The following is a 56,265-nucleotide window of genomic DNA, read 5'->3' as shown; positions in this document are numbered from 1 at the left end:
GATTTTTTCCGGTTGACCGGATAACTGCCGATGCAACTGATAACCGGTATTGGCACTGCCGGTAAACAGCAGACCATCGAGGTCTTCCAGCGCACTCAGCGCCTGCCCTGTTTCACGTCCGCCCTGCACCAGGTTCAGCACACCCGGCGGCAATCCCGCCTGTTCCCACAGCTTTGTTACTGCTTCACCGGTCCACGGCGTCAACTCGCTGGGTTTGAAAATCAACGTATTGCCTGCCAGCAATGCCGGAACAATATGGCCATTGGGTAAATGACCAGGGAAGTTATACGGACCAAAAACCGCCAGCACGCCGTGTGGGCGATGGCGCAACGTTGCCGCGCCATCCGGTAGTTCGCTGTGCTGCTCTCCGGTACGGGCATGGTAAGCTTTGACGGAGATGGCGATTTTATTGATCATCGCCGTCAGTTCAGTCGCGGCTTCCCAGCGTGGTTTGCCGGTTTCCCTGGCGATAATCTGGGTTAGCTCGGACTTATTGCTTTCCAACAATGAAGCAAACTTTTCAACAATCGCCTGGCGTTCACTGAAGGGCTGTTTAGCCCAACCGGCAAAAGCTGCACGCGCAGCCTGGCACGCTTGCGTCACCTGCGTGGCATCGGCATCATTGCCGTGCCACAGCACATCACCACCTACTGGGTTGGTTTTCACCCGACGCTCGCCCAGTCCCGTCACCCAGTCACCGTTTATCCATAGTGTCATGCTGTTTTCTCCTCTGCACAAAGACGCACAAAACGTACATGGTCGCCCGCGTGGCATTTCAGGGCATCCAGTTGTGCCGCCGTCAGTACCAGACGTTGGGTATCCGGGTCTGCGCGAACCAGCATGACGCGGAAGTTTTGATAGTTTTCATTGGCAACCAGACAGGCCGGATAATCGCCGGTTGCTGGCTGACCTTCCGCCACTTCCACCAGCCTGCTTTTACGAATCGCCCGCACCCGGTCAATATCGCATTCCAGCGTCGGCCCGCCGTCGAAAATATCGACATAGTTGCGATAGCGAAAGCCCTCTTTCTCCAGCACCGCCCGCGCGGGCGCCGTTTGCGGATGAACCTGACCAATCACGCTTTGTGCTTCATCAGACAGGAAATCGGTGTAAATAGGATGCTTGGGCATTAATTCAGCAATAAACGCTTTTTGCCCTGTTCCGCAGAGAAAATCCGCCCGGCTGAACTCCATTGAAAAAAAGCGTTTGCCGAGGCTTTGCCAAAACGGCGAGTAACCGTGTTCATCGATCACGCCGCGCATCTCAGCCACGACCTTCTCATTAAACTTGTCACGAAACGCGGCCATAAACATAAAGCGCGATTTTGACAACAAATAGCCGTTGCCTTCTTTTCGCCAGTCCGGATCGAGAAACAGCGTACAAAGCTCGCTGCTACCCGTGTGATCGTTACTCAGAAACAGCGTCGGCAGCGCGTTATACACATTTAGCTCTTTCGAGGCGTGGACCAGTGTGCCGACCCGATAGTTGTACCAGGGATCGTTAAGTCCTACCGCCACCTCAATGGCGCAAATCCCGGCCACAGTTCCGCTGGCGCTGTCTTCCAGCACAAACACATATCCCTGCTCACTTTTGGGCAACTCACCGCGCCAGGTTTGTAGCGAACGTTCGATACGCGCCATTAGCGTCGCTTCATTCGCCGGTAGCGAGGTCAATCCGCCGCCGGTCTTACCGGCAAGCTGCATCAACGCGGTGATATCAGCACGTTCAATGGGACGAATCACCATCATGATGAACCTCCTGCTTTAATGCGTTCGCAGGCCAGCGCAAAGCGATCCAGTCCGGTGGCAACTTCTTCTTCGCTGACATTGAGCGCTGGCGCAAAACGCACCACGTTAGCGCCAGCAATCAGTACCATCACCCCGGCAACAGCCGCTTCTTGCGAGATGAGTTTCGCTTTCCCGGCAAATTCCGCGTTCAGCACGCAGCCGATCAGCAGCCCGAGTCCTCGAATTTCACTAAACAGTCCAAAACGTTCGTTAATGGCGTTAATACGCTCCACAAACCAGTCGTGGCGCTGTTTTACTCCGTTGAGCACTTCCGGCGTGTTAACAATTTCCAGCAGTTTACCCGCCACCGCCGTCGCCAGCGGGTTGCCGCCGTACGTTGTACCGTGCGTACCCACCGTCATCACACTGGCGCAATGCTCTGTCGCCAGCAGTGCGCCGATGGGGAAACCACCGCCCAGCGCTTTAGCTGTCGTCAGCAGGTCCGGCGTAACGCCGTAATGCATATAGGCATACAGCTCGCCAGTACGGCCAACCCCGGTCTGAACCTCATCAAAAATCAGCAGCGCATTATGGCGATCGCATAATTCACGCAACCCCTGCAAAAACGCGTTTGTTGCCGGCACCACGCCGCCTTCGCCCTGGACAGGCTCGACGATGACCGCACAGGTCGTGTCATCAATCAGTTGGCTGGCAGAATCGAGATCGTTATACACGGCATGGCGGATATCCGGCGGCAGCGGCGCGAAATCCTGTGAATAGGCGGGCTGACCACCGGCGCTGACGGTAAACAGCGTGCGGCCATGGAAGGCATTTTTAAACGCCACAATCCCGCTCTTCTGGCTGCCAAAACGATCGTGGGCATATTTACGCGCCAGTTTTAGTGCCGCTTCGTTGGCTTCTGCGCCGGAGTTACAGAAGAAAATGCGCTCGGCGAAGGTGGCGTCAATCAGCTTTTTCGCCAGACGCAATACCGGCTCGTTGGTGTAGCCATTTCCGGTATGCCAGAATTTGCTCGCCTGGTCGTTTAATGCCTCGCGCAATGCCGGATGGGCGTGACCCAGCGCGTTAACCGCAATGCCTCCCGCGAAATCGATATACTCTTTACACTGCTGATCCCACAGACGTGAACCTTCACCCCGCACCGGAATAAAAGGGGCCGGAGCGTATACAGGCATCATCCATTCATCAAAATTTTCACGCGTAATTGACAGAGACATAGCGACCTCAACGGTAAATAAAAGGTTATTTATATGTTAATAAATATAGTGTTTGCGGTGTAAATGTAGATTGCAGGGTTCGTGCCAGCCAGCGAAAAAAGTGCATAAACGGAGGTCGAGGACGAAATATCAACAGGTTACAACGTGACGATATTCACTATACGTGCATATAAAGTGAATATGTTTGCGCATCAGATGACTAAACAGAGGAAAAAACGCAGTTTTATTCAGTCGCCAAATATAATTCTGGAATTGTGATCGTATACGAAATTTTTCGGAAATTATTGCTCCATTCCGGCGCGCTTCGCGCCAAAACAGTGCAGTTTTTGCTCCATCGTTAACACCATTAGCAATCATTGTTGGAATCAGGTGACAAGAAGCAGTCAGTCTGCAGAAATTCTGCTACCATCCTTGCACTATTCATCTTGCAAAGTGGCAGTGACTATGAAATTTGTCTCTTTTAATATCAACGGCCTGCGTGCCCGTCCCCATCAACTGGCAGCCATTGTCGAAAAACATCAACCGGATGTTATTGGCTTACAGGAGACAAAAGTCCACGACGATATGTTCCCTCTCGAAGAGGTAGCAAAGCTCGGTTACAACGTCTTTTATCACGGCCAGAAAGGCCATTACGGCGTCGCGTTGTTAACGAAAGAAACGCCAATTGCGGTACGTCGTGGCTTCCCGGGCGATGACGAAGAAGCGCAGCGTCGTATTATCATGGCAGAAATTCCGTCCCCTCTGGGCAGCATCACTGTGATCAACGGCTATTTCCCGCAGGGCGAAAGCCGCGACCATGAAACTAAATTCCCGGCCAAAGCCGCGTTTTACCAGAACCTGCAAAACTATCTTGAGACAGAGTTGAAGCGCGACAATCCGGTATTGATCATGGGCGATATGAATATTAGCCCAACTGATCTCGATATCGGCATTGGCGAAGAGAACCGTAAACGCTGGCTGCGTACCGGAAAATGTTCCTTCCTGCCGGAGGAGCGTGAGTGGATGGAACGCCTGCTGGGCTGGGGTCTGGTGGATACCTACCGTCACGCAAATCCTGAAAAGAATGACCAGTTCTCGTGGTTTGATTACCGCTCAAAAGGCTTTGACGATAACCGTGGCCTGCGTATCGATCTGCTGCTGGCGAGCAACCCATTGGCGGAACGCTGCGAAGAAACCGGCATCGACTATGAAATTCGCAGTATGGAAAAACCGTCCGACCATGCGCCGGTATGGGCTAAATTCCGCGTCTGATCTTCTATGTTTTGTTACTCTCCGGGCCCGGCCTGGAGAGTCTGTTTATTCTGTGCAAAATCAATAAAGCGACGGTAATACATTGTTGCGGCCGGGAATTTATTATATCTTCGCGCGCACTTTTCGCTGACGAAAATGCTCCATTGCACTCGGTTTTACAGGAGAACCCCCATGAAAAAGAAGTTCGCATAAAGCAGAATACCGGCTGCTGATTGTCGCGGTCCTGTTCTGCGTTCTGGCGGGGGTTTTCCATCATTATGGTCTGACCGACCTGATAACCAATTTCCATCATTTACAAGACGTCATCCGCCAAAGCGGTATGTTCGGCTATACGCTTTATATCCTGCTGTTTATTGTTGCTGCGCTGTGTCTGATCCCCGGCAGCATCCTGGTGATCGTCGGCGGTGTGCTGTTTGGCCCCGTGGCAGGGACGCTTATCTCGTTAGTGGCAGCAACCGTGGCCTCGGCGCTGTCGTTTTTGCTGGCTCGCTGGCTTGGGCGGGATCTGCTCCTGAAATACGTTGGGCATACGACAATGTTTCAGACTATCGAAAAAGGCATTGCCCATAGCGGAGTTGACTTTCTGATCCTCACCCGGCTCGTGCCGCTGTTCCCTTATAATATTCAAAATTACGCCTATGGGCTGACGGCCATTCCGTTCTGGTCATTTACCGTGATATCTGCGGCAACCACTTTACCAGGCATTTTTATTTATACGCTGATGTCGCACGAACTGGCCAGCGAAGGAATTAGTTGGGCATTTATCGGTAAGCTCAGCGTGGCGGGGCTGGCGTTATTCGCCCTCGTTCAGGCAGCCAAAGCCTGGGCCCGGTATAAGCATATCGATCCGTCAGCTCCTCACGAGTGCGCAGATAAATGATAAAACGACGCATCCATTACTACCGCGCAGGAGTGATAATCCTGCTGCTGCTCGCGCTGATGGCGTGGGCGTGGATACCTGGCGTGAGCGATTTTCTCCACGCCAGCCTGGCGGCATTTGCCACGCTCGATCAGCATGCAATTGAGAATTTTATTCGTTCTTACGGAACTCAGGCGGCGGTCGTTTCATTCTTCCTGATGATCTTGCAGGCCATCGTCGCCCCGCTTCCCGCTTTTGTGATCACCTTTGCCAACGCCTCGCTGTTTGGTGCATTTTGGGGCGGCATATTGTCCTGGTGCAGCGCAATGGCCGGCGCGGCGCTGTGCTTTTTTATTGCCCGTGTTTTAGGCCGTGGCGCGGTGGAGAAACTGACCGGAAAAACGGTGTTGAACAACATGGACGCTTTTTTCGAGCGTTATGGCAAGCACACCATTCTGGTCTGTCGACTGTTACCTTTTGTACCGTTCGATCCGGTAAGCTACGCAGCAGGCCTGACCTCGATTCGGTTTCGCCATTTTTTCATCGCCACCGGTATCGGTCAGTTACCCGCCACTATCGTCTATTCATGGGCTGGTAGCCTGTTAACCGGCGGTACATTTTGGTTTGTAACCGGCCTGTTCATCCTGTTCGCTCTGAGCGTAATAATTTCAGTGGCGAGAAGCCTTTATCTTGAACATCAGCGAAAAAAAACCTGAGACTTCCCCCATTTTTAGCCATGGAGATACTATGCGTTACTGCTTATTGTGCCTGAGTTTAATGCTCTGTCCGCTGGCGACGTTTGCCCAGGACGACGGCTGGCAACAAATCAAAAATGATGCCCGCGGTCAGACGGTGTGGTTCAACGCCTGGGGTGGCGACAATGCAGTTAACCAGTATCTCGATTGGGTTAGCGGCGAGATGAAAACGCACTATGCAATTAACCTGAAAATCGTACGTCTCGCAGATGCCGCCGACGCGGTAAAACGTATCCAGACAGAAGCAGCATCCGGGCGAAAAACCGGGGGTTCTGTCGATTTATTGTGGGTTAACGGCGAAAACTTCCGCACCCTGAAAGAAGCCGGGCTTCTGCAAACTCAGTGGGCGCAAACGCTGCCTAACTGGCGCTATGTTGATACCCAGAAACCGGTGACCGAAGATTTCTCCGTTCCAACGGAGGGGGCTGAATCACCGTGGGGCGGTGCCCAACTCACCTTTATTGCCCGGCGCGATCTCACCGCACAGCCGCCGCAATCTCCGCAGGCACTGCTTGAATTTGCGCAGGCGCACCCTGGCACGGTGACCTATCCGCGCCCGCCAGACTTTACCGGCACGGCGTTTCTGGAGCAGTTGTTAATATCGCTCACCACCAAACCACAAGCATTGAAAGTTGCGCCAGATGCAGCGACATTCGCCAACGTTACCGCGCCATTGTGGCATTATCTTGATACCTTGCACCCTGTACTTTGGCGTGAAGGCAAAGATTTTCCGCCCACGCCAGCACGAATGGATGTACTGCTCAATAGCGGCACCCTGCATTTGTCATTGACCTTTAACCCTGCCCACGCGCAGCAAAAAGTAGCCAGCGGCGAATTGCCTAAAAGCAGCTACAGTTTTGGTTTCTCACAGGGCATGCTCGGCAACGTGCACTTTGTTGCCATTCCGGCGAATGCCCGCACCAGCGCCGGAGCAAAAGTCGTGGCAAACTTCCTGCTTTCGCCCGAAGCACAACTGCGTAAAGCCGACTCAACCGTCTGGGGAGATCCTTCGGTGCTTGATCCACAAAAATTACCTGTCGAACAGCGTGATGCGCTGCTGGCACGGATCCCACAAGGACTCCCTGCCGTTCTGCCGGAACCGCATGCTGCCTGGGTAAACGCTCTGGAACAAGAATGGCTACGCCGCTACGGTACGCATTAATTTTGCTACTCTGGGCCATCATGGCGACAGTTTATCTGCCGTTGGTGCCAGCGGCTTTCTCTCTGATAACGCCAGCCCTTAGCCTACCCCATTGGCAGGCTCTCTTTGCCGACCCTCAACTTCCGCAGGCGTTACTGGCGACGCTTGTTTCCACAGGACTGGCTGCCGGCGGCGCACTAATCATCGCGCTGCTGGCGATCCTCGCTTTATGGCCCGGTGCAGGCTGGGCGCGACTAAGCACCCGTCTTCCGTGGCTGCTGGCGATCCCGCATGTTGCCTTCGCCACCAGCGTGCTGTTGGTTTTTGCCGAAGGCGGTAAAATCTGGCAATGGCTTCCGTTCCTCAGCCCACAGCCAGACCGTTACGGCATTGGGCTTGGCGTGACGCTGGCGGTAAAAGAGAGCGCTTTTTTGTTATGGATCCTCTCGGCTCTACTGAGTGAAAAACAACTTTCGCAGCAGGTTATCGTGCTGGATTCGCTGGGTTACAGCCGACTGCAATGCCTGAACTGGCTGGTACTGCCCGCTATCGGCCCGGCATTAGGCAAAGCTATGCTGGCGATTGTTGCCTGGTCACTCTCCGTTGTGGATGTGGCAATCGTCCTCGGCCCCGGAAATCCGCCAACACTGGCCGTATTGAGCTGGCAATGGCTCAGTCAGGGCGATGTCGAACAGCAGGCGAAAGGCGCACTCGCCAGCCTGTTGCTGGTGCTGTTACTCCTCATTATCGCGCTGGTGAGTTATCTGTTGTGGCGCGCCTGGCGACGTACTATCCCGGCAGTAAATGGTGAACGCCTGCATTTTTCACCTATAACAATCGCACGCCCGCTGGTACAGATCTTGCCCGTCAGCGGTGTGGTATGCGCGCTTGTACTGGCGCTTATCGCCAGCTATTCCTCACTAAACCACGAGGCGCTCAGCAATAGCCTGCAGCTAGGGCTCCTTTCCAGCGTGTTAACGCTACTGATACTTTTTGTCTGGCTGGAATGGGGTCCACAAACCGGGCACCGCTGGGTCTGGCTACCGCTCATTTTGCCTGCGCTACCACTGGTAACCGGACAATATCTGCTGGCGTTATATGCCGAACAGGATGGACTGATGACAACCATTATCTGGGGCCACCTGCTGTGGGTGATGCCCTGGATGCTATTTGTGCTTAAACCGGCCTGGCAGCGCATTGACCCGCGATTAATTTTGATTGCACAAACGCTGGGCTGGTCGCAGGGGCGGATATTCTGGCTGGTGAAATGCCCGCAGCTGGTGCGTCCGGCATTGATTGCCTTCGCGGTTGGCTTCTCGGTCAGTATCGCCCAGTATATGCCGACGCTGTGGCTAGGTGCCGGACGCTATTCCACGCTGACCACCGAAGCGGTGGCATTAAGCAGCGGCGGTAGCAGCGAGATTCTGGCAACACAAGCGTTGTGGCAGCTTCTTCTACCACTGCTCGTTTTCGCGCTCGCAGCCTTTCTCGCCGCGTGGATTGGCCGCTTTCGACAAGGACTCCGCTAATGCTCATTGTGCAAAACGTTTCGTTGTACCAGGGTGCGACTGCGCTGCTGAAGAACGTTACCTTTCAGGTTGATAAAAGTGACATTGTCACGATTATGGGTTCTTCCGGCAGCGGAAAGTCTTCGTTGTTTTCGTGGATGGTCGGGGCGTTGTCGCCTCAGTTTCAGGCATCAGGCGAGCTGTGGCTCAACGAACGACGCGTTGACGCGCTACCTACGGCGCAGCGCCAGATTGGCATTCTGTTCCAGGATGCGTTGTTGTTTGACCATTTCAGCGTTGGGCAGAATTTACTGCTGGCCCTACCTGCCAGCCTGCAGGGTTCCGCCAGACGACATGCGGTGGAAAGTGCTCTCGCACGCGCTGACCTGGCCGGTTTTTATTCTCGCGATCCGGCGTCGCTCTCCGGCGGACAACGCTCGCGTGTCGCCCTGCTCCGCGCGCTACTGGCTCAGCCCCAGGCACTGTTACTTGATGAACCCTTTAGTCGGCTGGATGCGTCGCTACGCGACACCTTTCGCCAATGGGTCTTCACCGAGGTGCGTAAGTTGGGGATCCCGGTGGTACAGGTGACCCATGACGCGCAGGACGTTCCGCCAGCAGGCCGCGTACTTCAGATGGAAAACTGGGCGTGAATGTGGCGATATGCTGCGTTAACGCAAGGTTTTTACTTAACCGGCGGCACAGAATGTCGTCCTCTTTTTTTCAACGTCGGGCTATTCGATGAAACGTGTTTCTCAAATGACCGCGCTGGCACTGGCTTTAGGGCTCGCTTGCGCTTCTTCCTGGGCAGCTGAAACAGCACAGACGCTCACCCTCGACCAGTTACAGCAAAAGCAAGGCGCGGCGATCGATACCCGTCAGAGCGCTTTTTACAACGGCTGGCCGCAGTCGCTTAATGGTCCTTCAGGACACGAACCTTCCGCACTGAACCTGTCTGCCGCCTGGCTCGACAAGATGAATGATGAACAACTCAGCGCCTGGGTTCAGTCGCATCAGTTGAAAACTGATGTGCCAGTAGCGCTGTATGGTAGCGATAACGACATACAGGCTGTCAAAGCCCGCCTGCAAAAAGTTGGCTTTAACCATATCTCCACCCTCAGCGATGCGCTTACGGACCCAGCCCGCCTGCAACGTCTGCCGCACTTCGAACAGCTGGTGTACCCGCAGTGGCTGCACGACCTGCAGCAGGGTAAAAACGTAACCGCTAAACCGGCGGGTGACTGGAAAGTGATTGAGGCCGCCTGGGGCGCGCCGAAGTTGTATCTGCTCAGCCACATCCCTGGTGCGGGCTACATTGATACCAACGAAGTTGAAAGCGAACCGCTGTGGAATAAAGTTTCCGACGCGCAGCTCAAAGCGATGCTGGCGAAACACGGTATCCGCCACGACACCACGGTGATTTTATACGGTCGCGATGTCTATGCCGCTGCTCGCGTGGCGCAAATTATGCTGTACGCAGGCGTGAAAGATGTTCGTCTGCTCGACGGCGGTTGGCAAACCTGGTCCGACTCAGGTTTACCGGTCGAACGCGGAACTCCGCCAACGGTGAAACCAGAACCTGATTTCGGCGTGAAAATCCCTGCCCAGCCGCAGCTGATGCTCGATATGGAACAGGCTCGCGGTCTGCTGCATCGCCAGGATGCGTCTTTGGTGAGCATTCGTTCATGGCCAGAATTTGTCGGTACCACCAGCGGCTATAGCTACATTAAGCCAAAAGGTGAGATTGCAGGTGCACGTTGGGGCCACGCAGGCAGCGACTCCACGCATATGGAAGATTTTCATAACCCGGATGGCACCATGCGCAGCGCGGATGACATCGCCGCCATGTGGAAGCAATGGAATATCCTGCCGAATCAACAGGTCTCTTTCTATTGCGGTACCGGCTGGCGCGCTTCAGAAACGTTTATGTATGCCCGCGCGATGGGCTGGAAAAACGTCTCCGTCTACGATGGCGGCTGGTATGAGTGGAGCAGCAATCCAAAAAATCCGGTTGCCAGCGGTGAACGGGGCCCGGACGCCAGTAAGTAAGATTGTCATTATTGCCGGATGCGGCGAGAACGCTTTACTCTGCCTGGATATACCATCGTTGTAGGCCGGATAAGCGAAGCGCATCCGGCAACGCAATATCTTACTCCTGACGCTGGACCGCTTTCAGTGTCAGGTATCCGCTCCAGATCCGGGTAAACGTCGTCATCCAGCACAGCGCGCCAAAGACCCACGCCATCACGGCAAAATATTCCGGGAACAGACACCCCAACACAAATAGCAAAATCGTCTCAGTACCTTCGGTCAGTCCCCCCAGATAATAAAACGATTTATGCGCGTAGCCCGGGTTATCAATTTGATGTTTCGCCGCCAGAGCGGCAAAGGCCAGAAAGCTGCTGCCGGTTCCCATAAAGGCGAACAGCAGCCAGCCGCCAGCCAGCGAGTTAGCCGCCGGATCGGCGAGCATAAAACCGAATGGCACTAAGGCGTAAAACAGAAAATCGAGCGTGATATCAAGAAATCCGCCTGCGTCGGTTAGCCCTCTGCGCCGCGCCAGAGCCCCATCCAGCCCATCAAAAAGCCGATTGAGCACAATGACCGCCAGCGCTGCCAGATACCAGCCTAACGCCAAAAATGGCAAGGCCAACACGCCAATGGCAAAACCGACCAGCGTAAGCCCGTCCGGGGTAATCGCCGGTTTATCAATAATGCTTACGCAGCGATGCAAAAGCGGTTTTAATCGCGGATGAATATGACGATCAAGCATGCGGGCGTCCTTTAAAGCTGTCGCACAGCCCCTGGGAAGGAATATCGAGAGCAGCATTAAAACGCGCAGAGAGATTTTGAAACGCAATCAGCGCGGTCATTTCCGTAATGGCATCATCGGTAAAATGCTGCTTCATCTGCGCTTTCAGCGCATCATCAACCTGTGGAGGCGTTGCGGTCACCGCATCGGCATAGGCCAGAGCTACTTGCTCTTCTGCGCTAAATAGCGCCGATTCTTGCCAGTTGGCAACCTGTAAGACTTTATCCAGCGCGCCACAGCGTTCAGCCAACCGTAAACTGTTGGCATCAACGCAGAAAGCGCAGTGGCACACCTGAGAAACGCGGGTCATCAACAGCGCGCGCATCACCGGCGTTAAGCGCGCCTTTTTACGCTCCAGAAACCCGACAAACAGCGCCACCAGCCAGAACAGAAACGGCATCCGCCCCCACCAGCGCGTGGGATGCAGCACATCGCCATAATGTTTTTTCTGCGTAGCAACGAGCGGTTTTAGACTGGAAGGGATACGCGTTAACGGCTTTACCCACGACTGAGGTTCGTTCAACGGTGGCTCCTGAATACTTTAGATAAAACAAAGATAACGATAGTATGTCATATTCTGCTGTTAGATCTTGATGAATATAATGAAAACCATCGACGTGGTCGCCGCTATCATTGAACGTGATGGCAAAATTTTACTGGCTCAGCGTCCGCTACATGCGGATCAGTCAGGCATGTGGGAGTTTGCCGGCGGTAAGGTTGAACCGGGCGAAAGTCAGCCCGACGCGCTGTTCCGTGAACTGCGTGAAGAGTTGGGCATTGAAGCAGTCGTGGGGCGCTACATTGCCAGTCATCAGCGCGAGGTTTCGGGCCGACTGATTCACTTACATGCCTGGCATGTACCGTTATATCAGGGGGAACTGAAGGCGTATGAACATCAGGATATCGTCTGGTGTTCACCCGAAGAGGCGCTGCGTTATCCGCTGGCGCCTGCCGATATCCCACTACTGGAAGCGTTTATTCTTTTACGCGACGCCAGACCAGCGGATTTGTGCTGATCGTTTTCTCATCGCGTTGGCACTGAAGCAAGACGCCGTCAGCTTTAATCACTGCCCCTTCCGAATAGTTTTGATCCTGATAAATACAGCACTGGCTACAGGGCTGCGCCCGCTGACCGCTGGAACTGAACACTTCCGGCGGTACGTTAACCTGCACATCCGGGCGATAAGGCTGATTTGCCAGCGTCGCGCCGGACACCAGGGCCAACACGCCTGCCACGATTAAACGGCGCATATTCTTTCCTTTTTAACTGACAATTATGCTCAGTATAACGGTATAAATCGGCAGAAACTTTAGCCTCTTCGATCATCGTTTTTGGTTATGACCCACGACGCAATATTAATTTACTTAGCGGGGTTAATTTTTTCTTGCGTCGCGTCACAGTGCTGATGGTATAGTCAAAAACTGCACAACACTTAACACAAAAATCAAAAATCAAAAATATAACCATATCAATACATAAGAGGTTCTTATATCTATGGATCAGACATGTTCTCTGGAGTCATTCCTTAACCATGTGCAAAAGCGCGACCCGAATCAAACCGAGTTCGCGCAAGCCGTTCGTGAGGTAATGACCACGCTGTGGCCTTTCCTTGAGCAAAACCCGCGTTATCGACAGATGTCATTGCTGGAACGTCTGGTTGAACCGGAGCGCGTGATCCAGTTCCGCGTAGTCTGGCTGGACGACCGCAATCAGGTGCAGGTCAACCGCGCATGGCGCGTGCAGTTTAGCTCTGCCATTGGCCCATACAAAGGCGGTATGCGTTTCCACCCTTCCGTGAACCTGTCGATCCTGAAATTCCTTGGCTTCGAGCAGACGTTTAAAAATGCCCTCACCACCCTGCCAATGGGCGGGGGTAAAGGCGGGAGCGATTTCGATCCAAAAGGGAAAAGCGAAGGCGAAATCATGCGTTTCTGCCAGGCGCTGATGACCGAACTGTTCCGCCATTTAGGTCCCGATACCGACGTTCCGGCGGGCGATATCGGTGTAGGTGGCCGTGAAGTCGGCTTTATGGCCGGGATGATGAAAAAACTCTCCAATAACAGCGCCTGCGTCTTTACCGGTAAAGGTCTCTCTTTCGGCGGTAGCCTGATCCGCCCGGAAGCCACCGGCTACGGTCTGGTGTATTTCACCGAAGCGATGCTCAAACGCCATAGTCTGGGCTTTGAAGGCATGCGCGTAGCGGTTTCTGGCTCCGGCAACGTGGCGCAATTCGCCATTGAGAAAGCCATGGAGTTTGGCGCGCGGGTGGTTACCGCCTCCGATTCCAGCGGTACCGTAGTTGACGAAAGTGGATTTACCAAAGAAAAACTGGCGCGGCTGTGCGCAATCAAAGACAGCCGCGACGGTCGCGTAGCAGATTATGCCCGTGAGTTTGGCCTGACCTATCTGGAAGGCAAACAGCCGTGGTCGGTTCCGGTCGATATCGCCCTGCCGTGTGCCACGCAGAACGAGCTGGATGTCGATGCAGCACGCGTATTGATCGCCAACGGCGTGAAAGCTGTCGCCGAAGGGGCAAACATGCCGACCACTATCGAGGCCACCGATCTGTTCCTCGAGGCAGGTGTACTGTTCGCACCGGGTAAAGCCGCTAACGCCGGTGGTGTAGCGACATCCGGTCTGGAAATGGCGCAAAACGCCGCTCGTCTGGGCTGGAAAGCGGAGAAAGTGGATGCGCGCCTGCACCACATCATGCTGGATATTCACCATGCCTGCGTTGAATACGGCGGCGAAAGCAAGCAGACCAACTACGTACGTGGCGCCAACATCGCAGGCTTCGTAAAGGTTGCCGACGCGATGTTGGGTCAGGGTGTGATTTAATATTGTCTCTGCAAGCCTGTAGGCCGGATAAGGCACGGGTGCCGCATCCGGCCTACAAACTTACAGGCCCGCCTCTTCAGATGGCGGGCTTTTTTTCGCCGGACGTTTACGCGGCGCACTCTTTTTCTTATCGCCACCACTACCGCCAGGTGCAGCAATTCCACGAAAGCGTCGTACCGGTGTGCTGCGCGCCTGATCGATAAGCTGATACAGCGTCCCCACCAGCGGCTGCATGAAATCCTGATAGCGACATTGCTTTTCGCTGATTTGGGTCAGGATAGATTCCCAGTGCGCGGTCATGTCCGGACGCGTCGCCATTTCTGGCAACGAGTGGAACAGCGCTTTTCCCGCGTCGGTAGAATGGATATACCGTCCTTTTTTCACCAGGAACCCGCGCTTAAACAGCAGTTCGATAATTCCGGCGCGCGTCGCTTCTGTACCTAAACCATCCGTTGCACGCAGGATCTTTTTCAGATCTTTATCCTGCACGAATCGCGCAATCCCGGTCATCGCTGACAGCAGCGTGGCATCGGTAAAGTGACGTGGTGGTTGAGTCTGACGTTCAACCACTTCGCCTTTTTCGCACAGCAGTTCGTCATCTTTTGCCACCACCGGCAGCGGCGTCCCGTCATTATCTTCGTCGCGCTCTTTATTGCCAAGCAGCGTGCGCCATCCGGCTTCCGCCAGAAAACGCGCTTTAGCGACAAACTTGCCTTTGGCAATATCCAGCTCAATAACGCACTTCCTGAATACCGCATCTGCGCAAAATTGCATCAGATACTGACGGGCAATCAGGTTGTAAATTTTCGCTTCGTTGTCATTCAGATTGATGGACGAACTGCGCGCGGTAGGAATGATGGCATGGTGCGCATCCACTTTTTTGTCGTCCCAACAGCGATTTCGCGTATCGGGATTGACCGCCGGTTGCGGGAGCAGATCCGGTGCATGGACGCTAATCGCGTTCAGTACCGCATGACGTCCGGCAAAATGCTCTTCCGGCAGATAACGGCTATCCGAACGCGGATAGGTAATCAACTTATGGGTTTCATACAACTTCTGGCAGATATCCAGAACGTTTTGCGCACTTAAACCAAAGCGCTTCGCCGCTTCAATCTGCAACGCCGACAGCGAGAACGGTAACGGCGCGGATTCTGATTCCCGTTTATCGTTATAGCTGGTGACTATCGCCGGTTGACCGTTAATTCGGTTCACCACGTGTTCAGCCAGCGTGCGATTCAGCAAGCGCCCTTCTTCATCCTGATACGGCTCACACGCTTCGCTCGGCTGCCAGATAGCGGTAAACCGCTCATCGGCGGGCGTTACGATATGCGCTTTCACTTCGAAGAAGTCTTTGGCGACGAAGTTCTCAATCTCTTCATCACGACGCACAACCAGCCCGAGCACCGGCGTTTGTACGCGCCCGACCGAAAGTACGCCCTGATAGCCCGCGTTACGTCCGAGAATGGTGTAAGCGCGCGTCATATTGATACCGTACAACCAGTCCGCACGCGCTCGCGCCAGTGCCGACACGCACAGCGGAATAAACTCACTGTTGGCGCGCAGCCGCTCAATAGCCCGCTCAACGGCCTGCGGGTTGAGGTCGTTAATCAGGCAACGCTGCACCTTCTGGCGCTTTTCAGGCGCCAGTTGCAGGTAATCCAGCACTTCATCCACCAGCAGTTGCCCTTCACGATCAGGGTCACCGGCGTGAATAACTTCGCTGGCCTCATGCAAAAAGCGCTTAATGACGTTGAGCTGTTTGGTCACCGAGGGGCGCGGTTGCAGTTGCCACTTTTCCGGGACAATCGGCAGATCGACCAGACTCCAGCGAGCATAACGACTGTCGTAGGCATCCGGCTGCGCCTGTTCAAGCAGGTGACCAATACACCAGGTCACCACTTGTCCATTTCCGCATTCGATAAAACCATCGCCTTTGCGATGCGGCTTTGGCAGCACATCGGCGATAGCACGCGCCAGACTTGGTTTTTCGGCAATAAACAACCGCATCGAGTTAACGAATCTCAACCATGGCGCGACCGCCACGAGCTTCCACTAACTCACCAATGGCGGTGAGATCGATACCGAACTGCGCCGCTGCCGCTTTCACTTCGGCTTCAGCTTCCGGCGTTACCGCCAGCAGTAGGCCACCGGAAGTTTGCGGATCGCACAACAGATCGCGTACCGATTGCGGCATTTCATCCATCAGGTGTCCGTAGCTGGCAAAGTTACGTTGGGTACCGCCGGGTACTGCACCCTGCGCGATGTATTCTTCAACGCCAGGCAGCTTAGGAATATCCTGGTAGATAATTTGCGCCTGAACGCCTGCGCCCTGACACATTTCGCTCAGATGCCCCAGCAGACCAAAACCGGTAACGTCGGTCATGGCTTTCACGCCGTCGATATCGGCGAATGCCGCACCGGCAATGTTCATCCGACACATCACTTCTGTCGCCAGTCCTTTGTGTTCTTCCTTCAGTAGTGATTTTTTCTCTGCTGTCGTCAGAACGCCAATCCCCAGAGGCTTGGTCAGGAATAACTTACACCCTGCCTCTGCGGTGCTGTTTTTCTTCACGCGTTCGGTCGGCACAACGCCGGTTACCGCAAGGCCAAAGATAGGCTCTGGGGCATCGATAGAGTGGCCGCCCGCCAGCGCAATACCCGCCTGACGGCAGGCAAAACGTCCGCCTTCGGTGACTTCGCGGGCGATTTCCGGCGCCAGCTTATCCAGCGGCCAGCCCAGAATAGCAATTGCCATAATCGGTTTGCCGCCCATAGCGAATATATCGCTGATGGCGTTAGTCGCGGCGATGCGGCCAAAATCAAACGGATTATCGACAATCGGCATAAAGAAATCGGTGGTGCTGATAACGCTGGTGCCGTTTCCCAAATCGTATACGGCCGCGTCGTCGCGAGTTTCATTACCCACCAGTAAGTTCGGATCAACAAACTTCGCCTGCTCGCTGTGCAGGATGGTTTCCAGCACTTTTGGGGAAATTTTACAACCGCAACCGGCTCCGTGGCTGTATTGCGTTAAACGAATAGCTTGCTCGCTCATGGACATCTCCTGTCATTGCAATCCGGATATGGTAGCGCTCATTCCATGATGTGGTAAGAGTGACTGTCTGAATTCGAGTGTCTTTGCTCAGAATCCAGACAGTTTTGCCGTTGATATCAGAAATAACGGACGAATGCGCTCGGATCGGCAAGGTTGATCGTCGTGGATGCTTTTAGCTGCGGTGTGCCCAGATAGAGGAAACCGACGATTTTATCTTGCGGGCGACAGTCGAATGCTTCACGTACGACCGCACTTTCGGTTAATGCACCACTGCGCCAGATACCGCCAAAGCCCTGGGCAATTGCGGCCATCTGCATAGCCATCACCGCACAACCGGCAGACATTTCTTGTTCCCACAGAGGAACCTTGTCGTTTTCTTCACATTTCGCCACCACGGTAATAATCAGCGGCGCGCGAAACGGTGCGTTGCGCGCTTTTTCCTGAGCTTTCTCATCGCTACCTGCGGCAATCGCGCCTTTCTCAAGTACGGTGCTAAAGCGTTCACGCCCTTCACCCTCAATGACATAGAATTGCCACGGTTGCAGCGTTTTATGGTCCGGTGCGCGCATTCCCGCCCGCAGAATGTTTTGCAGTTGCTCTCCGGCCGGGGCCGGCTCGACAAGACGAGAAGCGCTACGACGGGTGATAAGTAATTCGAGTGCATCCATTTGCTTAACTCCAACAATGAGATTTGTTCACAAAATTAACACGTGAGCGGATTTTGTTACAGCACAGGCGGTGATTCCTGCTGACAAGTGCCTGTCTGGTCATTACGATAGCCTCATCTTATCGCCTTTCTCCGGGATTTCGGGATGGCGTGTTGTTAATCGGTAGGGAGAATACATGCGAACCCTGTGGCGATTTATTGCCGGATTTTTTAAATGGACATGGCGATTACTTAATTTCGTCCGTGAATTTGTGCTTAACCTGTTCTTCATCTTCTTGGTGCTGGTGGGCGTGGGTATCTGGATGCAGGTCAGCAGCAGCAATACCAGTGAACACGCTGAGCGAGGCGCACTGCTGCTGGATATCTCGGGGGTGATTGTCGATAAGCCGTCGAGCACCAGTCGCTTAAGCGTTATTGGTCGTCAGCTGTTTGGTGCCAGTTCCGATCGCCTGCAGGAAAACTCCCTGTTCGATATCGTGAATACTATTCGCCAGGCAAAAGATGATCGCAACATCACCGGCATTGTGATGGATCTGAAAAATTTTGCCGGGGCCGACCAGCCTTCCATGCAGTATATCGGTAAAGCGCTGCGGGAATTCCGCGACAGCGGCAAACCGGTCTTTGCCGTAGGCGATAACTTCAGCCAGGGGCAGTACTACCTCGCCAGTTTCGCCAATAAAATTTATCTTTCTCCACAGGGTTCCATTGATCTGCACGGCTTTGCCACCAACGGTTTGTACTACAAGTCCCTGCTCGACAAGCTGAAAGTTTCCACACACGTGTTCCGTGTCGGAACTTATAAGTCTGCCGTAGAACCGTTTATCCGTGATGATATGTCTCCTGCCGCGCGTGAAGCTGACAGCCGCTGGATCGGCGAGCTGTGGCAGAACTATCTCGACACGGTTGCTGCCAATCGCCAGATCCCTGCTCAGCAGGTGTTCCCTGGCGCACAGGCCATGCTGGACGGTTTGACAAAAGTCGATGGTGATACCGCGAAATATGCGCTCGACAACAAACTGGTGGATGCACTGGCCTCCAGCGCCGAAGTCGAAAAAATGCTGACCAAACAGTTTGGCTGGAGTAAAGCGGATAAAAATTATCGCGCTGTCAGCTATTACGATTACTCACTGAAAACGCCAGCGGATACTGGAGACAGCATTGGTGTTATCTTCGCCAATGGCGCGATTATGGACGGTGAAGAAACCCCTGGGAATGTGGGCGGTGACACGACTGCCGCGCAGATCCGCGAAGCCCGTCTTGATCCGAAAGTGAAAGCAATTGTTCTGCGCGTGAACAGCCCAGGCGGAAGCGTCAGTGCCTCCGAAGTCATTCGTGCTGAGCTGGCTGCGGCAAAAACGGCGGGTAAACCGGTTGTGGTGTCCATGGGCGGCATGGCGGCATCCGGTGGGTACTGGATCTCCACCCCAGCAAGCTACATTGTGGCGAACCCCAGCACCCTGACCGGTTCAATCGGCATCTTTGGCGTGATCAACACCGTGGAAAATAGTCTGGATTCCATTGGCGTACACACCGACGGCGTGGCGACATCCCCACTGGCGGATATCTCCATCACCAAAGCGTTACCACCAGAAGTGCAGCAAATGATGCAACTTAGCATCGAGAACGGCTATAAGCGCTTTATCACGCTGGTCGCAGATGCGCGTAAAACAACACCTGAGCAGATTGACAAAATCGCGCAGGGCCACGTCTGGACCGGACAGGATGCAAAAGCCAACGGTCTGGTAGACAGTCTGGGTGATTTTGATGACGCCGTGGCGAAAGCGGCTGAGCTGGCCAAACTGAAACAATGGCACATTGCGTATTATCAGGACGAACCGACATTCGTTGATATGGTGATGGACAGCATGTCAGGCTCCGTTCGTGCCATGCTGCCTGACGCCATTCAGGCTATGCTCCCACCACCGCTGGCCTCTGCGGCCAGTGCAGTAAAAGCCGAAAGCGATAAGCTGGCCGCATTCAACGATCCGCAAAACCGCTATGCGTTTTGCCTGACCTGCGCCAACGTTCGCTAACTATTGACCCCTCTTCGGGATGAAGAGGGGTTTTCTTTGAGACAGAAGAAAAGTCATGCAGAAAAAATCAATTTACGTTGCCTATACCGGCGGTACCATTGGTATGCAGCGCTCAGAACAGGGTTATATTCCCGTTTCCGGTCATCTGCAGCGCCAGCTGGCATTGATGCCTGAATTCCACCGTCCGGAGATGCCAGACTTCACCATCCACGAATACGCCCCGCTGATGGATTCCTCCGATATGACGCCGGAAGACTGGCAGCATATTGCGGAAGACATTAAAGCGCACTACGACGATTACGATGGTTTTGTCATTCTGCACGGCACTGACACCATGGCGTTTACGGCTTCGGCACTCTCTTTTATGCTGGAGAATCTGGGCAAGCCGGTCATTGTGACAGGGTCACAAATCCCATTAGCAGAACTACGTTCTGACGGACAAATCAATTTGCTGAATGCGTTGTACGTTGCAGCAAATTACCCGATCAATGAAGTTACCCTGTTTTTCAACAATCGATTGTTTCGCGGCAACCGGACCACTAAAGCGCATGCTGATGGTTTTGACGCGTTTGCCTCACCCAACCTTGCACCACTGCTGGAAGCCGGGATCCACATTCGTCGGCTGGGAACTCCGCCCGCACCTCACGGTACAGGTGAGTTGATTGTGCATCCTATCACTCCGCAACCGATTGGCGTGGTCACCATTTATCCTGGGATCTCCGCTGATGTAGTACGCAACTTCCTGCGCCAACCTGTAAAAGCATTAATTTTGCGCTCCTACGGCGTGGGGAATGCGCCGCAGAATAAAGAGTTCCTGAAAGAACTTGAAGATGCGAGTTCGCGTGGCATTGTGGTGGTGAACCTTACGCAGTGTATGTCCGGCAAGGTGAACATGGGGGGCTACGCGACAGGCAATGCGCTAGCGCATGCTGGCGTGATTGGCGGCGCGGATATGACCGTCGAAGCCACACTCACCAAACTGCACTATTTGCTGAGTCAGGGACTGGATACGCAGACGATCCGTGAAGCGATGACGCAAAATCTGCGTGGTGAGCTCACGCCTGACGATTAAAGGAGTCTATGCCCATGGCCCGAGCCTTACTGTTGGTCGATTTACAAAATGACTTTTGTGCCGGTGGTGCCCTCGCGGTCCCACAAGGTGACAGCACAATCGATATTGCCAACCGTCTGATTGACTGGTGTGCCTTACGCGGCGACATGGTCGTTGCCAGTCTGGACTGGCACCCGGCTAATCACGGCAGTTTTGCCAGCCAGCATCAGGTCGAGCCCTACAGCCAGGGACAACTCGATGGACTGGCGCAGACATTCTGGCCCGATCATTGCGTACAAAACAGCGCAGGTGCAGCCCTGCATCCGCTGCTGAACCAGCGTGCGATAACTCAAACGTTCACTAAAGGTGAGAACCCGCTGGTCGACAGCTATAGTGCGTTTTTTGATAACGGTCGTCGTCAGGCTACCGCGCTGAATGCATGGCTACTCGAACGCCGCATTGCCGAGCTCATCATCATGGGTCTGGCAACCGACTATTGCGTTAAATTCACCGTACTGGATGCGCTCGATCTTGGCTACACCGTCAGCGTTATTACCGACGGCTGCCGTGGGGTTAATATTCAACCCCAGGACAGTGCAAACGCCTTTATAGAAATGGCGGCGGCGGGTGCAACGCTGTATACGTTGGACGACTGGCTGGAAACCCAACCGTAAGCGATGCCGACAGGGTCACTCCTGTCGGCGCGTTATCTCAGGCCAGCGCTGAAATCTCTTCCAGCGATACTTTGCGTGTTTCGATGCCAAAACAAAAAAGAATCAGCGCGCATAGAACCAACATTACTCCTAACACGATAAAGACCGTAACGGAGCCATAGCGGGTCAACAAAATAGCGACGCCATAGGGCGTAAACACAGCGACAATCCTTCCCACCGCATTAACAAAACCTGATCCTCTCAATCTTAGGTGCGTGGGCCATAGTTCTGGGACATAAACTGCAGAGGCAAAGCAGACATACATATACAGAAAAAAAATCATCACCAGCCCGTAGCTCAGAATGGCCCACTCTTCAGTTTGAAGTGAATAGAAATACCCGAGCAATGCGATAATAATCAACAAGAATGAGCCAAACAATCGCCGTGGAAAGCGATCGATAATTAACGCGGCAATAAATATCCCAACTGGCGCGCCAATCATAATTATCGCGGTCATAAATATGGATTTCGTTACATCGATTCCCGAATTAACAAATATAGTCGGGATCCATACCGTAATGGTGTAGAGCGAAATATTCATTGCGATAAGCACCGTGATCGCCACCAGTGTACAGCGCAACATTGGCCCCTTAAACAATAGCCAAAATGAACCACTTGCCGTGCTTAAATCCGCCGACGGGCATTCGTTCCGGCAGGATGGTAAAGTGATGTTTTTTTCTAGCTCAATTTGCGATTCAACCTGCATAAGATGTTTTTCAGCTTCGCTTCTCTTCCCTTTACCAGCCAGCCAACGTGGGGATTCAATATAGTATTTTCCCGACAGATACCAGGCCAACAGCATTGCCATGCCACCGAGCAGAAACATCACCCGCCAGCTTAAAAGTGCAATGATCACGACGCCAATTGCCGCAGATAGCATTGGTGCCCAGTTGCCGACAAATGACAGACGGGCAGACCATTTCCCACGTACCGCGGGTGGAATGAATTCTGTAAATGAGGCATAGCCCACCATAATTAGCGCCCCCATTCCAATCCCCATCAGACAGCGGAAGAAGATAAGCCAGTACATGTTGGGCACAAACGTTGCAGCGCAGGCTGAGGCCCCGACGATTAACAAATTAATGCGGAACGCTTTGCGTCGACCGAGATAATCACCAATAAAGCCGCCGGCTAGTGAACCGATAAAGTAGCCGAACATCAGCGCTGAGGTAAACGCGGCATTTAGATAATTGTTTGACCAGCCAGTGTTGACTAATTTTGCTAATACCACATTCCCGGAATAGCTGAGAAAACCGGTTATTAACAAACTAAAACTAATAATACCGAAAATACGAAAATGAAATCGAGATAAAGGTAAGCGATCTAATCTTGCGCCGATAGGGTCACATTGTTCCATCTGGATGCCTCAAATTCAGCTAAATAGAAAGTATGGCGATCGCGGCAGAAGCAATTTTGCCGCGCCATCCATCATCATTAGATTCTTATGGCATTTCCCAGGTGCAAACTAAAATAATATCGACACAACCCTCGCTATAGTTAATAAACGAGTTGAATATTATTCTCTTTGCAAAATGCAATCCACTCTGCACCCGGTGCCTTATTGGTTATTAGGTAATTAATATGGCTAAAGTCCACGAGCTGAACGAAAGCTTTACGATCAAACTTTGAGTGATCAACTAACAGGGCCACCTCAGTCGCCTGGCGGATCATGGTTTTTTTGATTTCCGCTTCTGCTTCATTAGAATCAAGCGCCCCACTCTGCATATCCAAACCTTTGCAGCTCATCACCATGATATCAACATGATAGCGGCTGATAATCTCCTTGGTGATTCTTCCCTGCAGCGACAGCGTATTCTTATTCAGCTCACCGCCAGTAGAAACCACGTTAATTTCTGACTGCGCCAGCTCATGAAATGCTTCAGCCGAATTGGTAAGCAACGTCAGATCGTTTCTTTCCTTCAACAGCTTTAATAATTCCATCGCGGTACTGCTGGAGTCGGCAGCCATTGTGGTCTTATTTTTAATAAACGGTAATGCATTACGTGCAATGATCTGCTTTTCTTCGAAGAAAGATTTTGCACGCTTATAAAAATGAATATTGTCGGACAACGCGGTGGTATTGAGCACTGCACCACCATATGTTCGGGTCAAAAAACCTTCATCTTCCAGTTTTTCAAGATCGCGGCGAATCGTTTCCTCAGTCACCTGAAAGATTGAACTTAAATTAGATACCACCACTTTCTTATCGTTAGCCACCATTTGCTTAATGGCCTGAATCCTGTCTTTTGCCGCCACGATGATACCTCTGTTTCCTGCAAAGTAATAATAAGACCCTAGTATCTCACAGGCTATATTTATTTTCAAAAGAACATGTCTGAATCACAGATTTTAATACTCTTTTACACAGAAACAGAGGTCAATCCTATCTGAATTAATTTATATCCAACGCTTCCGCCATTCGCCTCATCAATAATGAATCATCATCTGTCAGGGGAATGGTTAACGCCTCGACATTCTCGCGAACCTGTTCAGGTGCGGTTGCGCCACTCAGTAAGGTGATCAAATCGCTTTGCTTTAAAATCCACGCCAGAGCTAGTGCGGGGATTGTGCAGCGGTATTTTTCACACAGCGGCTGCCACTGCCCTAGCATATCAATCACCCGCAGCATATTTTCCCGCTGAAACCAGACCTTGTTAGCCCGCGCGCCGCCAGGAACATAATCTCGGGCGATAGTACCGGTCAACAACCCCTGCTCAAGCGGTGAATAGACCTGCACGATGATGCCATTCTGCTGGCATAGCGGCAGCAGTTCAGCTTCCAGCGCCCGGTCAAGAATGCTGTACTTAGCCTGGATAATATCCAGCTCACCGTGTTTGAGATACTCCCTGATATGCCCGGCATTGACGTTCGCCGCACCAATCGAACGGATTTTCCCCTCTTTTTTCAGTGCGTTCAGCGTGTCTACGGTTTCCGCAATCGGCGTAAAACAGGGTTCGACCGACTGCCAGTGGGTCATATAGATATCAATACTGTCGATGCCCAATCTTTGCAGGCTGGCATCAACCTCTTCGCGAATAGACTCAGGCGTAAGGTTTTTATACAGCTGGCGATCGCCCACTTTGTTAAACAGGCTGCCTGTTCGCTCCCAGACGATGCCGCATTTGGTTTCAACCACTACCTCGCTGCGCGGCAGCTTTTTCAGCGCCTGACCGACAATCACTTCACTGTTGCCAAAGTTGTAGCCTGGCGCGGTATCAATCAGATTGATACCGCAGCGATACGCCTCAACAATGGTATCGATACAAATCTGCAGATCGAGATCGCCATTCCATGCCGGACCACCGCCAATAGCCCATGTGCCTAATCCCATGCGGGAAAGCGTAATATCCGTACTTCCTAAAGGAATCATTTTCATCTGCCGCTATTACCCTTCGTATTCGTCAAGAAGTTGTTCAACCAGCTTTCTGTTCTTCACACCCGTCGTGGCACCCACGCTCAGTACCGATATTGCCGCCGTTGCATTAGCAAACAGCGCGCAGTCACGAAGCGGTTTGCCTTCTAGCAGCGCGGAGATAAATCCTGAAGCAAAGTTATCCCCCGCGCCGATGGTGTCGATGGCGGTAATTCCTGACACCGCCGGGACCTCCATTTTCATGTCAACACGCTTGATAAAACAGCCTCTCTTGCCGGTCTTAATCACGACGGTTTTCACGCCACAGTTCAGAAAACTGTCGGCAATCTCATCCAGCGTCTCTTTCCCAGTGAGCAGTTTTGCCTCTTCAAAATTGGGAAACAGATAATCCACGTAGCTCAGCGCTTCACGGATATCGTCCAGCGTTTCATTCAGTCGCGGTTTAATCATATCCGCGCAGATAATGAGCTTATGCGCTTTCGCCTGCGTGAAAATTGCCGTCAGTGCATCGCCATCCAACAACGGGCTATTAAAAATACTCGCCAGCGACAGCAGCTTTGCTTGAGAGAAACGGTCAAAATCAACATCGTTTATATTCAGTTTCCATAAGCTGCCGTTACGGTTAGTCACAAAGGTGCGTTCACCATCAGCGGTGACTAAACCCACGTTAATGGAAGTATCAATATCAGCATCTTGCTTCAGGCTTTTAATATCAATATTCTCCCGACGGCAGTGGTCGACAATAAAATGCCCCGCAGCATCGTCACCTATCCGGCCTATTAACGCCGTGCGATGGCCGAGGCGAGAAATAATCGTCGCCTCATTAATAGCGTCACCTCCCGTGGTCATAGCTATTCGTTCTAATGGATAAGAGTCAACATCAAAGATATTTTTACTCACTGGTTGCAAGGGAATATCAACAATTGCCGCCCCTATACAAATAACCTCGATATTATCCATATTGTCATTCCGCTTTACCGTCTGAACCAAACAATTTGATTTTCTCCAGCGCGCGCGCTTTTACGGCTTTACGTACTTCACGTGGCTTTGTTGAATAAATCGAACTTTTGCTGAGTTGAAGGATCAGATCACGTATCTTCCCGACAACGCAGACCGTTCCGTGGCAAAGCAAAAGTTCAAAATCACCAACTGGCCCACCTACAATAAAGCCCTCATCAACCGTGGCTCCATAACTTTCTGGCTGGATGATGAAGCTATTCAGGCCTGGTATGAGTCAGCAACACCTTCTTCACGAGGCAGACCTCAGCGCTATTCTGACCTTGCCATCACGACTGTGCTGGTCATTAAACGCGTATTCAGGCTGACCCTGCGCGCTGCGCAGGGCTTTATTGATTCCATTTTTTCTCTGATGAACGTTCCGCTACGCTGCCCGGATTACAGCTGTGTCAGCAGGCGGGCAAAGTCGGTTAATGTCAGTTTCAAAACGCCCACCCGGGGTGAAATCGCACACCTGGTAATTGATTCCACCGGGCTGAAGGTCTTCGGTGAAGGCGAGTGGAAAGTCAAAAAGCATGGCCAGGAACGCCGCCGTATCTGGCGTAAGCTGCATCTCGCCGTTGACAGTAAAACACATGAAATCATCTGCGCTGACCTGTCGCTGAACAACGTTACGGACTCAGAGGCCTTCCCCGGGTTAATCCGGCAAACCCACCGGAAAATCAGGTCAGCCGCCGCCGATGGCGCTTACGATACCCGGCTATGTCACGATGAACTGCGGCGTAAGAAAATCAGCGCGCTTATCCCTCCCCGAAAAGGTGCGGGTTACTGGCCCGGTGAATATGCAGACCGTAACCGTGCAGTGGCTAATCAGCGAATGACCGGGAGTAATGCGCGGTGGAAATGGACAACAGATTACAACCGTCGCTCGATAGCGGAAACGGCGATGTACCGGGTAAAACAGCTGTTCGGGGGTTCACTGACACTGCGTGACTACGATGGTCAGGTTGCAGAGGCTATGGCCCTGGTACGAGCGCTGAACAAAATGACGAAAGCAGGTATGCCTGAAAGCGTGCGTATTGCCTGAAAACACAACCCGCTACGGGGGAGACTTACCCGAAATCTGATTTATTCAACAAAGCCACTTCACGTTCAACGTGCAGGAACGGCTGGTCCTGGTTCTCCTGCACCGCCACCATTGCGGCCTGGCACAGTTCGGTGTGAATATTGATTTTCGAAATGCCTAATGAAATGGCTTTTTTGATATCCGCGTCGCTAATGCCGGACGCGCCGTGCAGCACCAGCGGAACGGATACCGCCTGACGCACTCGTTTAACCACGTCAAAGTTCAGTTTCGGTTCGGAGGTGTAGACGCCGTGCTGGTTACCAATCGCTACCGCCAGCGAGTCACAGCCGGTACGCTCGACAAACTCAGCCGCCTGGCTTGGGTCAGTGTAGTGATAACCCGCCAGCGCCTCTTCGTAGACCGTTTCATTACCCACATGGCCCAGCTCTGCTTCGACCGGAATACCCAGCGGGTGGAAGATATCGACCGCCTCTTTGGTCAGGCGAATATTCTCCTCGAAATCAAAAGCGGAAGCATCACGCATCAGTGAATTCATGCCGTGGGCCCATGCGTTATGGATTATCTCCATGCTGCGTCCGTGATCCCAGTGGGTAATAACCGGCACCGAGGCTTTTTTCGCCATAGAAACCATCATATGCGAAAAATCTTCAAACGAGGTATTACCCACAAAGCCGGTACCGAAGGAGATAATTACCGGCGATTTAGATTCTTCCGCCGCATCAATCACTCCCATTAGCATTTCCGCATTCCACACGTTAAAGTGGGCAATCGCATAATGTTTATTTTGAGCATCATTTTCCCAATATTTAATATCTGCCAGCATGGTTATTTCTCCCTTTTCAATAGATTAATAATTTAATTTAATAACGCCTTTGATAATTTCACATTTGTTATTAACGGATTCATCAAACGCGCGCTGAACATCTTCATAATCGTAAATATGCGTCACCATCGACTTCACATCAAAACGCCCTGAGGAGATGGCTTCAATCGTGACCGGGTAGCGGTTGGCATAACGGAAAACGGTCTGAATAGACACTTCACGGTTAATTTTGAGGAAATTAATCGCTGAATCACCAGGTACAGTACCCACGATCATGATTTTCCCGCCGCGCATTACCAGATATGGAGCCTGCTTAACAGTGATCGCTGAACCTGCGGTTTCAAAAACAATATCGGCCCCCATATCTCCGGAGAACTGCTGGCAGCGGACAACGGTGTCCTCTTTCGCCCCGTTGATCACGGTCGTCGCACCAAGTTGCTCGGCCATGGTCAGACGCTTTTCCAGGACATCAACCACCGCAATGTCGGTAGCACCCAAACATTTACAGGCTTGCAGGGTCATTAAACCAATACAGCCCGCCCCCAGAATGACGATTTTCTTGCCCGGTTTAACGTCCGCCAGCATTGCGGCATGCATCCCTACCGCCGCGGGCTCTACCAGCGCGCCTTCCATGGTGTCCATATTATCGGGCAACTTGTAAGTGAAGCTCTCCGGATGGCACAGATAGTGGGTTAGCGCGCCGCGATAATTAGGTTGCGTGGCCATAAAGTCAACATCAGGGCAGATGTTGTATTTCCCTTCCAGACAGTAGCGGCAGTGACCGCACGGCACGCCCGGTTCGATATTCACCTGGTCGCCGGGTTTAAATTTAGTCACACGGTTCCCTACTGCCACCACCGTACCGGCGCATTCATGCCCCAGACCAATTTCCTGATTGGGATCTTTCGGCGGAATAAAAGGACCTGATTCAAAACCATGAACATCTGATCCACAAATTCCAACGTATTCCACTTTAATCAGCACTTCGTGCTCTTTTGGCACCGGGATATCGGCGGCAATAATTTTCATCGTGCCCGGCGTTTTTAATATCGCTTTTGAATTTTTCATTTTATTTCCCATCAATATTATTTGCTGGTAACTGCATCAATACCGAGACTTTCGACAGAGACGCCTTTGGTTTCAATTCCGATGGTAGCAATGGCGACAGCGACAATAATGGAGACCGCACCCAGCAGTACAAATACACCCGTCACTCCATAACCGTTAAGCAATACCGCGACCGCATAAGGCGCAGCGATACCACTGATACGTCCTACCGCATTCGCCAGACCAGAACCGCGGAGTTTCGCTTCGGTTGGCCATATTTCCGGAACATAGACTGCCGAGGCGTAGCAAACGTACATATAGACAAAAGTAATCAGGAAGAAACCAATTAGCGTAATCAGCAGCATGCTGGTTTGCAGTGAATAGATATATCCCAGCACGGCAATTAACACTAATAACCCCACACCCATGGTCTTTCTCGGAATTTTATCCATTACCAGCATGGCGATAAAAATCCCAAACGGCGCGCCGAACATACTCATGGTATTTAAGACAATGGAGTCTTTCAGATTAATGCCCTGTGTCATAAATATTGTCGGTAGCCAATTAATTAAGGTGTACTGGACGACGTTCATGGCAATCAGAACAAAGGAACCCAAAATAACCCGCTTCAGTAACACCCCTGTTAATAATGCGGAGTACGGAACAGAACACGGTTGTTTGCCATCATCATCTATTACGACTGGTGGCAGCGGCTTACCGGTCTGTCGAATGACACCTTCCTCAATTGCCCGCATCACCTTTTCGGCTTCCTGGTAGCGCCCGCGAGACTCCAGCCAGCGAGGCGACTCAGGGAAACTGCGCCAGGCAATAACCGTTGCTATGAGCGACAGCACCGCAGGAATCAACAACTGTACGCGCCAGTTCCATTCCGCGCTGATAAGTGGCGTCAGCCCCATCGCAATCAGCGAACAGAGTGGATAAGACCAGTTGCCGATAAACGAGACCCGACTCGACCATGTACCACGATTTCTACCAGGCATATATTCGGTAAACCCGGCAAATAAGGTCACTAGCAGCGCGCCTAATCCAACTCCCATTACAAAACGGCAGGCGATCAGAAAGGTCATATTGGGTGAAAACGCACCCACGATCATAGAAATAATATGAATCGCTTCATATAGAATAAATGCGTTTTTACGCCCGATTTTATCGCCAATAATTCCCCCACCGAGCGCGCCGAGAAACATTCCTGCCGTCGTAATGGCAGAGAACGTGGCGGTGGTGGAATTATCAGTCCAGCCAAGTTCTTTTAACTGCGCGAGAATTAATCCGCCGACGGCATTACTCCAGCAAACCAGTAATCCGAAGGCAACCATCGCAAACATTGACGTATGCCAGCGACAGTCAGGTAGCCTGTCCAGTCTGGCGCCGCAGTGCGGTTTTGCTATTTGTTCCATGCGATAACGTCCTTTTAATAAACATGTTATTCATCAAAGTCGTAAGTCATGATGACTTTAATCGCGGTTTTATTGACCATGGCGTCAAATCCTTCGCGCCATTGCGACAGGCCGATACGGTGAGTGATCATCGGTTTGACCTTGATCGCTCCGCTGGCCAGCAAGCGTATGGCGTTGCGCCAGGATGTAGAATCGTAGGCCATATGGCCAATGATGCTTTTGTTCCACGCGGTGATTTCGTTGATGGAGAAATCGAGAGGTTTAAAGCCCATGCCGACGCGAACGACTTCACCATTCGGGCGCAGCATTTCGATCGATTGTTTCAGAGCTATATTGGCACCAGAGCATTCAATGACTAGCCCCAGATTGTCTTTACCGCAGATTTCCTGGCAACGTGCAACCACATCTTCGGTCGAACCGTTAACAACAGCTGTCGCGCCCAGGTCTTTGACGATGGGGAAGCGTACGGCAACATCCTCTTCCAGCCCGACCATCACAATATTAACGGCCCCCATAATGCGCGCCATTTGCACGGAAAAGAGCCCTAATGGGCCAGTGCCGAAAACCACGACATCCTGGCCGGGAAGGAATTTGGATTGCTGAGCAATAGATTTGTAGGCGTTACAGATAGGATCCAGCACCGCCGCTTCTTCATAATCAACGCCTTGTGGGATTTCCCACAGCGCATGGCGGTGAATTTTGAGGATTTCTCCCGGCACCAGGCAATATTTAGAGAACCCTCCGCCCCATGTGTTGTTGTCGAGACCTAAGTTCACTTTTTCTGTACAACACAGAAAATCGCCTTGTTCGCAGGCCGGGCAAACACCGCAGACATGTCCACTATTGTCAGAAACCACCCGCTGACCGACTTTCCAGTCCTTAACTTTGTCGCCAACGCGGACAATTTTACCGGCGAACTCATGGCCGCGGATGGAATTAAATTGATCAGATCCGCTATCAACATTGTAGTGTTTCATGTCCGCGCCGCAGATAGCCGCCGCTTTGATTTCAATCACGACGTCATCCGGGCCACAAACTGGTTCCGGTACATCAATCATCTTATAGCCGCCAAAGGCCTTGCCAAATCTTGCCAGTGCTTTCATTGAATTTTCCTTTGTGTTCAGTTTTGCATCAGTGACAATCATACTTATCCATATAATTTTTGAGGTCAACATCAAATCTTTAAAACACAGATTATTATCTGCATTTCACAACCAAGATCACAAATAAGTGCAAAGATGAATTGAAAACCAAGTGAACCTGGCAGCCGCTTCGCTAAAATGGCGTGAACCCCTTCGCATTTTTCCTGTTATGAAACTGTTAACCTGCGGGTGCTGTTTTTTTCGCCACGCCATTTCCGTGGCGTGTTTACTTGTTTAAATGTCAAAGAGGAACACCGATGAAACTATTGCCTTTGTTGGCAGCATTACCCTTGCTCTGCGCCAGCGTTGTTTCCGCCAATTCACTGATGTCAGTTGGCTACTTTAATGGCGGTGGCGACGTCACTGCCGGTCCTGGCGGCGACATCAATAAACTGGATGTTCGCCAGATAACTCATCTCAACTATTCGTTTGGCCTTGTCTACAACAACGAAAAAGACGAGACCAATGACGCCTTAAAAGACGCCAGCAAACTGCATCAAATTTGGCTTTCACAGAAAGTGCAGGATGATTTGCTGAAAATTCCACAGCTGCGTAAACAAAATCCAAACCTGAAAGTGTTACTTTCCGTCGGCGGTTGGGGAGCGCGTGGATTCTCTGGTGCGGCGGCAACGAAGGATACGCGCGCAGTGTTTATTCAGTCTGCGCAAGAGATAATTGCGAAATATGGTCTGGATGGCATCGACCTCGACTGGGAATATCCGGTTAACGGAGCCTGGGGACTGGTCGAAAGCCAACCGGCTGACCGCGCTAACTTTACCGCGCTGCTAACAGAACTGCGGACCGCATTGGGGCATAAAAAACTGCTGACCATCGCCGTGGGCGCAAATGCAGAAAGTCCGAAAAGCTGGGTGGATGTAAAAGCCATTGCACCATCGCTCGACTACATCAACCTGATGACCTATGACATGGCTTACGGCACCCAGTATTTTAACTCGAACCTGTATGATTCGACGCAATGGCCGACGGTCGCCGCGGCGGATAAATACAGCGCCGATTTTGTGGTCAGTAACTATCTCGCAGCCGGTCTGAAACCGAGCCAAATGAATCTGGGCATTGGCTTTTATGGACGCGTACCAAAACGCGCCGTTGAGCCAGGTATTGACTGGAGCAAACCTGACGCGCAGAAAAACCCGGCTACCCAGCCCTATTTCGAGTCAGCTCAAATTGAGTTGTTCAAATCACTGGGCGTCGACCTGAGCAAAGATACCTACGTGAAGTACAACGATATCGTGGCGAAGTTGATCAACGATCCGCAAAAACGCTTTAGCCAACATTGGGATGATGAAGCGAAAGTGCCGTGGCTGTCGGTGCAGTCTGCGGATGGAAAAACACTCTTTGCCCTCTCCTATGAAAATCCGCGTTCGGTGGCGATCAAAGCCGACTACATCAAAAGCAAAGGGTTGGGAGGCGCCATGTTCTGGGAGTACGGCGCAGATGACAATAATCAGTTGGCGAAGCAGTTAGCCGATTCGTTAGGCATCAAACACTGATCCCAACGCCTGACACAATAGGTTATGATTAGCACATTCTGCTGCGCCAGCTTTTGGCGCAGCTCTTCATTTTCTACTGGAGGCATGAGCTTTATGGCTTTTATCCCTAAAAATTACGCCCGTCTGGAAGTCGGTTACCGGGAAAAGGCGCTTAAACTCTTTCCCTGGGTCTGTGGACGCTGTTCCCGTGAGTTCGTGTATTCAAATTTGCGCGAGTTGACGGTACACCATATCGATCACGATCACTCGAATAACCCAGAAGATGGTAGCAACTGGGAAATGTTGTGCCTGTACTGCCACGATCACGAGCATTCCAAATATACGGAAGCGGACCAGTATGGTTCAACGGTGGTTGCAGGAGAAGATGCGCAAAAGGCCGTAGGCGAAGCGAAATACAACCCGTTCGCCGATCTGAAAGCGATGATGAATAAGAAATAACATCAACTGCAGGCCCGACATCGATGTCTGCCGGGCCTGGGTAATCAGGATTTAAACGTCGCAATCGGTTCGGGCGTAATACCAAACTCAACCTTCAACTGCTGCTTGCTCTTCATCACCATCTCACCGTTGGTATCAATCGTCATATGCTGCGCGTCAATATTGTTACGCGCCTGCCATAACATCACCAACTGTAAGCTATTCTCTTTTTGTTCTGCTGTTAGCGCTACCCCATCCGGCCATTTTCCGAGCTCAACGGCAGTCGATAAGCGCTGATAAACTTCCGGCGTCATACTGTTGATCATCTCATCAAGATTCATGTTAAATCCACTCTCCGTAGAATAATTTGCTGAATCGTTTCTTCAACCCTTGGTTTGCTCACCGTTTTCACTATCAGTGAAGTTCAAAGACGCTGAGTTAACGCAGTACCGTTCACCGGTAGGTTTCGGCCCATCCGGGAAGACGTGTCCCAGGTGCGCATCACAGTTTCCGCAGCGGATTTCTATGCGCTGCATGCCGTGTGACGTATCTTTTATGTAATGGATAGCCTCATCGCTGACAGGCTCGTAAAAGCTGGGCCAGCCGCAGCCAGAGTCATATTTTGTCTCGGAACGAAATAGCGGTTTATCGCAGATCAGACAGTGGTAGATGCCGTCTCGCTTGTTATGCAGCAAACGCCCGGTAAATGGCGGTTCTGTCCCGTGATTCTGCGTCACGTAGAACTGCATTTCGGTTAAATTTTTTTTCAGTTCTTCTGGAGAAGGTTGATTAGCCATTTGCTCACATCTCGCTTTATCTAAACTCACATCGCGAGACAGATTCTAACAAAACATTAACACCGGAGTGCGAACTTTTGTTCTAAACTTGATCCTTGCGAAATGGCAGCCTGCAATTCGTGATCAGAATCACGTTTTTATCTTGATTGCCCTTTAAAATTCGGGCCGCCGACCCCATGTGGTTTCAAGCCCAAAGGAAGAGTGAGGCGAGTCAGTTGCGCAAAGCTTAGGCAGCAGATTGATTTGTCGCAATGATTGACACGATTCCGCTTGACGCTGCGTAAGGTTTTTGTAATTTTACAGGCAACCTTTTATTCACTAACAAATAGCTGGTGGAATATATGACTATCAAAGTAGGTATCAACGGTTTTGGCCGTATCGGTCGCATTGTTTTCCGTGCTGCTCAAGAACGTTCTGACATCGAGATCGTTGCAATCAACGACCTGTTAGACGCTGACTACATGGCTTACATGCTGAAATATGACTCCACTCACGGCCGTTTCAACGGTACCGTTGAAGTGAAAGACGGTCATCTGATCGTAAACGGTAAAAAAATCCGTGTTACCGCTGAACGTGATCCGGCTAACCTGAAATGGGACGAAGTTGGTGTTGACGTAGTAGCTGAAGCTACTGGCCTGTTCCTGACAGATGAAACCGCTCGTAAGCACATCACTGCTGGCGCGAAAAAAGTGGTTCTGACTGGTCCGTCCAAAGATAACACTCCGATGTTTGTTAAAGGCGCTAACTTTGACAAATACGAAGGTCAGGACATCGTTTCTAACGCTTCCTGCACCACTAACTGCCTGGCTCCGCTGGCTAAAGTTATCAACGACAACTTCGGCATCATCGAAGGTCTGATGACTACTGTTCACGCGACCACCGCTACTCAGAAAACCGTTGATGGCCCGTCTCACAAAGACTGGCGCGGCGGCCGCGGCGCATCCCAGAACATCATCCCGTCCTCTACCGGTGCAGCTAAAGCTGTAGGTAAAGTACTGCCAGAACTGAACGGCAAACTGACTGGTATGGCGTTCCGCGTTCCTACCCCGAACGTATCCGTTGTTGACCTGACCGTTCGTCTGGAAAAAGCTGCTTCTTACGAAGAAATTAAGAAAGCAATCAAAGCTGCTTCCGAAGGCCCGATGAAAGGCGTTCTGGGTTACACCGAAGACGACGTAGTATCTACCGATTTCAACGGTGAAGTTTGCACTTCCGTGTTCGATGCTAAAGCTGGTATCGCACTGAACGACAACTTCGTGAAACTGGTATCCTGGTACGACAACGAAACCGGTTACTCCAACAAAGTTCTGGACCTGATTGCTCACATCTCCAAATAAGTTGAGATGAGTATCTGATCCAAAAAGGCGACTTCGGTCGCCTTTTTTTATGACCAAAATATTCACATACCAAGGATTGCATCATGATTAACAAAATTTTCGCTCTCCCGGTCATTGAACAGCTTACCCCTGTCCTCTCCCGCCGTCAGCTTGATGAGCTTGAGGTTCTTGTTGTCGATCACCCCCAGGTTAAAGCGTCTTTCGCGCTACAGGGCGCACATCTTCTTTCCTGGAAACCAAACGGCGAAGAGGAAGTCCTGTGGTTAAGCAACAATACCCCGTTTAAAACCGGCGTAGCGCTGCGTGGCGGCGTACCAATTTGCTGGCCGTGGTTTGGTCCGGCTGCTCAGCAGGGCCTGCCTTCGCATGGTTTTGCCCGTAACTTGCCATGGACGCTGAAAGCGCACAACGAAGACGACAATGGCGTGGTGTTGACGTTTGAACTGCAGAGTAATGCCGAAACGCGTCAGCTTTGGCCGCACGAGTTTTGCCTGCTGGCCCGTTTCAAAGTGGGAGCCACCTGTGAGATGGAGCTGGAAGCTCACGGTGAGTTTGAAACCACCTCGGCACTGCATACCTATTTCAACGTTGGTGACATTGCGGCAGTGAAAGTTAGTGGTCTCGGCGATCGCCTGATCGATAAAGTGAATGATGCTAAAGAAGATGTGCTGGCTGATGGTATCCAGACCTTCCCGGACCGCACCGATCGTGTCTATCTGAATCCGGAAGCGTGCAGCGTGATTCATGATGATGCGTTGAATCGCAATATCGACGTTGTCCACCACCACCACCTGAATGTCGTGGGCTGGAACCCTGGCCCGGCGCTGTCCGTCAGTATGGGCGACATGCCGGATGATGGCTACAAAACGTTTGTTTGTGTAGAAACGGCTTACGCGACCGCTCCGCAGAAAACCACCGAAGAAAAACCATCTCGCCTCGCGCAGACTATTCGTGTTGCTAAACGCTAAGATAACTCTGCTCATCATGCCGGATGCGGCTAACGCCTTATCCGGCCTACAAACACACGCAGTCGTAGGCCTGATAAGCGCAGCGCCATCAGGCAAATCAGTGCAACATGCCGGATGCGGCATGCAAACCACACGCAGCCGTTGGCCTGATAAGCTGCGTGAGCATCGTCATTTGGCAAATCAGGCCATATCCAGCGCTGTTTTACCTTTTGGCGCCGGATACACCTTATCTAACTGCTTCAGCTCATCCACAGAGAGCGTTATCTCCAGCGCGGCGGCATTTTGTTCGACATGCGCTACGCTTGCGGCTTTCGGAATTGCTATTACACCCGACTGACGAATCACCCACGCCAGCAAAATCTGTGCAGCACTAACATTGTGCACGCGCGCAATGTCATTCACCACGGAATTAGAAAGCAAATCGCCACGCAGCCGTCCCGCCTGGGCCAGCGGACTGTATGCCATGACCGGCATCTGCTGCTGCTGGCACCACGGCAGTAAATCATATTCAATACCGCGCGAGGCTAAATGATAAAGCACCTGGTTAGTTGCACACTCCCGTCCACCGGGTACCTGCCATAACGCCTGCATATCATCATAATCGAGATTTGAGACGCCCCAACGGCGGATTTTCCCCTGCGCAATCAGTGTTTCCATGGCATCGACGGTCTCTGCAAATGAAAAATCGCCCATCCAGTGCAGCAAATAGAGATCCAGATAATCAGTTTTCAGTCGACGCAGGCTGGCTTCGCAGGCGGCAATGGCTTTCTGTCCACCGGCATTCCATGGGTAAACTTTCGAGACTAAAAAAGCGCTACCACGCCGTCCCATTAATGCTTCACCCACCACCTCTTCCGCTGCACCATCAGCGTACATTTCTGCGGTATCAATCAATCGCAGACCGAGATCCAGTCCGGCCTGCAGCGCAGACACTTCATCCCGGCGTCGGCTTGGATCCTCGCCCATGTACCATGTTCCCTGCCCAATAGCAGGAAGCGATACCTGGTCTGTAAACGTCACCTGTTTCGCTGTCATCGCACCCTCCTGTGTTAATGCACCACAGTAAAGCAAAACAACGTGCATGTGTCCTGTTAGGGTGCACAAATTGCACCATCATGATCTGGGGGTTGTCTTAATTTTAATGACGTAAAAAAGCCCGCATATCGCGCGGGCTTGAGTTTGACACCGAGTAGTATCAGAACTTGTAGGTCACACCTACCGAGAAGATGCCAGACCAGGACTTATCGACCATCGGGCTGTCTTTCACTTCATCACTCAAACGCACATAACGGCCAGTGCCGTACACGTTCCAGTTGCCAAGGAAGTTATAGCTCGCGGTCAACTCCAGGTACGGATCCCATCCATCGTCAGCGTTGTAGCTATTCAGACCACTGCGGCGAGACTCGTGATTGGACACACCATAATAGTAGTCGTTGTAGTTTTCGCTGCTGTACTGCACACCGATACCCGGCGTCAGGGTCAGACCACCATTGGTGTAACGGTAGAGCCAGGCCAGATCCCAGATAAAGCCGTTGCTGTTATCCAGGGTATCACCCGCCAGTGCGGTACGCAGGAAACCATACTGGGTGTTATGTACATATGATAGACCAGCCATCAAGCTGCTTTTACGCTTGTCGAGTTGGCGTAAAGCATGGCTATCGCTATCACCCGGCTTGAAATGCGTCGGATCATAGTACGCCATGATGGAAAGCTTATCTGCCGTATCATTCCACAAATAGTAACCGCCACCCAAGCCGCGGAACCACACATTATCGCCTTCATAGGTGACAACCGGAACAGGGTAAACATCGCGGTCATACTGTTTGTACGGGCTGTTAATCACACCAACACCCGCGCCAACAGTCCACTGACTTTCCGCCTGTGCGGTGCTAACTGCGGTTGCGGCAAGGACGCCAAGTGCCAGAAGTTTGAGTTTGGTCACAATCCATAATTCCTTATTCAAATGTGTAGCGGTCAAAGTGTAACCGCCAATACGCTTCAGCCCAACTATTTTACGTATTCACCCCAGAATGTAACCCCCTAATTTCTCAGCGAGTGATGACATTTTGCTTGCAGCACGGTGAACACCGCATGAATCCCGCTCCAATTCTTTACATAAGATGTGCTTTTTTTGCTGATGAGTTATTGATATGCCATTGAAATTCATTTGCGCACACAGGCAAGTTTTGCAAATGCCATCTACGCTTAATTTTAGAAGGTGTATCACCGAATACGTTGATCTCCTGACCACTAAAATGGCATGAGAGTTGCTTATTTCTTCAGCAGCGACGTCGTTCAGTTTACCTCTTCAGGGGCCTCTACTATTCATATGAACGGCTCTTAACATGTGCTAAAAAACGAAAGGACGGCATACCATGAATATATTCGATCACTATCGCCAGCGTTATGAAGCTGCCAAGGACGAAGAGTTCACGCTGCAGGAGTTTCTTACCACTTGTCGGCAAGATCGCAGTGCTTATGCCAACGCGGCAGAGCGGCTATTAATGGCTATTGGTGAGCCTGTCATGGTTGACACTGCCCATGAACCTCGACTTTCTCGACTCTTTTCGAATCGGGTAATTGCACGCTATCCCGCTTTTGAAGAGTTTTACGGCATGGAAGACGCCATTGAGCAGATTGTTTCTTATTTGAAGCATGCGGCTCAAGGTCTGGAAGAGAAGAAGCAGATTCTGTATCTGCTGGGGCCTGTGGGAGGGGGGAAATCATCTCTTGCTGAGCGGCTGAAGTCGCTGATGCAACGAGTACCGATTTATGTCCTGAGCGCCAATGGCGAACGTAGCCCGGTCAACGATCATCCGTTATGCCTGTTTAATCCGCAGGAAGACGCGCAGATCCTGGAAAAAGAGTATGGGATCCCGCGTCGTTATCTCGGTACGATCATGTCGCCGTGGGCTGCTAAACGTCTGCATGATTTTGGCGGGGACATTACAAAATTCCGCGTCGTCAAAGTCTGGCCGTCTATTCTGGAGCAGATCGCTATCGCTAAAACGGAGCCTGGTGATGAAAACAACCAGGATATTTCTGCGCTGGTCGGGAAAGTGGATATTCGTAAACTCGAACACCACGCCCAGAACGATCCTGATGCCTACGGTTATTCGGGCGCACTATGCCGCTCAAACCAGGGGATTATGGAGTTCGTTGAGATGTTTAAAGCACCGATTAAAGTGCTGCATCCTCTGCTGACCGCCACCCAGGAAGGAAACTACAACGGGACAGAAGGTATCTCCGCCCTGCCGTTTAACGGGATTATTCTTGCCCACTCGAACGAGTCTGAATGGGTAACGTTCCGTAATAACAAAAACAATGAGGCGTTCCTTGACCGTGTTTACATCGTCAAAGTGCCTTATTGCCTGCGGATCTCTGAAGAGATCAAAATTTACGAAAAACTGCTTAACCACAGTGAGCTGACCCATGCGCCTTGCGCACCGGGCACGTTGGAAACGCTCTCTCGCTTTACCATTCTTTCTCGCCTGAAAGAACCTGAGAACTCGAGCATTTACTCGAAGATGCGCGTTTACGATGGCGAAAGCCTGAAAGATACCGATCCAAAAGCGAAATCCTATCAGGAGTATCGGGATTACGCCGGGGTTGATGAGGGAATGAACGGTCTGTCCACGCGTTTCGCGTTTAAGATCCTCTCTCGCGTCTTTAACTTTGACCATGCCGAAGTGGCAGCTAACCCGGTTCATCTGTTCTACGTACTGGAGCAGCAAATCGAGCGTGAACAGTTCCCGCAGGAGCAAGCTGAGCGTTATCTTGAGTTCCTGAAAGGCTATCTGATCCCGAAATATGCTGAATTCATCGGCAAGGAGATCCAGACAGCTTATCTCGAATCCTATTCCGAATACGGACAGAACATTTTCGACCGTTATGTCACTTATGCGGATTTCTGGATTCAGGATCAGGAGTATCGCGATCCAGATACCGGTCAGCTGTTTGATCGCGAGTCACTGAACTCAGAACTGGAGAAAATTGAGAAGCCGGCGGGTATCAGTAACCCGAAAGATTTCCGTAACGAGATCGTCAACTTTGTTCTGCGTGCCAGAGCGAATAACAGCGGTCGCAATCCAAACTGGACCAGTTACGAAAAACTACGCACGGTTATTGAGAAGAAAATGTTCTCCAATACCGAGGAGCTGCTGCCGGTCATTTCGTTCAATGCTAAAACCTCGACTGACGAGCAGAAAAAACACGACGATTTTGTCGACCGTATGATGGAAAAAGGCTACACGCGTAAACAGGTGCGTTTACTGTGCGAATGGTATTTGCGCGTACGTAAATCGTCTTAACATAAGTGCCCGGTGGCGCATGCGCTTACCGGGCTTGCAAAACAATGTTCCGTAGGCCGGATAGCGACAGCGCCATCCGGCACTTACAGACATGGCGAACAGTTGGCAGTACGGGGGGCTTATGACCTGGTTTATTGACCGGCGTCTTAACGGCAAAAACAAGAGCACGGTAAACCGCCAGCGCTTCTTACGCCGTTATAAATCGCAAATTAAACAGTCGATCTCCGAGGCCATTAACAAGCGTTCGGTGACTGATGTGGATAGCGGCGAATCTGTTTCTATTCCGACTGATGATATTAGCGAACCAATGTTTCATCAGGGACGTGGTGGCCTGCGCCATCGCGTACATCCGGGTAACGACCATTTTGTGCAGAATGACCGCATTGAACGCCCACAAGGCGGCGGTGGCGGCTCAGGAAGTGGACAAGGCCAGGCCAGCCAGGATGGTGAGGGTCAGGATGAGTTCGTCTTTCAGATCTCTAAAGATGAATATCTTGATCTGTTGTTCGAAGATTTAGCACTTCCTAACCTGAAGCAGAATCAGCAGCGTCAGTTAACGGAGTATAAAACACACCGGGCAGGTTTTACCTCTAACGGTGTGCCTGCCAACATTAGCGTGGTGCGATCCCTGCAAAACTCACTGGCGCGCCGTACGGCGATGACAGCGGGTAAGCGTCGCGAACTGCATGCTCTCGAAGCGGATCTGGAAACCATCGCGAAAAGCGAACCAGCGCAGTTGCTGGAAGAGGAACGGTTACGCAAAGAGATTGCCGAACTGCGGGCAAAAATCGAACGCGTGCCATTTATCGACACCTTTGATTTACGCTACAAAAATTATGAAAAACGCCCCGACCCTTCCAGCCAGGCGGTGATGTTCTGCCTGATGGACGTCTCTGGTTCGATGGATCAGTCGACCAAAGATATGGCTAAACGTTTTTATATCCTGCTGTATCTGTTCTTAAGCCGGACCTATAAGAACGTGGAGGTGGTTTATATTCGCCACCATACCCAGGCGAAAGAAGTGGATGAACATGAGTTCTTCTACTCTCAGGAAACCGGGGGGACCATTGTCTCCAGTGCACTGAAGTTAATGGATGAAGTGGTGAAAGATCGCTACAACCCTGCCCAGTGGAACATCTATGCTGCACAGGCATCGGACGGTGATAACTGGGCAGATGATTCACCGCTGTGTCATGAGATTTTGGCGAAAAAGCTGCTGCCAGTGGTACGCTATTACAGCTATATCGAAATCACTCGCCGCGCCCACCAAACCTTATGGCGTGAATACGAACATCTGCAATCAACCTTTGATAACTTTGCGATGCAGCATATCCGCGACCAGGATGATATTTACCCGGTATTTCGCGAACTGTTTCATAAGCAAAGTACGACCAGTAACAATTAACCTAAACAAATCAGTCAGCGCGTAGATGTGCTGACTGATTTTATAAATAGTGCCCCATCCTGTTTTTATTTTCCCTTAACAGAGCAGCAGGCAATGTAGTTTAGCTGATGACGTTGCGAACGGAAGAAGCGAAACATTTTCAGGAACCGACGACGATTTTCGCTCGTGCGTAAGCCGTTAAACACAATTTTAACTGCCCCTGTAAGCCCTTCATCACGAATTAATCCGCGCGGTGACATCAGCGACATGTTGCCATTCTGCTGCAAAACCTGTTCGAACCCGCAGTTAAGAAACAAATCACGCCAGCCTTGTCTGGTCATTGGGCTAACGTTTGATTTCACCACATCGACAAGCAGGCCCTGATCGCCCGCGCCCAGTTTTTGGGCGGTGAACATAATATCGTGGGTGAGCAGGCGCCCACCGGGCTTCAACACGCGATAATATTCGGCAATTAACTTCGCCTTCGCTTTATCGGCATACATTGTCAGCATGGCTTCGTTAATCACAACATCAAAACTGTTATCCGCAAAAGGCAGGGTACTGGCATTCGCAGCCATCACATGGATGTGATTTTCCAGACCATTTGCTGCCACATTATTTCTGGCATTAGACAGCGCGGTTTTATCCATATCGATAGCGTAGACCGTACAACCAAAGCGTTGAACTATCTCTATTGCCGTGGTGGCCATATTACAGGCCACTTCAAGCACCTGGCTGCCGGGCGTCAGCTGTGACTGGCTAAACAACCATTCTGTTGCTTCAACGCCGCCCGGACGCAGACGTGTTTTGCCCAGGCTGGCTAAAAATGTATGACCCGCTTTTTCAGTCGCGCTCATTGGCCTGTCTCCTTTTATAAGTTGCATTATAAATACAACATTAAGAGTTAAAGGTGAAGCGCGCGAATGATTTTTATTACAAAATGTCCTTGCCCGTAGCGTTAGAGCGGATGTATGCCGTGTGATAGACTGAATTATCAGACTTACAGGGCTGTAAATCATTATGAAATTGCATCATAAAGCGCTCAGGCTCTTTATCTCCGTCAGCGTAATTGTTTTGACGTCTTCTTTTTTGGTTTATGAGCTCATTGCCAGCGATAAAGCAATGAATGCGTACATGCGCTATATCAATGAGAAAGCCGACTCATCGTTTCTCTATGATAAGTACACAAATCAAAGCATCGCAGCCCATCTGATGCGCACATTTTCGTCCCCCCAGGAGCCAGCCTCTCTCGAACAGCAAAAAGCACTTTGCACCGCTTTCGACAGCGTTAACGGCGCTCATGGGCTCAACCTTACTAAGCACAACTATCTGCCATTGCACGGTACGTTGCAGACCACCTCAACAAAATGTAGTGAACAGCTTGATGACATTTTTCTGCTGCCTTCTTTTGACCGGGCGGTCAATGTTAATCGTCAGCAGAAAGATTACGGTCAGGGATTAGGGACGTTAGAGTATAAATTTCGATATTACGTCGATCTCAAAAATAACTACGTCTATCTCTATGATTTGATCGACTCGCGGAAATTTGCGATACACAACTGGTCGTTTTTGCAAAAAGGTACGCTGGGAATCGACCAGAATGATATTGATGGTATTTTCACCGGCCGCACGGTGATTTCCAGTATTTATGAAGATAACCTGACCGAGAAAAAAGTGATGAGCTTTTTAACACCGGTCTACTACACCGGTAAGTTAAAAGGTGTGGTGATGGTAGATATTAATAAAGAGAATTTACAGAATATTTTCTATACCAGCGACCGCCCTCTCGTCTGGCGCTATCTTAATGTAACGGTCTCGGATACCAGCTCCGGTAAAGAGATTCTCGTTCATAAAAGTGAAACCGATCTGTTCCGCTATGTTGACTATGAGAAGGACATACCCGGTGGTATACGCATCACACTCTCACTCGATGTTATGTATTTTATTGTCTCGTCCTGGAAGATATTCGCATTCTATTTACTGGCAACGATATTACTGTTGAATATGGTCAGAACGCATTTTCGGTTGTATCACAACGTCACGCGGGAAAATGTCAGTGATGCGATGACCGGGCTCTACAACCGTAAAATTTTAACGCCGGCGCTTGAGCAGCGTTTGCAACAGTTGGTGAACACGGGAACGCTCGTCACCTTTATCACCATCGACTGCGATAAACTGAAAGTCATCAATGACACGTTAGGGCATAAAGAAGGCGATCGGATTATCACTCATCTGGCCAAAGCCATTCAAAGCTCTATTCGCAAAAGCGACTACGCCATCCGCCTCGGCGGCGATGAGTTTTGTATTATCCTCATCGACCACCCCAGTGATTTAACGCCCCGCCTGCTGGAGAGAATTCGCTATAACTTACAAATTATTGCGCATGATATATCCATCAGCTTCTCCGCCGGGGTTTATAATATGCAGCCGAACGACACTATTGATGATGCTTACAAAGCATCTGATGCACAGCTCTATCTGAACAAACAGAAAAAACACGCCGGTGCGTGATTATTTTTCTGCAGGATTTTCATTGTTGTACCAGGAGTAAGTCATGACGGAAGTGAACAAAGGTAACGCAACGCATCAGCGTTTAATCTCGCTGTTGTCAGAGCAAGGCGCAACGTACCGCGTGGTAAGCCATGAAGCCGTCGGCAAATGTGAGGCAGTTTCTGAAATTCGTGGTACCGCACTGGGCCAGGGAGCAAAAGCGCTGGTCTGCAAAGTAAAAGGCAACGGCGTCAATCAGCATGTTCTGGCGATCCTCTCTGCCGATCAGCAGGCCGACCTGAGCCGGTTAGCCAGCCATATTGGCGGGTTGAGAGCCTCTCTTGCCAGCCCGGCGGAGGTAGATGAACTAACAGGCTGCGTATTTGGCGCTATCCCACCGTTCAGTTTTCATCCTAATCTCAAGCTGGTCGCTGATCCGCTACTGTTTGAGCGTTTTCATGAAATTGCGTTTAATGCCGGGTTGCTGGAAAAATCCGTGATCATGGATACCGCAGATTACCTGCGTATCGCGCAACCTGAATTAATGCCTTTCCGCCGCGAACAATAATAGTCTGCGTTAGCAGTAAAAAACGTCGCATCGTGCGTTAGCCCAAAAAAAATCATAATCATTAAAAAAAGCCTGTTCCGTCACGCATTTACGCGTACAGTAAGCAGGCTTATCTTTTCTTTTGGCAAGGAAACTACGATGTTTGATGTCACTCTGCTGATCCTCCTCGGACTGGCAGCTCTGGGCTTTGTCAGCCACAACACCACTGTCGCTGTTTCAATTCTGGTGCTGATCATTGTCCGTGTTACCCCTCTGAATACTTTCTTCCCCTGGATTGAAAAACAGGGCCTGACCGTCGGGATTATCATTCTGACCATTGGCGTCATGGCACCGATCGCCAGCGGAACGCTACCGCCCTCCACGCTCATCCACTCCTTTGTAAACTGGAAATCACTGGTCGCTATTGCCGTCGGGGTATTTGTCTCATGGCTCGGCGGACGCGGCGTTACGCTAATGGGCAGTCAGCCCCAGCTTGTTGCCGGATTACTGGTGGGCACGGTACTGGGCGTGGCGCTGTTTCGCGGTGTGCCGGTGGGGCCGCTTATTGCGGCAGGCCTGGTCTCGTTGATTGTTGGGAAGCAGTAGCCAGCCCGTTCAGATAACGGCCTGGCGTCTGCCCCAGGCCTTTTTTGAACATAGTGATAAATGCCGTGGTCGAATCGTACCCGAGCATTTGCGCGACCTGTTGTACATTGCGGCCATCGATCAACGCCTGCAGCGCCAGAATCAGCTGGAGCTGGTGACGCCAGCGGCGAAAACTCAACCCCGTTTCTTTGACGACCAGACGAGCAAGGTTACGTTCACTCATCGCAAATACGCTGGCCCATTGTCCCAACGTCTGCCATTGTGCAGGCTCTTTCGCCATCGCTGCGACCATTCTGCGAATTTTCGGGTGATCGGAAACCGGTAACTGCATCTGCTCCTGGGGTTGCTGCGGGAGTTCATCAAACAACACTTGCGTCAGCCGCTGAGTTGCCGGTTCCAGTCGCTGAGCATCCGATTTGGACGCCAGCGCCAGAATGAGTTCCCGACATAACGGGGCGATTTTCAGCGTGCAGCAACGTTCAGGCATCACGACAGCCTGCGGCTCAATAAATAGAAAACACAATTGCGCGCCCACGGTAACGTGGTTGCTGTGTGGAATTTCGCCGGGGATCCACACAGCATATTGCGGAGGCACCATCCACATAGCATTTTCAACTTCACAGGTGATCGCACCATGCAGCGCCAGGATCAACTGTCCCTTACGATGCTGATGCAGCGGACTGAAAAGTTCATCTTCCCGAGCCTGAATACAAAATGCGACCGCCGCATCGTGGTGCAAATCGGGCTCATATCCATCCAGTCTCAGCCCCAACATAAGAATGTCCTATTTTAGCGATAATCTGTCATTTTAGCTTGATTCATCCATAGTGTAAAAACGCTAAAGTATCGCCTCGCCTGACGATATGAGAAAAAAATGATTACTACACCTTCCTCCCGTGGCAAAAATGCAGCGTTGCTGATCGCGGGGATCCTGATGATTGCCACCACACTGCGCGTCACCTTTACCGGCGCAGCCCCGTTGCTGGATGCCATTCGCGCCGACTACGGTTTGAGTACCGCCCAAACTGGGCTTCTGACTACCCTGCCGCTGCTGGCCTTCGCGCTGGTATCCCCCCTGGCTGCCGCCGTTGCGCGCCGCTGGGGCATCGAACGTAGCCTGTTTGCTGCGATGCTGTTGATTTGCGTAGGTATTGCGATTCGTTCGCTGCCTTCGTCAGGGTTCCTGTTTAGCGGTACCGCCATCATTGGTTGCGGAATCGCGTTGGGAAATGTGCTGTTACCCGGATTGATTAAGCGAGATTTTTCCCAGCATGTGGCGAAACTCACTGGCGCATACTCGCTGACCATGGGCGCGGCGGCGGCACTAGGCTCGGCAATTGTGGTTCCATTGGCACTAAATGGATTTGGCTGGCGCGGTGCGTTGATGGTGCTGATGGCCTTCCCGCTGCTGGCGCTGATTATCTGGTTGCCCCAATGCCGCCAGACTGCTCATGCCAGCCTGAGTAACTCGCGCGCCTTGCATTCCCGCGCGATCTGGCGCTCTGGCCTAGCCTGGCAAGTGACGCTGTTTCTGGGGATCAACTCCCTTGTCTATTACGTCATCATCGGCTGGCTACCCGCCATTTTAATTAGCCATGGCTACAGTGAATCTCAGGCCGGTTCGTTGCATGGTTTACTGCAGCTGGCGACTGCCGCGCCGGGAATATTGATCCCTCTCGTCCTGAACAGATTTAAGGATCAGCGCGCCATCGCCGCTCTGGTTTCGTTAATGTGCGCTGTCGGCGCGGCGGGATTCGCCATAATGCCCGAACAGGCATTGCTATGGACCATCCTGTTTGGCTTTGGCTCAGGCGCGACGATGATCCTCGGCTTAACCTTTATTGGCCTGCGCGCAAGCTCAGCGCATCAGGCTGCAGCGCTCTCCGGCATGGCACAGTCTGTCGGATATTTACTGGCCGCCTGCGGGCCACCGCTGATGGGGAAAATTCACGACCTCAACGGTAGTTGGCTGATTCCATTAACGGGTGTCGCCGTGTTAGCGATGCTGATGGCGGTGTTTGGTTTGTGCGCGGGGCGCAATCGGGAGATCGCGATCGCATAATGCAGAGGGCAGGTTCGCGGACAACCTGCCCAATATTTATCCGCGCGCGGCGCGCAGCATCGCCTGAACCAGAGGTACGGGTTTTCCCGCCAGCGCTCCGCGTTCATGCTGAAAGAGCGTGCCGACATAAAATGGATGTGTCACCAGCTCAATGGCACGAATATCACCAGCCTCATCCCAACCGGTCACACGGAGATCGCCACGCTCCAGCTCAGCGGCAAAATCTTCCGATACGCCGTAGTTGCAGTGATATCCCTCCGAGATAACATCCCGTCCGTAGGCTTTGGCAATCAGCGTATTGGCCCGAAGCTCAATATCATCCGTTTTTTCTACCAGCGAGCAGGTCAACGGTGCTATCACCATCCGACCCGTGGTGTCCGTCTCCGCGTGGGCGGCGTCGATCCAGCCCAGCACGTTGCGGGCATACTCCAGAATGGCATGTTGAAGGCCGCCACAGGTACCCAGGAATGGGATGCTGTTTTCACGCGCATAGCGTATCGCGATCAGCGCCCCTTCCAGGTGGCGATAAGGACTGCCTGGAACGACCCAAATGGCATCATAACCTACCAGGTCCTCACTGCTGCTGATATCAGATGTGGTTAGCCAGTCATAATCAGCCACTAATTCCAGGACGGCAGCGGCATCATCAATGGCAAGAGGAATAGCCTGATGCGCCACAATATCGGGGTTGTAATCGCCCACCAGCGCAATGCGAAGCGTATCTTTAATCGGGGAAATTTCCATTAAACGTTCCTTATGTCCAGACAATGAGGGACACTATAAGGAGCCTCAGCCTACCGATTTTTTGTTGGTATCACAATCCCTTAAATTGGGAGTCAGGGCTGGCGGAATGCTATAATGGTCACGTTTTACGATCTTATTTAACCGTAATAGCGATAGCTTAATGGAGCGGATGAAGAGATGAATATTCAGTGCAAACGTGTGTATGACCCGGCAGAAAAAAGCGATGGTTACCGCGTGTTGGTCGACCGGTTATGGCCTCGCGGGGTGAAAAAGAGCGATCTTATTTTCAACGAATGGAATAAAGCACTTACCCCGTCATCTGATTTACGTAAGGCATTCCACGCAGAGTTGATTGATTTCTCGCATTTTTCTGAGCAATATCGCGCTGAACTGGCTCAACAGCAGCAAGAAGGAAAGCGCCTCGCAGAGATTGCCCGACAGCAAACCTTAACGCTACTGTATGCGGCGAAAAATACCCAGCAAAACCACGCGCTGGTGCTCGCTGAGTGGCTACGTCAATGCTGACCGCGTATCACTTGCCCGCTGTCGGATGATCTCTACGCCAGAGCGCCCATTCATCAATCACTTCCCCTCCGGGTAGTTTGCAGTCTGACCTTACGCCTTGCGGAGTCTGCACCGCAACCAGCGTACCGCCCTTTTGTTCGCAATACACCGATGCCGGATTCGCCATGCCGATTTTTGGTGGTTTAGGGGCATCAGGCTGCGTTGTACACCCCGCCAGCACCAGCAAGCCGGGCAAAATAATAGACGCTAGTTTCATCTCTACTCCTGTTTAAAAGCATTATTCCGGCAGGTTACCCCGACTTCCCTTCTATCTCCATGTTTTACGTTCTAATTTCAATTTTATGATTACATTTCAGCCAGAAACACGTGTTTCATCTTGCTCCCTGATGTTCTATCATGCGCCCACGCCAGCCTTGTCATCTCTCAGGAGTATTTACACCTCATGTCGGACATGATCCTTGCCAGAGTCTCACAATCCTTAGCCACGGAGCAGTCAGTTGAGAGTCTGGTACGCCAACTTCTGGAAATGCTGGAAGTAGTGACTGAGATGGAATCTACATACTTGACCAAGGTCGATCTGGATGCCCGTCTGCAGCATATTCTGTATGCGCGTAATAGCTGCCAAATGCAGATCCCCGAAGGGCTGTCCGTACCGTGGGATGAGACGCTGTGCAAACGCGCTATTGAGGAAAACTGTCTGTACAGCGACAACGTGCCCGTACGATGGCCGGAATGTACCACCGCTCGCGCACTGGACATCACCACTTTTCTGAGTACTCCCGTTCATCTTCCGGACGGAACGTTTTACGGTACGCTCTGCGCCACCAGTCGCCGCCAGCATGCGTTAAGCGAACGTGGTGAACAGGTGTTGCATCTGTTTGCCGGACTAATCGCCCAGTCTATTCAAAAAGAGTCGCTGGTTGCTCAGTTACGTGAAGCGAACGCTGCGCTGATTGCTCACTCCTACACCGATGCCCTGACCGGATTACCGAATCGGCGCGCAATTTTTGAAAATGTAGAGACCCTTTTTTCGCTCGCCCGCCACCTCAGGCAGAAGATAGTTGTCGCCTATATCGATTTGGATGATTTCAAATTGATCAATGACCGCTTTGGCCACGAGGTTGGCGACCAGTTCCTGATCCAGATTGGCCACCGCCTGCTGCGTAAATGTAGTGATAATGACATTCTCGGTCGACTGGGCGGTGACGAATTTTTAGTCGCTCGCCTGTCGCCGGATGATGACAGGGAGCAACGCGTTCGTCTGCAGCAGGTGAAACATCAGTTGCAGCAGCAAATTTGCGGCGACTACCACCTGGGCGATATTCATCTGTTTTATCCTGGCGCCAGTCTGGGCGTGGTGGAAATTGATCCGCTGGAGACTGATGTAAACTGTGCGCTTCACCTCGCAGACAGCGCAATGTACAAGGATAAAAAACGTCAGGATAAAACCGCTTTTGTCGTACATTAACCCCTGCTATGCTGACTCGTCTTTAAATAACTCTGGTAGATAATCGTATGCGACTCGGTATTATTTTCCCTGTCATTATTTTCATTTCCGCTGTCGTTTTCTTATCCTGGTTTTTTATTGGCGGTTACGCTGCGCCTGGAGCATAACGATGAAAAAAACAACGCTTATTATGATTGGCGTGGCTATCATCGTGGTTCTGGGCACGGAACTGGGGTGGTGGTAACCAAAGAAAAAGGCCACTTATCAGTGGCCTCTATTGTCTGCATGTTTACTTAACTTTTGACTTTTCTATAGATAAACAGCACCACAATCGCACCGATAACCGCTACGACAAAACTGCCAAAATTGAAACCATCAACTTTACCAAAACCAAAGAAGGTACTGATCCAGCCACCCACTACCGCACCGACAACCCCTAAGATGATGGTCATAAAGAATCCGCCGCCATCTTTACCCGGCATAATCCATTTTGCCAAAATCCCAGCGATAAGACCGAAAATCACCCATGAAATAATGCCCATAATATCCCTCACTTATGTTTTTAAGTTAACGATTCGCTCGTTGTATAAAAGCATAGCATAGCGCTGAAAAATTAAAATTTGTGATCGGTATCACCTGCTATTTTCATCTTTTTCTGATCTTTCATAAGGTTAAACCATTCGATGCGACATTTTCCCTGACGTAGCTCGTCATTAATGTCGAATCGTCAGTCATTCTGCTTTACTCATTCGCCCTCAGTCCCTGCAATTACTGGGTTTTCACTTCTGGCACGATTTATGCTTAAACAACCGGTCACTATGACAAATCGTAGTCCGCGATGCGTATCGCGCGGCTCCGTTTACAATTCGCGCTATTTCAGCATTTAACAGGTCTGTTATTGATGAAAAAAATCACCAGTGTATGCCCATACTGTGGGGCCGGGTGCAAGCTCAAGCTTGTTGTTGAGAATAACAAAATCATCCGCGCCGAGGCCGCAGAGGGTGTAACGAACCAAAATCAGTTATGCCTGAAAGGCTACTATGGTTGGGATTTTCTTAACGACACTCGCCTTCTGACTCCCCGTCTGACTCGCCCGATGATCCGTTATGAAAAAGGTGGAAAATTCACTCCCGTTAGCTGGGATGAAGCCATTCGTTACACCGCAAAACGCTTATCTGAAATCAAAAATACCTATGGCCCCCGCGCCATTATGACCACTGGGTCTTCACGTGGAACAGGGAATGAAACCAACTACGTGATGCAAAAATTCGCACGTGGCGTTCTCCATACCAATAATGTCGATTGCTGCGCCCGTGTCTGTCACGGCCCTTCCGTTGCCGGGTTACAGGAAACATTAGGCAATGGCGCCATGAGCAATTCCATCAGCGACATTGAAAACTCAAAATGTCTGCTGATCTTTGGCTATAACTGCGCCGACTCGCACCCGATCGTGGCTCGCCGGGTAATTAAAGCTCGCCAGAATGGCGCAAAAATCATTGTCTGTGACCCACGTCGTATTGAAACTGCTCGTATCGCTGACCAACATTTGCAGTTAAAAAACGGTTGTAATATGGCACTGGTTAACGCCTTTGGCCATGTCCTCATCGAAGAGCAACTCTACGATCGCGAGTATGTACAAAAGCATGCGGAAGGACTGGAAACATACTGGGAAACCGTGAAGGACTATGCGCCTGAAGCCGTTGAACATTTAACGGGTGTTCCCGCACAGCAGGTTCGTCAGGCGATGCGTACATTTGCCGCAGCGCCATCGGCAACCGTGATGTGGGGAATGGGCGTCACCCAGTTTGGCCAGGCCGTTGACGTGGTTCGTGGTTTGTCGAGCCTGGCGTTGCTGACCGGCAATCTGGGACGTCCTAACGTCGGCGTTGGGCCGGTGCGTGGGCAGAATAACGTGCAAGGCGCGTGCGATATGGGGGTACTGCCTAACCAGTTCCCTGGGTATCAGGACGTGACCGATTTCACCGTCAGGGAGAAATTCGCCAACGCCTGGGGCATTGACGTTAATCAGATGGATGACAAGGTTGGGACGCGCATCACCGAAGTTCCGCATCTGGCTATTGAAGGCAAAATTAAAGCCTACTACATCATGGGGGAAGATCCGTTGCAAACCGAGGCCGATTTAGGTCTGGTCCGCGAAGGGTTTAACGCGCTCGATTTTATTGTCGTGCAGGATATCTTCATGACCAAGACAGCGGAAATGGCCGACGTCCTCCTGCCGGCCACCTCCTGGGGTGAACACGGTGGCGTCTTTACCTGCGCCGATCGTGGATTCCAGCGTTTTGAAAAAGCGATTGAACCCTCAGGTGATGTCAAGCGTGACTGGGAGATCATCAGCCTGTTGGCCAGTGAAATGGGCTATCCCATGCGGTATCAAAGTAACCAGCAAATCTGGGATGAGATGCGCGAGCTGTGCCCGCTGTTCTACGGCGTAACCTATGAGAAAATGGGTGAAATGGGGCATATTCAGTGGCCATGTCCGGAGCTCGATCACCCCGGCACACCTTACCTTTACGCGAACAGCCAGTTTGATACCGCCAATGGCAAAGGCAAACTGTTTGCCGCACAATGGCGAGCGCCCGCAGAAGTTCCTGATGAAAAGTATCCGCTGGTCCTGTGTACAGTGCGTGAAGTTGGGCACTACTCCTGTCGTTCAATGACCGGCAACTGCGCAGCGCTGCAAGCCCTGGCAGATGAGCCTGGGTATGTGCAAATCAATACTCATGATGCAGAAAAACTGGGTATTCGTCATCGTGACCTGGTATGGGTCAGCTCGCGTCGTGGTAAGGTCATCAGCCGCGCGGATGTATCCGAGCGTATCAATACCGGAACGGTGTATATGACCTATCAATGGTGGATTGGTGCGTGTAACGAGTTAACCCAGGATAACCTCGATCCTATTTCGAAAACGCCGGAAACCAAATATTGCGCCGTAAGTATTGAGCACATTAGCGATCAGGGATGGGCTGAAAAGTATGCCGCACAGACGTATAGCGACATGAAATCACGCTTGTGCCAGGCCATTGCGTAAGTCACCTCGCTAACCGCCTGAGTCTGTTCATCCAGACTCAGGTATTTTCTCGTTACTTCGCCAGCTGTGGTTCACTAAAGCGAATAGCAGCAGATTCTTCCTGCTTATCCCGCTGCATAAAACCGAGGTTCATCAGGAACAATCCTACCATAAACGGGAGTTCATACAGCTCTTCAATGAGATCGCCGTACTGCGCGTTGTGCAAAAAGACAGGGGCCAGCAGACGATGATGCTCTACCGTATCGGAGATCAAAAATGCACAGGTGGTGATCGCTAACAGCCATAGCGGCAGCGGTTCATTGCGTAAGCGACGGGCAATATCCTGGCGTAAGCGTTTTGATATCAGGACAGGCAGAATAATCATTGCAATCAATACCACTGAGATAACTCTGAACAGAAGTTTAGGGTGCTCGGGGAAATAATCACGGCCCCAACTGGTACTGCGACCCAGCAACACCAACCACCACACAGCCGCCCAAAGCCAAAATTGTTTCTCGCCTTCAGGACGTGATAAAGGCCGGATGTAGCTGAGAGTAAAAAGCGCTCCAAACAGCAGCCATAACGCCTGGCCATTCTCAATCCATCTGACGACAGTACCGTTGAGCAAAGGTAGATTCCAGTTCGCAGTGAACGGGATCGCTACGATGATCAGCCCAAGAATGAAAGTGGGTAATGTTAGTCGGGTATTCAGTTTCATAAGCGAGGTTCTGTATTGTGACTGTTTCACGATCATAACCCCTGTGAATGATCCAACATTAGCAATCAATGCGGATTTCTTAAGGTATTCTTAAGAAATCTTTTTCCGGATATTTCCAGGTTTAACACGGATAAAAAAACCGCTCTGCGCCAGAGAAACGCAGTGCGGTTTATAAATCAAAAACGAATCTATGGTCACTCCCGTTTTTGCAACACCGATTTTGACGACAAGTTGGCTTGCTTGAATCTATCCGGCGTCTGAATGGGATTTTATTCCCGCGCCTCGATGAGTTCCGCGCCTGATGAACCTCCAGAAAATATACGGCTTCAATGAGCCTTTCCGTTTTACAGGTTCCTCAACAGGCCGGTGGGCCGTTAGTATCATCAATATCAGTATTCGCAAAACCAGATGAATGATTGTTTAAACTGGTGTATTTCTGCCTTTATGCTTCGTAAGTTTGCTGTCGCGCCGTCAGTGCCCAGGCTATTCTGGCCAGCTTGTTTGCCAGAGCACAGGTGACGACAAAGTTGCTTTTCCGACACAACAACTCCCTGACCCAGTCGGCCAACTTGCCAGACTGGTGTTCCAGTTTTTGTATGAATACCCTGGCACACTGAACCAACAAAGTTCGGATCTTTTTGTTGCCCCGCTTGCTAATCCCTAACAATGTCGTCCGACCTCCCGTGCTGTACTGTCGGGGTACCAGCCCTGTTGCCGCCGCAAAGTCACGGCTGCTGGCGTACTGCTTCCCGTCGCCAATCTCAGTTGAAATAGTACTGGCAGTCAGCGTTCCAACGCAGGGAATACTCAGCAAGCGCTGTCCAACCTCATCTTCGTCCAACTTTCGTTTCAACTGAGATTCCAGATCTTTAATCTGCTCAACAAGATAGTGATAATGCTGTTGTAATTTCAGCAGTAACTGGCTGAGATAAAGAGGCAAACTACTGTCCTCAAGAAGGGTACTCAGTCGACTAATAACGGCAGCACCTCGCGGAACGCTGATACCAAATTCCAGCAGAAAAGCATGCATCTGATTAGTTGTTTTCACCTTATCCTGAACCAGGGATTCACGGACACGATGCAGAGCTCGCATTGCCTGCTGAGATTCGGTTCTGGGCTGCACGAAACGCATAGATGGACGTGATGCTGCTTCACAGATAGCTTCAGCATCAACGAAGTCATTTTTGTTGCTTTTAACGAATGGGCGGACAAATTGCGGTGATATCAGCTTTGGAAAATGCCCTAACTCTGCCAGCTTGCGTGCCATAAAGTGAGAACCGCCACAGGCTTCCATCGCGATGGTTGTTGCCGGGCATGTCGCCAGAAATTCGATTAGCTTTGGTCGGGTGAATTTTTTACGGTAAACGGCCTTCCCACGATGATCCTGACAATGAATATGGAAAGAGTTCTTACCCAGATCGATACCAATAAGCGCAATGTTTTCCATGATGGTTCTCCGAATGAAAGCCTGTCCTCAGCATAGTACTGGGAAGGAGGGAGTGACCATCTCATTAAATATGCAATCAGAGGCAGAGGCTAACATCTACCAGCCGCAGACGTCGTGCTCATTCTCGGTATCGTATGAACGTACCGTATTGACCAGGTCTTTAACCACTTCAGCGGCCACATCCGGAATCAACAGCGTCATCGGCGCTTCAGTTTCATAATCGACTGACACGCCGTTGCTGTTATTGGTCACTGTTACGGTATAGGTTGCTTTGCCCATGATTTACTCCTTGCCGGTGCGCACGACTTTTCGTTGATTCGCGCTCTCCATCAGAACTTCCGGGGCAACGAAAAAATCGATATTAAAGTAAGTGTCGTCGGTCATCACTTCGATGTTATGCCATTTTTCCGGTGGAAAAACGCCAAACTGAC

The 56,265-nt window shown here is 51.3% G+C and carries 57 protein-coding genes and 2 pseudogenes (2 of these 59 cut by a window edge); 28 read left to right on the top strand and 31 right to left on the bottom strand.

What is annotated here, in order from left to right; all coding sequences use genetic code 11:
* The 3 genes in view from astD to astC are tightly spaced (each overlapping or abutting the next) and all read right to left on the bottom strand, a layout consistent with a single transcriptional unit that may run on beyond the window.
* Positions 1–717, bottom strand: partial view of a succinylglutamate-semialdehyde dehydrogenase gene (gene astD / locus C2U41_RS07340; RefSeq protein ID WP_032936103.1) — the beginning only. 762 nt of this gene lie to the left of the window's left edge; only the first 717 of its 1,479 coding nucleotides appear in the window; it begins with the start codon at positions 715–717; the stop codon falls past the left edge of the window.
* Entirely contained in the window at positions 714–1,748 is a 1,035-nt protein-coding gene (gene astA / locus C2U41_RS07335) for an arginine N-succinyltransferase (RefSeq protein ID WP_003030637.1), read from the bottom strand. Before astA ends, astD begins: the two co-directional genes overlap by 4 nt.
* The gene (gene astC, locus C2U41_RS07330) at positions 1,745–2,965 is read right to left on the bottom strand and encodes a succinylornithine/acetylornithine transaminase (RefSeq protein WP_103848928.1); all 1,221 of its coding nucleotides are present in this window, start codon (positions 2,963–2,965) and stop codon (positions 1,745–1,747) included. Before astC ends, astA begins: the two co-directional genes overlap by 4 nt.
* Positions 2,966–3,409: 444 nt before the next feature.
* Between astC and xthA the strand changes: the two genes are divergently transcribed.
* From xthA to C2U41_RS07290, 7 genes are all read left to right on the top strand, one after another.
* Positions 3,410–4,216, top strand: a complete 807-nt coding sequence (gene xthA, locus C2U41_RS07320; protein WP_003030642.1) for an exodeoxyribonuclease III — start codon at positions 3,410–3,412, stop codon at positions 4,214–4,216.
* A gap of 223 nt (positions 4,217–4,439) precedes the next feature.
* Positions 4,440–5,096, top strand: coding sequence for a TVP38/TMEM64 family protein (locus tag C2U41_RS07315; RefSeq protein ID WP_181013978.1), 657 nt, complete (start codon positions 4,440–4,442; stop codon positions 5,094–5,096).
* The gene (locus tag C2U41_RS07310) at positions 5,093–5,791 is read left to right on the top strand and encodes a TVP38/TMEM64 family protein (RefSeq protein ID WP_032949112.1); all 699 of its coding nucleotides are present in this window, start codon (positions 5,093–5,095) and stop codon (positions 5,789–5,791) included. The genes C2U41_RS07315 and C2U41_RS07310 overlap by 4 nt, the downstream gene beginning before the upstream one ends.
* Positions 5,792–5,822: 31 nt before the next feature.
* The gene (locus C2U41_RS07305) at positions 5,823–6,992 is read left to right on the top strand and encodes an ABC transporter substrate-binding protein (protein WP_103848926.1); all 1,170 of its coding nucleotides are present in this window, start codon (positions 5,823–5,825) and stop codon (positions 6,990–6,992) included.
* The gene (locus tag C2U41_RS07300; RefSeq protein ID WP_103848925.1) at positions 6,965–8,500 is read left to right on the top strand and encodes a thiamine ABC transporter permease; all 1,536 of its coding nucleotides are present in this window, start codon (positions 6,965–6,967) and stop codon (positions 8,498–8,500) included. The genes C2U41_RS07305 and C2U41_RS07300 overlap by 28 nt, the downstream gene beginning before the upstream one ends.
* Positions 8,500–9,132, top strand: coding sequence for an ATP-binding cassette domain-containing protein (locus tag C2U41_RS07295; protein WP_044700015.1), 633 nt, complete (start codon positions 8,500–8,502; stop codon positions 9,130–9,132). The genes C2U41_RS07300 and C2U41_RS07295 overlap by 1 nt, the downstream gene beginning before the upstream one ends.
* An 88-nt stretch (positions 9,133–9,220) precedes the next feature.
* Positions 9,221–10,528 (top strand): sulfurtransferase, encoded by a 1,308-nt coding sequence (locus C2U41_RS07290; RefSeq protein WP_016150113.1) that lies wholly within the window; start codon positions 9,221–9,223, stop codon positions 10,526–10,528.
* A 100-nt stretch (positions 10,529–10,628) separates the two neighbouring features.
* On the opposite strand, the gene C2U41_RS07285 is transcribed toward C2U41_RS07290, so the two are convergent.
* Complete coding sequence (locus C2U41_RS07285; RefSeq protein ID WP_003030659.1) at positions 10,629–11,252, bottom strand: CDP-alcohol phosphatidyltransferase family protein; 624 nt, start codon at positions 11,250–11,252, stop codon at positions 10,629–10,631.
* A complete protein-coding gene (locus C2U41_RS07280) occupies positions 11,245–11,814 on the bottom strand; it encodes a carboxymuconolactone decarboxylase family protein (RefSeq protein WP_003030660.1) in 570 nt (189 codons plus the stop codon). Before C2U41_RS07280 ends, C2U41_RS07285 begins: the two co-directional genes overlap by 8 nt.
* A gap of 79 nt (positions 11,815–11,893) precedes the next feature.
* Here C2U41_RS07280 and C2U41_RS07275 point away from each other — a divergent pair, with 79 nt between their 5' ends.
* Positions 11,894–12,307 carry a pyrimidine (deoxy)nucleoside triphosphate diphosphatase gene (locus tag C2U41_RS07275; protein ID WP_044712178.1) on the top strand — a complete coding sequence of 138 codons (414 nt, stop codon included), beginning with the start codon at positions 11,894–11,896 and terminating at the stop codon, positions 12,305–12,307.
* On the opposite strand, the gene C2U41_RS07270 is transcribed toward C2U41_RS07275, so the two are convergent.
* A complete protein-coding gene (locus tag C2U41_RS07270; protein ID WP_016150109.1) occupies positions 12,267–12,542 on the bottom strand; it encodes a YnjH family protein in 276 nt (91 codons plus the stop codon). The two genes, C2U41_RS07275 and C2U41_RS07270, sit on opposite strands and share 41 nt — an antisense overlap.
* Positions 12,543–12,786: 244 nt before the next feature.
* Between C2U41_RS07270 and gdhA the strand changes: the two genes are divergently transcribed.
* Positions 12,787–14,130, top strand: coding sequence for an NADP-specific glutamate dehydrogenase (gdhA, locus tag C2U41_RS07265; RefSeq protein ID WP_071684626.1), 1,344 nt, complete (start codon positions 12,787–12,789; stop codon positions 14,128–14,130).
* Between the two features lie 60 nt (positions 14,131–14,190).
* Here the strand turns inward: gdhA and C2U41_RS07260 are convergent, their stop codons facing one another.
* From C2U41_RS07260 to C2U41_RS07245, 3 genes are all read right to left on the bottom strand, one after another.
* Positions 14,191–16,137, bottom strand: coding sequence for a DNA topoisomerase III (locus C2U41_RS07260; protein ID WP_003030667.1), 1,947 nt, complete (start codon positions 16,135–16,137; stop codon positions 14,191–14,193).
* Positions 16,138–16,141: 4 nt separating this feature from the next.
* Complete coding sequence (selD, locus tag C2U41_RS07255) at positions 16,142–17,185, bottom strand: selenide, water dikinase SelD (RefSeq protein WP_103848924.1); 1,044 nt, start codon at positions 17,183–17,185, stop codon at positions 16,142–16,144.
* 116 nt (positions 17,186–17,301) lie between these two features.
* Entirely contained in the window at positions 17,302–17,853 is a 552-nt protein-coding gene (locus C2U41_RS07245; RefSeq protein ID WP_003030670.1) for an NAD(P)H nitroreductase, read from the bottom strand.
* Between the two features lie 175 nt (positions 17,854–18,028).
* Between C2U41_RS07245 and sppA the strand changes: the two genes are divergently transcribed.
* The 3 genes from sppA to pncA are packed head-to-tail and all read left to right on the top strand — an operon-like array spanning position 18,029 to position 21,610.
* Positions 18,029–19,885, top strand: a complete 1,857-nt coding sequence (gene sppA, locus C2U41_RS07240; RefSeq protein ID WP_044700025.1) for a signal peptide peptidase SppA — start codon at positions 18,029–18,031, stop codon at positions 19,883–19,885.
* A 55-nt stretch (positions 19,886–19,940) separates the two neighbouring features.
* On the top strand, positions 19,941–20,957 hold the full coding sequence (gene ansA / locus C2U41_RS07235) for an asparaginase (protein ID WP_003030673.1): 1,017 nt from the start codon (positions 19,941–19,943) through the stop codon (positions 20,955–20,957).
* A gap of 14 nt (positions 20,958–20,971) precedes the next feature.
* On the top strand, positions 20,972–21,610 hold the full coding sequence (gene pncA / locus C2U41_RS07230) for a bifunctional nicotinamidase/pyrazinamidase (RefSeq protein WP_003840880.1): 639 nt from the start codon (positions 20,972–20,974) through the stop codon (positions 21,608–21,610).
* 37 nt (positions 21,611–21,647) lie between these two features.
* Here pncA and C2U41_RS07225 read toward each other — a convergent pair whose 3' ends face one another.
* The 5 genes and pseudogenes from C2U41_RS07225 to C2U41_RS30085 all read right to left on the bottom strand — a co-directional run.
* Positions 21,648–23,006, bottom strand: coding sequence for an MFS transporter (locus C2U41_RS07225; protein WP_003840879.1), 1,359 nt, complete (start codon positions 23,004–23,006; stop codon positions 21,648–21,650).
* A gap of 140 nt (positions 23,007–23,146) precedes the next feature.
* A complete protein-coding gene (locus C2U41_RS07220) occupies positions 23,147–23,905 on the bottom strand; it encodes a DeoR/GlpR family DNA-binding transcription regulator (protein WP_003030679.1) in 759 nt (252 codons plus the stop codon).
* 136 nt (positions 23,906–24,041) lie between these two features.
* Positions 24,042–25,025 (bottom strand): NADH-dependent methylglyoxal reductase, encoded by a 984-nt coding sequence (gene ydjG / locus C2U41_RS07215; RefSeq protein WP_008320453.1) that lies wholly within the window; start codon positions 25,023–25,025, stop codon positions 24,042–24,044.
* 9 nt (positions 25,026–25,034) lie between these two features.
* On the bottom strand, positions 25,035–25,982 hold the full coding sequence (locus C2U41_RS07210; protein WP_003840877.1) for a carbohydrate kinase family protein: 948 nt from the start codon (positions 25,980–25,982) through the stop codon (positions 25,035–25,037).
* A gap of 4 nt (positions 25,983–25,986) precedes the next feature.
* Positions 25,987–26,064, bottom strand: a pseudogene (locus C2U41_RS30085) (hypothetical protein); the annotation flags it as partial.
* 78 nt (positions 26,065–26,142) lie between these two features.
* On the opposite strand from C2U41_RS30085, the gene C2U41_RS07200 reads away from it, so the two are divergent.
* Entirely contained in the window at positions 26,143–27,066 is a 924-nt protein-coding gene (locus tag C2U41_RS07200) for an IS5-like element IS903B family transposase (protein ID WP_001118619.1), read from the top strand.
* A gap of 25 nt (positions 27,067–27,091) precedes the next feature.
* Here C2U41_RS07200 and C2U41_RS07195 read toward each other — a convergent pair whose 3' ends face one another.
* From C2U41_RS07195 to C2U41_RS07180, 4 genes are read right to left on the bottom strand one after another with little or no spacing between them, the layout of a single operon-like run.
* Positions 27,092–27,889 (bottom strand): ketose-bisphosphate aldolase, encoded by a 798-nt coding sequence (locus C2U41_RS07195; RefSeq protein WP_103849184.1) that lies wholly within the window; start codon positions 27,887–27,889, stop codon positions 27,092–27,094.
* Positions 27,890–27,913: 24 nt separating this feature from the next.
* Positions 27,914–28,957, bottom strand: coding sequence for an NAD(P)-dependent alcohol dehydrogenase (locus C2U41_RS07190; RefSeq protein ID WP_103849183.1), 1,044 nt, complete (start codon positions 28,955–28,957; stop codon positions 27,914–27,916).
* A gap of 17 nt (positions 28,958–28,974) precedes the next feature.
* Complete coding sequence (locus C2U41_RS07185) at positions 28,975–30,354, bottom strand: MFS transporter (RefSeq protein WP_003840874.1); 1,380 nt, start codon at positions 30,352–30,354, stop codon at positions 28,975–28,977.
* Positions 30,355–30,380: 26 nt separating this feature from the next.
* A complete protein-coding gene (locus C2U41_RS07180; RefSeq protein ID WP_103849185.1) occupies positions 30,381–31,457 on the bottom strand; it encodes a zinc-binding dehydrogenase in 1,077 nt (358 codons plus the stop codon).
* Positions 31,458–31,753: 296 nt separating this feature from the next.
* On the opposite strand from C2U41_RS07180, the gene C2U41_RS07175 reads away from it, so the two are divergent.
* A complete protein-coding gene (locus C2U41_RS07175) occupies positions 31,754–33,007 on the top strand; it encodes a glycoside hydrolase family 18 protein (protein ID WP_044700031.1) in 1,254 nt (417 codons plus the stop codon).
* Between the two features lie 93 nt (positions 33,008–33,100).
* Positions 33,101–33,445, top strand: a complete 345-nt coding sequence (yajD, locus tag C2U41_RS07170; protein WP_003832478.1) for an HNH nuclease YajD — start codon at positions 33,101–33,103, stop codon at positions 33,443–33,445.
* A gap of 44 nt (positions 33,446–33,489) precedes the next feature.
* Here the strand turns inward: yajD and C2U41_RS07165 are convergent, their stop codons facing one another.
* Both C2U41_RS07165 and msrB read right to left on the bottom strand, forming a co-directional pair.
* A complete protein-coding gene (locus C2U41_RS07165; protein ID WP_003030693.1) occupies positions 33,490–33,765 on the bottom strand; it encodes a YeaC family protein in 276 nt (91 codons plus the stop codon).
* A 42-nt stretch (positions 33,766–33,807) separates the two neighbouring features.
* Complete coding sequence (gene msrB / locus C2U41_RS07160; protein WP_003030695.1) at positions 33,808–34,221, bottom strand: peptide-methionine (R)-S-oxide reductase MsrB; 414 nt, start codon at positions 34,219–34,221, stop codon at positions 33,808–33,810.
* 341 nt (positions 34,222–34,562) lie between these two features.
* Between msrB and gapA the strand changes: the two genes are divergently transcribed.
* Both gapA and C2U41_RS07150 read left to right on the top strand, forming a co-directional pair.
* Positions 34,563–35,558 carry a glyceraldehyde-3-phosphate dehydrogenase gene (gene gapA / locus C2U41_RS07155; RefSeq protein WP_003030697.1) on the top strand — a complete coding sequence of 332 codons (996 nt, stop codon included), beginning with the start codon at positions 34,563–34,565 and terminating at the stop codon, positions 35,556–35,558.
* A gap of 83 nt (positions 35,559–35,641) precedes the next feature.
* Entirely contained in the window at positions 35,642–36,526 is an 885-nt protein-coding gene (locus C2U41_RS07150) for a D-hexose-6-phosphate mutarotase (RefSeq protein WP_003846660.1), read from the top strand.
* 180 nt (positions 36,527–36,706) lie between these two features.
* On the opposite strand, the gene C2U41_RS07145 is transcribed toward C2U41_RS07150, so the two are convergent.
* Both C2U41_RS07145 and C2U41_RS07140 read right to left on the bottom strand, forming a co-directional pair.
* A complete protein-coding gene (locus C2U41_RS07145; protein ID WP_103849182.1) occupies positions 36,707–37,561 on the bottom strand; it encodes an aldo/keto reductase in 855 nt (284 codons plus the stop codon).
* A gap of 160 nt (positions 37,562–37,721) precedes the next feature.
* Entirely contained in the window at positions 37,722–38,468 is a 747-nt protein-coding gene (locus tag C2U41_RS07140) for a MipA/OmpV family protein (RefSeq protein WP_003030706.1), read from the bottom strand.
* A gap of 433 nt (positions 38,469–38,901) precedes the next feature.
* Here C2U41_RS07140 and yeaG point away from each other — a divergent pair, with 433 nt between their 5' ends.
* Both yeaG and C2U41_RS07130 read left to right on the top strand, forming a co-directional pair.
* Positions 38,902–40,836, top strand: coding sequence for a protein kinase YeaG (yeaG, locus tag C2U41_RS07135; RefSeq protein ID WP_003030707.1), 1,935 nt, complete (start codon positions 38,902–38,904; stop codon positions 40,834–40,836).
* A 121-nt stretch (positions 40,837–40,957) separates the two neighbouring features.
* Positions 40,958–42,241 (top strand): YeaH/YhbH family protein, encoded by a 1,284-nt coding sequence (locus C2U41_RS07130; protein ID WP_003030708.1) that lies wholly within the window; start codon positions 40,958–40,960, stop codon positions 42,239–42,241.
* A gap of 65 nt (positions 42,242–42,306) precedes the next feature.
* On the opposite strand, the gene C2U41_RS07125 is transcribed toward C2U41_RS07130, so the two are convergent.
* Positions 42,307–43,077, bottom strand: coding sequence for a class I SAM-dependent methyltransferase (locus C2U41_RS07125; protein ID WP_103849181.1), 771 nt, complete (start codon positions 43,075–43,077; stop codon positions 42,307–42,309).
* A gap of 163 nt (positions 43,078–43,240) precedes the next feature.
* Between C2U41_RS07125 and dgcJ the strand changes: the two genes are divergently transcribed.
* The 3 genes from dgcJ to C2U41_RS07110 all read left to right on the top strand — a co-directional run bounded on the left by dgcJ (position 43,241) and on the right by C2U41_RS07110 (position 45,863).
* Positions 43,241–44,731: a diguanylate cyclase DgcJ gene (gene dgcJ, locus C2U41_RS07120; RefSeq protein ID WP_103849180.1), complete on the top strand. Its 1,491-nt coding sequence runs from the start codon at positions 43,241–43,243 to the stop codon at positions 44,729–44,731.
* A gap of 43 nt (positions 44,732–44,774) precedes the next feature.
* Positions 44,775–45,278 (top strand): YbaK/prolyl-tRNA synthetase associated domain-containing protein, encoded by a 504-nt coding sequence (locus C2U41_RS07115; protein ID WP_016150101.1) that lies wholly within the window; start codon positions 44,775–44,777, stop codon positions 45,276–45,278.
* Between the two features lie 138 nt (positions 45,279–45,416).
* Positions 45,417–45,863, top strand: a complete 447-nt coding sequence (locus tag C2U41_RS07110; protein WP_003832453.1) for a DUF441 domain-containing protein — start codon at positions 45,417–45,419, stop codon at positions 45,861–45,863.
* Here the strand turns inward: C2U41_RS07110 and C2U41_RS07105 are convergent.
* A pseudogene (locus tag C2U41_RS07105) lies at positions 45,846–46,638 on the bottom strand (AraC family transcriptional regulator); the annotation flags it as partial. The gene C2U41_RS07110 and the pseudogene C2U41_RS07105 sit on opposite strands and share 18 nt — an antisense overlap.
* Positions 46,639–46,737: 99 nt before the next feature.
* On the opposite strand from C2U41_RS07105, the gene C2U41_RS07100 reads away from it, so the two are divergent.
* The gene (locus C2U41_RS07100; RefSeq protein ID WP_046670553.1) at positions 46,738–47,925 is read left to right on the top strand and encodes a CynX/NimT family MFS transporter; all 1,188 of its coding nucleotides are present in this window, start codon (positions 46,738–46,740) and stop codon (positions 47,923–47,925) included.
* A gap of 36 nt (positions 47,926–47,961) precedes the next feature.
* Here C2U41_RS07100 and C2U41_RS07095 read toward each other — a convergent pair whose 3' ends face one another.
* The gene (locus C2U41_RS07095; protein ID WP_103849178.1) at positions 47,962–48,669 is read right to left on the bottom strand and encodes a CTP synthase C-terminal region-related (seleno)protein; all 708 of its coding nucleotides are present in this window, start codon (positions 48,667–48,669) and stop codon (positions 47,962–47,964) included.
* Positions 48,670–48,846: 177 nt separating this feature from the next.
* Between C2U41_RS07095 and C2U41_RS07090 the strand changes: the two genes are divergently transcribed.
* Positions 48,847–49,194 (top strand): DUF488 domain-containing protein, encoded by a 348-nt coding sequence (locus C2U41_RS07090; protein ID WP_003030722.1) that lies wholly within the window; start codon positions 48,847–48,849, stop codon positions 49,192–49,194.
* 7 nt (positions 49,195–49,201) lie between these two features.
* Here C2U41_RS07090 and C2U41_RS07085 read toward each other — a convergent pair whose 3' ends face one another.
* On the bottom strand, positions 49,202–49,450 hold the full coding sequence (locus tag C2U41_RS07085) for a putative hemolysin (RefSeq protein ID WP_003840866.1): 249 nt from the start codon (positions 49,448–49,450) through the stop codon (positions 49,202–49,204).
* A 186-nt stretch (positions 49,451–49,636) separates the two neighbouring features.
* Between C2U41_RS07085 and C2U41_RS07080 the strand changes: the two genes are divergently transcribed.
* From C2U41_RS07080 to yoaJ, 3 genes are read left to right on the top strand one after another with little or no spacing between them, the layout of a single operon-like run.
* Positions 49,637–50,662 (top strand): sensor domain-containing diguanylate cyclase, encoded by a 1,026-nt coding sequence (locus C2U41_RS07080; protein ID WP_003840865.1) that lies wholly within the window; start codon positions 49,637–49,639, stop codon positions 50,660–50,662.
* A 47-nt stretch (positions 50,663–50,709) separates the two neighbouring features.
* Positions 50,710–50,808: a YoaK family small membrane protein gene (locus tag C2U41_RS07075; protein WP_032941789.1), complete on the top strand. Its 99-nt coding sequence runs from the start codon at positions 50,710–50,712 to the stop codon at positions 50,806–50,808.
* Positions 50,809–50,810: 2 nt separating this feature from the next.
* Positions 50,811–50,885, top strand: coding sequence for a protein YoaJ (gene yoaJ, locus C2U41_RS07070; protein ID WP_099530266.1), 75 nt, complete (start codon positions 50,811–50,813; stop codon positions 50,883–50,885).
* A 49-nt stretch (positions 50,886–50,934) separates the two neighbouring features.
* Here the strand turns inward: yoaJ and C2U41_RS07065 are convergent, their stop codons facing one another.
* Complete coding sequence (locus tag C2U41_RS07065; RefSeq protein WP_003030729.1) at positions 50,935–51,183, bottom strand: GlsB/YeaQ/YmgE family stress response membrane protein; 249 nt, start codon at positions 51,181–51,183, stop codon at positions 50,935–50,937.
* Between the two features lie 359 nt (positions 51,184–51,542).
* On the opposite strand from C2U41_RS07065, the gene fdhF reads away from it, so the two are divergent.
* Positions 51,543–53,690, top strand: a complete 2,148-nt coding sequence (gene fdhF / locus C2U41_RS07060) for a formate dehydrogenase subunit alpha (RefSeq protein WP_103849177.1) — start codon at positions 51,543–51,545, stop codon at positions 53,688–53,690.
* 52 nt (positions 53,691–53,742) lie between these two features.
* Here the strand turns inward: fdhF and C2U41_RS07055 are convergent, their stop codons facing one another.
* From C2U41_RS07055 to yeaR, 4 genes are all read right to left on the bottom strand, one after another.
* Positions 53,743–54,387 carry a hypothetical protein gene (locus C2U41_RS07055; protein ID WP_003840864.1) on the bottom strand — a complete coding sequence of 215 codons (645 nt, stop codon included), beginning with the start codon at positions 54,385–54,387 and terminating at the stop codon, positions 53,743–53,745.
* 442 nt (positions 54,388–54,829) lie between these two features.
* Positions 54,830–55,834, bottom strand: coding sequence for an IS110-like element IS5075 family transposase (locus C2U41_RS07050; protein ID WP_000427614.1), 1,005 nt, complete (start codon positions 55,832–55,834; stop codon positions 54,830–54,832).
* A gap of 96 nt (positions 55,835–55,930) precedes the next feature.
* On the bottom strand, positions 55,931–56,113 hold the full coding sequence (locus C2U41_RS07045; RefSeq protein WP_003840863.1) for a DUF1869 domain-containing protein: 183 nt from the start codon (positions 56,111–56,113) through the stop codon (positions 55,931–55,933).
* Between the two features lie 3 nt (positions 56,114–56,116).
* On the bottom strand, positions 56,117–56,265 hold the 3' end of the coding sequence (gene yeaR, locus C2U41_RS07040) for a DUF1971 domain-containing protein YeaR (protein WP_003030735.1). 214 nt of this gene lie beyond the right edge of the window; only the last 149 of its 363 coding nucleotides appear in the window; the start codon falls outside the window, past its right edge; it ends in the stop codon at positions 56,117–56,119.

It is taken from the genome of Citrobacter freundii complex sp. CFNIH4 (assembly GCF_002934505.1).
Lineage (GTDB): Bacteria > Pseudomonadota > Gammaproteobacteria > Enterobacterales > Enterobacteriaceae > Citrobacter > Citrobacter freundii.
The sequence above is the reverse complement of the archived record's forward strand: the minus strand, read 5'-3'. Positions and strand labels throughout refer to the sequence as shown.

What these genes read in the sequence shown, in the direction of transcription:
- astA (WP_003030637.1), bottom strand. Translation starts at nt 1,748, where the DNA reads ATGATGGTGATTCGTCCCATTGAACGTGCTGATATCACCGCGTTGATG.
- astC (WP_103848928.1), bottom strand. Translation starts at nt 2,965, where the DNA reads ATGTCTCTGTCAATTACGCGTGAAAATTTTGATGAATGGATGATGCCT.
- xthA (WP_003030642.1), top strand. Translation starts at nt 3,410, where the DNA reads ATGAAATTTGTCTCTTTTAATATCAACGGCCTGCGTGCCCGTCCCCAT.
- C2U41_RS07310 (WP_032949112.1), top strand. Translation starts at nt 5,093, where the DNA reads ATGATAAAACGACGCATCCATTACTACCGCGCAGGAGTGATAATCCTG.
- C2U41_RS07305 (WP_103848926.1), top strand. Translation starts at nt 5,823, where the DNA reads ATGCGTTACTGCTTATTGTGCCTGAGTTTAATGCTCTGTCCGCTGGCG.
- C2U41_RS07300 (WP_103848925.1), top strand. Translation starts at nt 6,965, where the DNA reads ATGGCTACGCCGCTACGGTACGCATTAATTTTGCTACTCTGGGCCATC.
- C2U41_RS07295 (WP_044700015.1), top strand. Translation starts at nt 8,500, where the DNA reads ATGCTCATTGTGCAAAACGTTTCGTTGTACCAGGGTGCGACTGCGCTG.
- C2U41_RS07290 (WP_016150113.1), top strand. Translation starts at nt 9,221, where the DNA reads ATGAAACGTGTTTCTCAAATGACCGCGCTGGCACTGGCTTTAGGGCTC.
- C2U41_RS07285 (WP_003030659.1), bottom strand. Translation starts at nt 11,252, where the DNA reads ATGCTTGATCGTCATATTCATCCGCGATTAAAACCGCTTTTGCATCGC.
- C2U41_RS07275 (WP_044712178.1), top strand. Translation starts at nt 11,894, where the DNA reads ATGAAAACCATCGACGTGGTCGCCGCTATCATTGAACGTGATGGCAAA.
- C2U41_RS07270 (WP_016150109.1), bottom strand. Translation starts at nt 12,542, where the DNA reads ATGCGCCGTTTAATCGTGGCAGGCGTGTTGGCCCTGGTGTCCGGCGCG.
- gdhA (WP_071684626.1), top strand. Translation starts at nt 12,787, where the DNA reads ATGGATCAGACATGTTCTCTGGAGTCATTCCTTAACCATGTGCAAAAG.
- C2U41_RS07260 (WP_003030667.1), bottom strand. Translation starts at nt 16,137, where the DNA reads ATGCGGTTGTTTATTGCCGAAAAACCAAGTCTGGCGCGTGCTATCGCC.
- selD (WP_103848924.1), bottom strand. Translation starts at nt 17,185, where the DNA reads ATGAGCGAGCAAGCTATTCGTTTAACGCAATACAGCCACGGAGCCGGT.
- C2U41_RS07245 (WP_003030670.1), bottom strand. Translation starts at nt 17,853, where the DNA reads ATGGATGCACTCGAATTACTTATCACCCGTCGTAGCGCTTCTCGTCTT.
- sppA (WP_044700025.1), top strand. Translation starts at nt 18,029, where the DNA reads ATGCGAACCCTGTGGCGATTTATTGCCGGATTTTTTAAATGGACATGG.
- ansA (WP_003030673.1), top strand. Translation starts at nt 19,941, where the DNA reads ATGCAGAAAAAATCAATTTACGTTGCCTATACCGGCGGTACCATTGGT.
- pncA (WP_003840880.1), top strand. Translation starts at nt 20,972, where the DNA reads ATGGCCCGAGCCTTACTGTTGGTCGATTTACAAAATGACTTTTGTGCC.
- C2U41_RS07225 (WP_003840879.1), bottom strand. Translation starts at nt 23,006, where the DNA reads ATGGAACAATGTGACCCTATCGGCGCAAGATTAGATCGCTTACCTTTA.
- ydjG (WP_008320453.1), bottom strand. Translation starts at nt 25,025, where the DNA reads ATGAAAATGATTCCTTTAGGAAGTACGGATATTACGCTTTCCCGCATG.
- C2U41_RS07210 (WP_003840877.1), bottom strand. Translation starts at nt 25,982, where the DNA reads ATGGATAATATCGAGGTTATTTGTATAGGGGCGGCAATTGTTGATATT.
- C2U41_RS07195 (WP_103849184.1), bottom strand. Translation starts at nt 27,889, where the DNA reads ATGCTGGCAGATATTAAATATTGGGAAAATGATGCTCAAAATAAACAT.
- C2U41_RS07190 (WP_103849183.1), bottom strand. Translation starts at nt 28,957, where the DNA reads ATGAAAAATTCAAAAGCGATATTAAAAACGCCGGGCACGATGAAAATT.
- C2U41_RS07185 (WP_003840874.1), bottom strand. Translation starts at nt 30,354, where the DNA reads ATGGAACAAATAGCAAAACCGCACTGCGGCGCCAGACTGGACAGGCTA.
- C2U41_RS07180 (WP_103849185.1), bottom strand. Translation starts at nt 31,457, where the DNA reads ATGAAAGCACTGGCAAGATTTGGCAAGGCCTTTGGCGGCTATAAGATG.
- C2U41_RS07175 (WP_044700031.1), top strand. Translation starts at nt 31,754, where the DNA reads ATGAAACTATTGCCTTTGTTGGCAGCATTACCCTTGCTCTGCGCCAGC.
- yajD (WP_003832478.1), top strand. Translation starts at nt 33,101, where the DNA reads ATGGCTTTTATCCCTAAAAATTACGCCCGTCTGGAAGTCGGTTACCGG.
- C2U41_RS07165 (WP_003030693.1), bottom strand. Translation starts at nt 33,765, where the DNA reads ATGAATCTTGATGAGATGATCAACAGTATGACGCCGGAAGTTTATCAG.
- msrB (WP_003030695.1), bottom strand. Translation starts at nt 34,221, where the DNA reads ATGGCTAATCAACCTTCTCCAGAAGAACTGAAAAAAAATTTAACCGAA.
- gapA (WP_003030697.1), top strand. Translation starts at nt 34,563, where the DNA reads ATGACTATCAAAGTAGGTATCAACGGTTTTGGCCGTATCGGTCGCATT.
- C2U41_RS07150 (WP_003846660.1), top strand. Translation starts at nt 35,642, where the DNA reads ATGATTAACAAAATTTTCGCTCTCCCGGTCATTGAACAGCTTACCCCT.
- C2U41_RS07145 (WP_103849182.1), bottom strand. Translation starts at nt 37,561, where the DNA reads ATGACAGCGAAACAGGTGACGTTTACAGACCAGGTATCGCTTCCTGCT.
- yeaG (WP_003030707.1), top strand. Translation starts at nt 38,902, where the DNA reads ATGAATATATTCGATCACTATCGCCAGCGTTATGAAGCTGCCAAGGAC.
- C2U41_RS07130 (WP_003030708.1), top strand. Translation starts at nt 40,958, where the DNA reads ATGACCTGGTTTATTGACCGGCGTCTTAACGGCAAAAACAAGAGCACG.
- C2U41_RS07125 (WP_103849181.1), bottom strand. Translation starts at nt 43,077, where the DNA reads ATGAGCGCGACTGAAAAAGCGGGTCATACATTTTTAGCCAGCCTGGGC.
- dgcJ (WP_103849180.1), top strand. Translation starts at nt 43,241, where the DNA reads ATGAAATTGCATCATAAAGCGCTCAGGCTCTTTATCTCCGTCAGCGTA.
- C2U41_RS07115 (WP_016150101.1), top strand. Translation starts at nt 44,775, where the DNA reads ATGACGGAAGTGAACAAAGGTAACGCAACGCATCAGCGTTTAATCTCG.
- C2U41_RS07110 (WP_003832453.1), top strand. Translation starts at nt 45,417, where the DNA reads ATGTTTGATGTCACTCTGCTGATCCTCCTCGGACTGGCAGCTCTGGGC.
- C2U41_RS07100 (WP_046670553.1), top strand. Translation starts at nt 46,738, where the DNA reads ATGATTACTACACCTTCCTCCCGTGGCAAAAATGCAGCGTTGCTGATC.
- C2U41_RS07095 (WP_103849178.1), bottom strand. Translation starts at nt 48,669, where the DNA reads ATGGAAATTTCCCCGATTAAAGATACGCTTCGCATTGCGCTGGTGGGC.
- C2U41_RS07090 (WP_003030722.1), top strand. Translation starts at nt 48,847, where the DNA reads ATGAATATTCAGTGCAAACGTGTGTATGACCCGGCAGAAAAAAGCGAT.
- C2U41_RS07085 (WP_003840866.1), bottom strand. Translation starts at nt 49,450, where the DNA reads ATGAAACTAGCGTCTATTATTTTGCCCGGCTTGCTGGTGCTGGCGGGG.
- C2U41_RS07080 (WP_003840865.1), top strand. Translation starts at nt 49,637, where the DNA reads ATGTCGGACATGATCCTTGCCAGAGTCTCACAATCCTTAGCCACGGAG.
- C2U41_RS07075 (WP_032941789.1), top strand. Translation starts at nt 50,710, where the DNA reads ATGCGACTCGGTATTATTTTCCCTGTCATTATTTTCATTTCCGCTGTC.
- C2U41_RS07065 (WP_003030729.1), bottom strand. Translation starts at nt 51,183, where the DNA reads ATGGGCATTATTTCATGGGTGATTTTCGGTCTTATCGCTGGGATTTTG.
- fdhF (WP_103849177.1), top strand. Translation starts at nt 51,543, where the DNA reads ATGAAAAAAATCACCAGTGTATGCCCATACTGTGGGGCCGGGTGCAAG.
- C2U41_RS07055 (WP_003840864.1), bottom strand. Translation starts at nt 54,387, where the DNA reads ATGAAACTGAATACCCGACTAACATTACCCACTTTCATTCTTGGGCTG.
- C2U41_RS07050 (WP_000427614.1), bottom strand. Translation starts at nt 55,834, where the DNA reads ATGGAAAACATTGCGCTTATTGGTATCGATCTGGGTAAGAACTCTTTC.
- C2U41_RS07045 (WP_003840863.1), bottom strand. Translation starts at nt 56,113, where the DNA reads ATGGGCAAAGCAACCTATACCGTAACAGTGACCAATAACAGCAACGGC.